Annotated in this window: 57 protein-coding genes and 1 tRNA gene (1 of these 58 cut by a window edge); 35 read left to right on the forward strand and 23 right to left on the reverse strand. The window is 68.8% G+C overall.

The genetic code is table 11. The annotated features are described in order from the left end of the window. Positions 1-1,115: DEAD/DEAH box helicase (locus CGU35_RS00660; protein ID WP_100809751.1), on the reverse strand; the 1,115-nt coding region annotated here is incomplete at its 3' end. A gap of 341 nt (positions 1,116-1,456) precedes the next feature. Between CGU35_RS00660 and CGU35_RS00665 the strand changes: the two genes are divergently transcribed. The 3 genes from CGU35_RS00665 to CGU35_RS00675 all read left to right on the forward strand — a co-directional run bounded on the left by CGU35_RS00665 (position 1,457) and on the right by CGU35_RS00675 (position 3,520). Continuing rightward, the gene (locus CGU35_RS00665; protein ID WP_100809752.1) at positions 1,457-2,566 is read left to right on the forward strand and encodes a fatty acid desaturase family protein; all 1,110 of its coding nucleotides are present in this window, start codon (positions 1,457-1,459) and stop codon (positions 2,564-2,566) included. A 133-nt stretch (positions 2,567-2,699) separates the two neighbouring features. After that, positions 2,700-3,350, forward strand: coding sequence for an asparagine synthase (locus CGU35_RS00670; protein WP_232711087.1), 651 nt, complete (start codon positions 2,700-2,702; stop codon positions 3,348-3,350). A gap of 97 nt (positions 3,351-3,447) precedes the next feature. Beyond that, positions 3,448-3,520, forward strand: a tRNA-Arg gene (locus CGU35_RS00675). A 116-nt stretch (positions 3,521-3,636) separates the two neighbouring features. Here the strand turns inward: CGU35_RS00675 and CGU35_RS00680 are convergent. Then, positions 3,637-5,379 (reverse strand): DEAD/DEAH box helicase, encoded by a 1,743-nt coding sequence (locus CGU35_RS00680; RefSeq protein WP_100809753.1) that lies wholly within the window; start codon positions 5,377-5,379, stop codon positions 3,637-3,639. Positions 5,380-5,429: 50 nt separating this feature from the next. Then, entirely contained in the window at positions 5,430-6,131 is a 702-nt protein-coding gene (locus CGU35_RS00685; RefSeq protein WP_100809754.1) for a hypothetical protein, read from the reverse strand. Positions 6,132-6,254: 123 nt separating this feature from the next. Here CGU35_RS00685 and CGU35_RS00690 point away from each other — a divergent pair, with 123 nt between their 5' ends. Further along, on the forward strand, positions 6,255-7,466 hold the full coding sequence (locus tag CGU35_RS00690) for a carbamoyl-phosphate synthase large subunit (RefSeq protein ID WP_100809755.1): 1,212 nt from the start codon (positions 6,255-6,257) through the stop codon (positions 7,464-7,466). 40 nt (positions 7,467-7,506) lie between these two features. Here CGU35_RS00690 and CGU35_RS00695 read toward each other — a convergent pair whose 3' ends face one another. Continuing rightward, positions 7,507-8,649, reverse strand: a complete 1,143-nt coding sequence (locus CGU35_RS00695) for an alpha/beta fold hydrolase (RefSeq protein ID WP_232711088.1) — start codon at positions 8,647-8,649, stop codon at positions 7,507-7,509. A 107-nt stretch (positions 8,650-8,756) separates the two neighbouring features. Here CGU35_RS00695 and glsA point away from each other — a divergent pair, with 107 nt between their 5' ends. Then, positions 8,757-9,695, forward strand: coding sequence for a glutaminase A (gene glsA / locus CGU35_RS00700; RefSeq protein WP_100809757.1), 939 nt, complete (start codon positions 8,757-8,759; stop codon positions 9,693-9,695). On the opposite strand, the gene CGU35_RS00705 is transcribed toward glsA, so the two are convergent. Both CGU35_RS00705 and CGU35_RS00710 read right to left on the reverse strand, forming a co-directional pair. After that, positions 9,696-11,189 (reverse strand): CoA-acylating methylmalonate-semialdehyde dehydrogenase, encoded by a 1,494-nt coding sequence (locus tag CGU35_RS00705; protein ID WP_100809758.1) that lies wholly within the window; start codon positions 11,187-11,189, stop codon positions 9,696-9,698. 25 nt (positions 11,190-11,214) lie between these two features. Further along, entirely contained in the window at positions 11,215-12,360 is a 1,146-nt protein-coding gene (locus tag CGU35_RS00710; protein WP_198519486.1) for a zinc-binding dehydrogenase, read from the reverse strand. Positions 12,361-12,638: 278 nt separating this feature from the next. On the opposite strand from CGU35_RS00710, the gene CGU35_RS00715 reads away from it, so the two are divergent. Then, positions 12,639-13,103: an Hsp20/alpha crystallin family protein gene (locus CGU35_RS00715; RefSeq protein ID WP_100809759.1), complete on the forward strand. Its 465-nt coding sequence runs from the start codon at positions 12,639-12,641 to the stop codon at positions 13,101-13,103. Positions 13,104-13,181: 78 nt separating this feature from the next. On the opposite strand, the gene CGU35_RS00720 is transcribed toward CGU35_RS00715, so the two are convergent. After that, on the reverse strand, positions 13,182-13,616 hold the full coding sequence (locus CGU35_RS00720) for a MarR family winged helix-turn-helix transcriptional regulator (protein ID WP_100809760.1): 435 nt from the start codon (positions 13,614-13,616) through the stop codon (positions 13,182-13,184). A 69-nt stretch (positions 13,617-13,685) separates the two neighbouring features. On the opposite strand from CGU35_RS00720, the gene CGU35_RS00725 reads away from it, so the two are divergent. Further along, positions 13,686-15,521, forward strand: a complete 1,836-nt coding sequence (locus CGU35_RS00725) for a DUF2207 domain-containing protein (RefSeq protein WP_232711089.1) — start codon at positions 13,686-13,688, stop codon at positions 15,519-15,521. A gap of 106 nt (positions 15,522-15,627) precedes the next feature. Here CGU35_RS00725 and CGU35_RS00730 read toward each other — a convergent pair whose 3' ends face one another. From CGU35_RS00730 to CGU35_RS00740, 3 genes are all read right to left on the reverse strand, one after another. After that, entirely contained in the window at positions 15,628-17,154 is a 1,527-nt protein-coding gene (locus CGU35_RS00730) for an HNH endonuclease signature motif containing protein (protein ID WP_100809762.1), read from the reverse strand. A 287-nt stretch (positions 17,155-17,441) separates the two neighbouring features. Continuing rightward, positions 17,442-17,825 carry a hypothetical protein gene (locus CGU35_RS00735; protein WP_146048090.1) on the reverse strand — a complete coding sequence of 128 codons (384 nt, stop codon included), beginning with the start codon at positions 17,823-17,825 and terminating at the stop codon, positions 17,442-17,444. A 341-nt stretch (positions 17,826-18,166) separates the two neighbouring features. Next, on the reverse strand, positions 18,167-20,269 hold the full coding sequence (locus tag CGU35_RS00740) for an MMPL family transporter (RefSeq protein WP_100809764.1): 2,103 nt from the start codon (positions 20,267-20,269) through the stop codon (positions 18,167-18,169). Positions 20,270-20,350: 81 nt separating this feature from the next. On the opposite strand from CGU35_RS00740, the gene CGU35_RS00745 reads away from it, so the two are divergent. Next, positions 20,351-20,851 carry a MarR family winged helix-turn-helix transcriptional regulator gene (locus CGU35_RS00745; RefSeq protein ID WP_146048091.1) on the forward strand — a complete coding sequence of 167 codons (501 nt, stop codon included), beginning with the start codon at positions 20,351-20,353 and terminating at the stop codon, positions 20,849-20,851. Between the two features lie 15 nt (positions 20,852-20,866). Here the strand turns inward: CGU35_RS00745 and CGU35_RS00750 are convergent, their stop codons facing one another. Then, the gene (locus CGU35_RS00750; RefSeq protein WP_100809766.1) at positions 20,867-22,192 is read right to left on the reverse strand and encodes a flavin monoamine oxidase family protein; all 1,326 of its coding nucleotides are present in this window, start codon (positions 22,190-22,192) and stop codon (positions 20,867-20,869) included. Positions 22,193-22,355: 163 nt separating this feature from the next. Here CGU35_RS00750 and CGU35_RS18695 point away from each other — a divergent pair, with 163 nt between their 5' ends. Genes CGU35_RS18695 through CGU35_RS00760 form a run of 3 tightly spaced genes read left to right on the forward strand, consistent with a single transcriptional unit; the run spans position 22,356 to position 24,542 of the window. Beyond that, positions 22,356-22,484 (forward strand): hypothetical protein, encoded by a 129-nt coding sequence (locus CGU35_RS18695; RefSeq protein ID WP_258034463.1) that lies wholly within the window; start codon positions 22,356-22,358, stop codon positions 22,482-22,484. Beyond that, the gene (locus CGU35_RS00755; RefSeq protein WP_198519487.1) at positions 22,471-22,860 is read left to right on the forward strand and encodes a rhodanese-like domain-containing protein; all 390 of its coding nucleotides are present in this window, start codon (positions 22,471-22,473) and stop codon (positions 22,858-22,860) included. Before CGU35_RS18695 ends, CGU35_RS00755 begins: the two co-directional genes overlap by 14 nt. Beyond that, complete coding sequence (locus CGU35_RS00760; protein ID WP_100809768.1) at positions 22,857-24,542, forward strand: FAD-dependent oxidoreductase; 1,686 nt, start codon at positions 22,857-22,859, stop codon at positions 24,540-24,542. Before CGU35_RS00755 ends, CGU35_RS00760 begins: the two co-directional genes overlap by 4 nt. Positions 24,543-24,749: 207 nt before the next feature. On the opposite strand, the gene CGU35_RS00770 is transcribed toward CGU35_RS00760, so the two are convergent. After that, positions 24,750-25,049, reverse strand: a complete 300-nt coding sequence (locus tag CGU35_RS00770) for a metal-sensitive transcriptional regulator (protein ID WP_232711090.1) — start codon at positions 25,047-25,049, stop codon at positions 24,750-24,752. A 119-nt stretch (positions 25,050-25,168) separates the two neighbouring features. Here CGU35_RS00770 and lgt point away from each other — a divergent pair, with 119 nt between their 5' ends. The 5 genes from lgt (at position 25,169) to CGU35_RS00795 (ending at position 28,459) form a co-directional block, all read left to right on the forward strand. After that, a complete protein-coding gene (gene lgt / locus CGU35_RS00775; RefSeq protein WP_232711091.1) occupies positions 25,169-26,077 on the forward strand; it encodes a prolipoprotein diacylglyceryl transferase in 909 nt (302 codons plus the stop codon). Between the two features lie 97 nt (positions 26,078-26,174). Then, positions 26,175-26,516: a PadR family transcriptional regulator gene (locus tag CGU35_RS00780; protein ID WP_100809771.1), complete on the forward strand. Its 342-nt coding sequence runs from the start codon at positions 26,175-26,177 to the stop codon at positions 26,514-26,516. A gap of 1 nt (position 26,517) precedes the next feature. After that, positions 26,518-26,886, forward strand: coding sequence for a DUF1048 domain-containing protein (locus tag CGU35_RS00785; protein WP_100809772.1), 369 nt, complete (start codon positions 26,518-26,520; stop codon positions 26,884-26,886). Continuing rightward, positions 26,883-27,683, forward strand: a complete 801-nt coding sequence (locus CGU35_RS00790; protein ID WP_100809773.1) for an ABC transporter ATP-binding protein — start codon at positions 26,883-26,885, stop codon at positions 27,681-27,683. The genes CGU35_RS00785 and CGU35_RS00790 overlap by 4 nt, the downstream gene beginning before the upstream one ends. Then, positions 27,680-28,459, forward strand: coding sequence for an ABC transporter permease (locus tag CGU35_RS00795; RefSeq protein ID WP_100809774.1), 780 nt, complete (start codon positions 27,680-27,682; stop codon positions 28,457-28,459). The genes CGU35_RS00790 and CGU35_RS00795 overlap by 4 nt, the downstream gene beginning before the upstream one ends. Before the next feature lie 334 nt (positions 28,460-28,793). Here the strand turns inward: CGU35_RS00795 and CGU35_RS00805 are convergent, their stop codons facing one another. Beyond that, complete coding sequence (locus CGU35_RS00805; RefSeq protein WP_100809776.1) at positions 28,794-28,982, reverse strand: hypothetical protein; 189 nt, start codon at positions 28,980-28,982, stop codon at positions 28,794-28,796. Positions 28,983-29,012: 30 nt separating this feature from the next. Here CGU35_RS00805 and CGU35_RS00810 point away from each other — a divergent pair, with 30 nt between their 5' ends. Then, positions 29,013-29,333 carry a hypothetical protein gene (locus CGU35_RS00810; protein WP_100809777.1) on the forward strand — a complete coding sequence of 107 codons (321 nt, stop codon included), beginning with the start codon at positions 29,013-29,015 and terminating at the stop codon, positions 29,331-29,333. Positions 29,334-29,345: 12 nt separating this feature from the next. Here the strand turns inward: CGU35_RS00810 and CGU35_RS00815 are convergent, their stop codons facing one another. Continuing rightward, complete coding sequence (locus tag CGU35_RS00815) at positions 29,346-29,900, reverse strand: pyridoxamine 5'-phosphate oxidase family protein (protein WP_100809778.1); 555 nt, start codon at positions 29,898-29,900, stop codon at positions 29,346-29,348. 108 nt (positions 29,901-30,008) lie between these two features. On the opposite strand from CGU35_RS00815, the gene CGU35_RS00820 reads away from it, so the two are divergent. Beyond that, the gene (locus tag CGU35_RS00820; RefSeq protein WP_100809779.1) at positions 30,009-30,626 is read left to right on the forward strand and encodes a cyclodeaminase/cyclohydrolase family protein; all 618 of its coding nucleotides are present in this window, start codon (positions 30,009-30,011) and stop codon (positions 30,624-30,626) included. Between the two features lie 15 nt (positions 30,627-30,641). On the opposite strand, the gene CGU35_RS00825 is transcribed toward CGU35_RS00820, so the two are convergent. The 3 genes from CGU35_RS00825 to CGU35_RS00835 form a co-directional block, all read right to left on the reverse strand. Then, positions 30,642-31,277, reverse strand: coding sequence for an NADPH-dependent F420 reductase (locus CGU35_RS00825; protein ID WP_100809780.1), 636 nt, complete (start codon positions 31,275-31,277; stop codon positions 30,642-30,644). Between the two features lie 67 nt (positions 31,278-31,344). Beyond that, a complete protein-coding gene (locus CGU35_RS00830) occupies positions 31,345-32,616 on the reverse strand; it encodes an RNA polymerase sigma factor (RefSeq protein WP_181003483.1) in 1,272 nt (423 codons plus the stop codon). Beyond that, complete coding sequence (locus tag CGU35_RS00835) at positions 32,589-33,014, reverse strand: YciI family protein (protein WP_100809782.1); 426 nt, start codon at positions 33,012-33,014, stop codon at positions 32,589-32,591. Before CGU35_RS00835 ends, CGU35_RS00830 begins: the two co-directional genes overlap by 28 nt. Positions 33,015-33,172: 158 nt before the next feature. Between CGU35_RS00835 and CGU35_RS00840 the strand changes: the two genes are divergently transcribed. Then, positions 33,173-33,376: a hypothetical protein gene (locus CGU35_RS00840; protein ID WP_100809783.1), complete on the forward strand. Its 204-nt coding sequence runs from the start codon at positions 33,173-33,175 to the stop codon at positions 33,374-33,376. A gap of 47 nt (positions 33,377-33,423) precedes the next feature. Continuing rightward, entirely contained in the window at positions 33,424-34,257 is an 834-nt protein-coding gene (locus tag CGU35_RS00845) for an aldo/keto reductase (protein ID WP_100809784.1), read from the forward strand. On the opposite strand, the gene CGU35_RS00850 is transcribed toward CGU35_RS00845, so the two are convergent. Next, complete coding sequence (locus CGU35_RS00850; RefSeq protein WP_308455403.1) at positions 34,254-35,015, reverse strand: SDR family oxidoreductase; 762 nt, start codon at positions 35,013-35,015, stop codon at positions 34,254-34,256. The two genes, CGU35_RS00845 and CGU35_RS00850, sit on opposite strands and share 4 nt — an antisense overlap. A gap of 80 nt (positions 35,016-35,095) precedes the next feature. Between CGU35_RS00850 and sigJ the strand changes: the two genes are divergently transcribed. Next, a complete protein-coding gene (sigJ, locus tag CGU35_RS00855) occupies positions 35,096-35,998 on the forward strand; it encodes an RNA polymerase sigma factor SigJ (RefSeq protein WP_232711092.1) in 903 nt (300 codons plus the stop codon). On the opposite strand, the gene CGU35_RS00860 is transcribed toward sigJ, so the two are convergent. Next, positions 35,970-36,392: a VOC family protein gene (locus CGU35_RS00860; RefSeq protein WP_100809785.1), complete on the reverse strand. Its 423-nt coding sequence runs from the start codon at positions 36,390-36,392 to the stop codon at positions 35,970-35,972. The two genes, sigJ and CGU35_RS00860, sit on opposite strands and share 29 nt — an antisense overlap. A 118-nt stretch (positions 36,393-36,510) precedes the next feature. Continuing rightward, the gene (locus tag CGU35_RS00865; RefSeq protein WP_181003484.1) at positions 36,511-37,701 is read right to left on the reverse strand and encodes a M24 family metallopeptidase; all 1,191 of its coding nucleotides are present in this window, start codon (positions 37,699-37,701) and stop codon (positions 36,511-36,513) included. A 136-nt stretch (positions 37,702-37,837) separates the two neighbouring features. On the opposite strand from CGU35_RS00865, the gene CGU35_RS00870 reads away from it, so the two are divergent. Then, complete coding sequence (locus tag CGU35_RS00870; protein WP_100809787.1) at positions 37,838-38,884, forward strand: extracellular solute-binding protein; 1,047 nt, start codon at positions 37,838-37,840, stop codon at positions 38,882-38,884. 32 nt (positions 38,885-38,916) lie between these two features. Then, the gene (locus tag CGU35_RS00875; RefSeq protein ID WP_100809788.1) at positions 38,917-40,173 is read left to right on the forward strand and encodes an FAD-binding protein; all 1,257 of its coding nucleotides are present in this window, start codon (positions 38,917-38,919) and stop codon (positions 40,171-40,173) included. A gap of 36 nt (positions 40,174-40,209) precedes the next feature. On the opposite strand, the gene CGU35_RS00880 is transcribed toward CGU35_RS00875, so the two are convergent. From CGU35_RS00880 to CGU35_RS00890, 3 genes are all read right to left on the reverse strand, one after another. Then, complete coding sequence (locus CGU35_RS00880) at positions 40,210-40,428, reverse strand: hypothetical protein (RefSeq protein WP_100809789.1); 219 nt, start codon at positions 40,426-40,428, stop codon at positions 40,210-40,212. 26 nt (positions 40,429-40,454) lie between these two features. Next, positions 40,455-41,423 (reverse strand): DNA-3-methyladenine glycosylase family protein, encoded by a 969-nt coding sequence (locus CGU35_RS00885; RefSeq protein ID WP_100810054.1) that lies wholly within the window; start codon positions 41,421-41,423, stop codon positions 40,455-40,457. Between the two features lie 64 nt (positions 41,424-41,487). Beyond that, positions 41,488-42,204: a winged helix-turn-helix domain-containing protein gene (locus tag CGU35_RS00890; protein WP_100809790.1), complete on the reverse strand. Its 717-nt coding sequence runs from the start codon at positions 42,202-42,204 to the stop codon at positions 41,488-41,490. A gap of 537 nt (positions 42,205-42,741) precedes the next feature. On the opposite strand from CGU35_RS00890, the gene CGU35_RS00895 reads away from it, so the two are divergent. The 12 genes from CGU35_RS00895 to CGU35_RS00950 form a co-directional block, all read left to right on the forward strand. Beyond that, positions 42,742-43,770 (forward strand): LacI family DNA-binding transcriptional regulator, encoded by a 1,029-nt coding sequence (locus tag CGU35_RS00895; RefSeq protein WP_100809791.1) that lies wholly within the window; start codon positions 42,742-42,744, stop codon positions 43,768-43,770. A gap of 121 nt (positions 43,771-43,891) precedes the next feature. Beyond that, positions 43,892-45,205: an ABC transporter substrate-binding protein gene (locus CGU35_RS00900; protein WP_100810055.1), complete on the forward strand. Its 1,314-nt coding sequence runs from the start codon at positions 43,892-43,894 to the stop codon at positions 45,203-45,205. A 72-nt stretch (positions 45,206-45,277) separates the two neighbouring features. Continuing rightward, on the forward strand, positions 45,278-46,249 hold the full coding sequence (locus tag CGU35_RS00905) for a carbohydrate ABC transporter permease (protein ID WP_100809792.1): 972 nt from the start codon (positions 45,278-45,280) through the stop codon (positions 46,247-46,249). Continuing rightward, positions 46,249-47,148, forward strand: coding sequence for a carbohydrate ABC transporter permease (locus tag CGU35_RS00910; protein WP_100809793.1), 900 nt, complete (start codon positions 46,249-46,251; stop codon positions 47,146-47,148). The genes CGU35_RS00905 and CGU35_RS00910 overlap by 1 nt, the downstream gene beginning before the upstream one ends. Further along, on the forward strand, positions 47,148-49,385 hold the full coding sequence (yicI, locus tag CGU35_RS00915; RefSeq protein WP_100809794.1) for an alpha-xylosidase: 2,238 nt from the start codon (positions 47,148-47,150) through the stop codon (positions 49,383-49,385). The genes CGU35_RS00910 and yicI overlap by 1 nt, the downstream gene beginning before the upstream one ends. A 2-nt stretch (positions 49,386-49,387) precedes the next feature. Then, a complete protein-coding gene (locus tag CGU35_RS00920; protein ID WP_100809795.1) occupies positions 49,388-50,821 on the forward strand; it encodes a GH1 family beta-glucosidase in 1,434 nt (477 codons plus the stop codon). A 63-nt stretch (positions 50,822-50,884) separates the two neighbouring features. Further along, the gene (locus CGU35_RS00925; RefSeq protein WP_100810056.1) at positions 50,885-51,184 is read left to right on the forward strand and encodes a GNAT family N-acetyltransferase; all 300 of its coding nucleotides are present in this window, start codon (positions 50,885-50,887) and stop codon (positions 51,182-51,184) included. Positions 51,185-51,220: 36 nt separating this feature from the next. Then, positions 51,221-51,640, forward strand: coding sequence for a DUF1622 domain-containing protein (locus CGU35_RS00930; RefSeq protein ID WP_100809796.1), 420 nt, complete (start codon positions 51,221-51,223; stop codon positions 51,638-51,640). Positions 51,641-51,732: 92 nt separating this feature from the next. Further along, entirely contained in the window at positions 51,733-51,930 is a 198-nt protein-coding gene (locus CGU35_RS00935; protein WP_100809797.1) for a hypothetical protein, read from the forward strand. Next, positions 51,927-52,205 (forward strand): hypothetical protein, encoded by a 279-nt coding sequence (locus CGU35_RS00940; protein ID WP_232711093.1) that lies wholly within the window; start codon positions 51,927-51,929, stop codon positions 52,203-52,205. Before CGU35_RS00935 ends, CGU35_RS00940 begins: the two co-directional genes overlap by 4 nt. A 62-nt stretch (positions 52,206-52,267) precedes the next feature. Further along, a complete protein-coding gene (locus CGU35_RS00945; RefSeq protein WP_100809798.1) occupies positions 52,268-53,455 on the forward strand; it encodes an exonuclease SbcCD subunit D in 1,188 nt (395 codons plus the stop codon). Between the two features lie 2 nt (positions 53,456-53,457). Then, a protein-coding gene (locus CGU35_RS00950; RefSeq protein ID WP_232711115.1) for an AAA family ATPase crosses the window boundary here: on the forward strand, positions 53,458-56,167 show its 5' portion. Its footprint extends 344 nt past the window's final position; 2,710 of the gene's 3,054 nt are visible here — the first part of the coding sequence; its start codon is at positions 53,458-53,460; the stop codon falls past the right edge of the window.

Here is a 56,167-nt window from a genome sequence, read left to right on the forward strand (position 1 = left end):
TATCCCCTGTGTGCCTTGCGCAGCAGGTCGGTGACATCGCGACGCTGGGCCTCGAGGGTCACCGTGACGACGGTGCCCTCGGCGCCCGCGCGGGCGGTGCGGCCCGAACGGTGCAGGTACGCCTTGTGCTCGACGGGCGGGTCGACGTGCACGACGAGCTCGACGTCATCCACGTGTACGCCGCGCGCGGCGACGTCGGTGGCGACGAGCACGCGCACGCCGCCCTTCGCGACGTCGGCGCCGAAGGCGGCGAGGTTGCGTTCGCGCGCGCCCTGCGCCAGGTTGCCGTGCAGGTCGACGGCGGGGATGCCCGCCGCGGTCAGCTGCTTCGCGAGCTTCTTGGCCTGGTGCTTCGTGCGGGTGAAGAGGATGCGTCGGCCGGTGCCCGACGCGAGGCGCTGCACGAGTGCGGTCTTCTCGTCGGTGCCGTCGATGACGAAGACGCGGTGGATCATCTCGCCCTGGGGGACGCTCTCGTCGTCGACCTCGTGACGGACCTCGTCGCGCAGGAAGCGACGCACGAGGCTGTCGACGCCGCGGTCGAGCGTGGCGCTGAACAGCATCCGCTGCCCGCCCTGGGGCGTTGCGGCGAGGATTCGGGTGACGCCGGGCAGGAACCCGAGGTCGGCCATGTGGTCGGCCTCGTCGAGAACGGTGATCTCGATGCGGTCCAGGCGCACGACGCCCTGCTTCATGAGGTCTTCGAGGCGGCCCGGGCAGGCGACGACGATGTCGACACCGTTGCGGAACGCCTGCTCCTGCGGGCGCTGGCTGACGCCACCGAAGACGGTGGTTACGCGCAGGCCGACGGCCTCCGCGAGGGGGATGAGGGTCGCGGCGATCTGCGTCGCGAGCTCACGCGTCGGAGCCAGCACGAGCCCGCGCGGCTGGCCCGGGGTGCGGCGTGCGGCGGATGCGCCGCTCAGGCGCGCGACGAGCGGAAGGGCGAACGCAATGGTCTTGCCGCTGCCGGTGCGGCCGCGGCCGAGTACGTCGCGACCCGCGAGCGAGTCGGGCAGGGTGTCGCGCTGGATGGCGAATGCCTCGGTCTTGCCGGAGGCTTCGAGAACGGAGGCGAGCGGCGCGGGCACGCCGAGCTCAAGGAAAGTAGACATGGTTGTGCTTTCGGGTGAAGTGCGCACCGAAACATGAGGCCGGAAAGGCCTGAGAGAGGCGCGAAGTGGGCGACGGCGCGGGATCGCGCATCGGTTCGCCGTTCGTGTAGAGCCACGGCCGAGAAGGCCGGGAAGCGTCACGACGACGCAGGCGGAACAAACCGCCATGGCAACACTAACACGCGCGGAGAACGAACGTGACGTGTCAGTCTCCTGGGCATCACCCCAGCATTCTCGGAACGGAATGCGGGTATGCGTAGTGTGAACAACAGCGATCGGCACTTGCCGTTGGCGTAGGCCCGGCCCAACACGTGAGTGGGCGCCGATCGAGTAGGTGAAGCATCTCTACTATTGCTCCCCCCGCAGCCCAGCTGGGGCCCGTGCGTCAGACGTACGCGAAAACGGACACGTATCCGAACCTCACGCGTGCGTACACCGAGGTTTCGCAGGTTGTTCGCGAGACCGGGTTGCTGGCTCGTGCCCCCAAGTTCTACTTGCTCGTCGGCTCGGCGTTGTTCGTCGCTTTCGCGGCGTGCGCGGCCGCCTTCGTTCTGCTGGGCGACAGCTGGTTCCAGCTCATCGTCGCCGGCGTCCTCGGCATCCTCCTCACGCAGGTCGCGTTCCTGTCGCACGAGGCCGCGCACAAGGCGATCTTCACCTCGGGCAAGGCGAACGACCGTCTCGCCAAGATCCTCGGCAACGGCATCGTCGGCATGAGCTACTCCTGGTGGGGCTCCAAGCACACGCGCCACCACGCCAACCCGAACCGCATCAGCCGCGACCCCGACATCGAGATCGACACGATCTCGTTCGTCGAAGAGGACGCGGCCAAGGCATCCGGTCTGCTCGGCTTCATCACGCGCCGCCAGGGCTACTTCTTCTTCCCGCTCCTCACGCTCGAGGGCATCAACCTCCACTTCCTGAGCATCAAGCACCTGGTCACGACACCGGGCGTCAAGGGTCGTTGGTACGAGCTCGCGCTGATCGCCCTGCGTTTCGCCGTCCTGTTCACGATCGTGTTCTGGATGCTCCCGCTCGGCATGGCCTTCGCGTTCCTCGGTGTTCAGCTCGCCGTCTTCGGCGTCTACATGGGGGCGGCGTTCGCGCCGAACCACAAGGGCATGCCGATCATCGACAAGGACGCGAAGCTCGACTTCTTCACCAAGCAGGTTCGCACGTCGCGCAACGTGTCCGGTGGTTGGTGGGCGACCTGGCTCATGGGTGGCCTCAACTACCAGGTCGAGCACCATCTCTTCCCGAGCATGGCTCGCACCCATCTCGCGAAGACGCGTGAGATCGTGCGCGACCACTGCGAGACGCTCGACGTGCCGTACACCGAGACGACGCTCTGGCGCTCGTACGGCATCGTCGTCGCGTACCTCAACCGTGTCGGGCTGGCGGCTCGCGATCCATTCGACTGCTACATCGTCGAGCGATTCCGTAAGGTCTGATCCCGCTTCACCGATGGCGCCGGGGACTTCCCTCGGCGCCATCGTCGTGTCCGGGTAGCGGTCGCGCTCCCAGCCGCCGGCACCCGATGCGCATCCTCGGGCGCCGAGGGCTAACCTCGAAGTGGGAGGGGACGTGGGCCCGAAAGCCTCACCGGCTGACACACCCGACGACTCGGTGGTCGTCGCGGCCCCGCCCGCGCGCCCGAAACTCTCCGAGATCGTCTCGGAGGGTCTGTACATCGCCTCTGCCGCGATCCGGTTGTCGCTGAAGAACCGCATCTTGATGGACACGATCGGCGGCGGCGCGGGGTACGACGTCGACAAGTTCATGCCCGACGCGCGCGCGGCGCTGTTGGCGCTCGCCGACGAGGCCGATGCTGCGGCCGAGCGCATCAAGAAGGAACGCAAGGACGCCTGGCACCGGTTCAGCGATCCGGATGGCACGCACGACTACGGCAGCCGCGATGTCGGCAACCTGCGCCGCAGACGCCGTCAGTCGCAGCGCGTCGCGAAGGAGCTGCGGGCGCGCGCCGAGGACGACCAGGAACTGCGCCGACTGGTCGAGGCCGCGCGCGACGCGGCGTGGAGCGAGTTGGCCGAGAACATCGACCGGAGCCTGCGGGTCGAGGCCGCACGGCCCGATCTCGAGCCCGGTTACGAGAAGATGCGCGAGGCGCGGATGCAGGCGCTCCGCCTCGTCGATCTCAGCAAGCTCTCTGCTGTGCAACGGCAGCGCCGCGCGACCGAGGCCGAGCGCGCCGAGAGCGTCGGAGTGGAAGACTGAGGCGGACGCGGATGGAGCACGATTCGCGGGCGCCCCGCGCGTGGGGTATCCTGGACGCTGGTCTGCGCGGGTCTTCGGATGCCGCGGGATCAGGATCGCGCTCGTAGCTCAATGGATAGAGCATCTGACTACGGATCAGAAGGTTGGGGGTTCGAGTCCCTTCGAGCGCACACTGTGTTGAGACAGTGAAATACCGAAAGCCCGCGGATTATCGCGGGCTTTCGTGTTTGTCCCCGCTGGGCGCGCTCCCCGCGGCGCCTCTGACTCCCTGAGCCCGAAAAGCCCGTCAGCGCCGCGGCGGTCGATCCTCGCGCTTGGCCGAACCCCCGAAGCGGTCGGGCTTCAGCTCGATCAGCTTGCCGCTGATGCGCGTGTTCTCGAGCCGCTTGAGGGTGTCGCGGGACAGGTCGGCGGGCAGCTCCACGAGCGAGAAGTCGGGCCGGATCTGGATGGCTCCGAAGTCCTCGCGCCGCAGTCCGCCTTCGTTCGCGAGCGCCCCGACGATCTGGCGCGGCTCGACCTTGTGCCGGCGCCCGACCGCGATCCGGTAGGTGACTCGTGCCCCGCCGCCGCTGCGCGGGCCCCGCTCGGAGCGTGCGCCGCGCTCGCGTCCGCCCCGGTCGGGACGATCCTGCTCGTCGCGCGAGAAGCGGGGCTCGGGTGCGGCATCCGGGTCGAGAAGCAACGGGGTGTCGCCCTGCGCCACGACGGCAAGCGCCGCGGCGACGTCCGCCTCGGGAACGTCGTGGTGCTCGACGTAGTGCGCGACGATGTCGCGGAAGAGCCCGATCTGTGCCGGGTCGGCGAGGGCTGCGGTGATCGCGTCGTCGAACCGCGTCAGTCGGGTCGCGTTGACGTCGTCGACGCTCGGCAGCTTCATCCCGGTCAGCGGCTGGCGCGTGGCCCGCTCGATCGAGGTCAGCATGCGGCGCTCGCGCGGGGTGACGAAGCTGATCGCGGCGCCCGTCCGGCCGGCGCGACCCGTGCGTCCGACACGGTGGACGTACGACTCGGTGTCGATCGGCAGGTCGTAGTTGACCACGTGGCTGATGCGGTCGACGTCGAGGCCTCGCGCCGCGACATCCGTGGCGACCAGGATGTCGAGCTTGCCGCTCTTGAGCTGGTTGACCGTGCGTTCGCGCTGCGCCTGGGCGACGTCGCCGCTGATCGCCGCTGCCGTGTAACCGCGGGCGCGCAGCTTCTCGGCGAGCGTCTCGGTCTCGTTCTTCGTGCGCGTGAACACGATCATGCCCTCGAAGTTCTCGACCTCGAGGATGCGGGTGAGCGCATCGACCTTCTGCGGGTACGACACGATCAGGTACCGCTGCGTGATGTTCGCGGACGTCGTGGTCTTGGTCTTGACCGTGATCTCTTCGGGGTCGTTCAGATACTGCGCCGAGATGCGGCGGATCTGCGCCGGCATCGTGGCGGAGAACAGGGCGACCTGCTTGGTCTTGGGGGTGTCGGCAAGGATCGTCTCGACATCCTCGGCGAAGCCCATCTTGAGCATCTCGTCGGCCTCGTCGAGCACGAGGTACTTGAGCTCGGAGAGGTCGAGCGTGCGCTTCTCGAGGTGGTCCATGATGCGGCCCGGCGTGCCGACGACGATATGGACGCCTCGGCGGAGCGCCGAGAGCTGCTGGCCGTAGCCCTGGCCGCCGTAGACGGGGAGGACGTGGACGCCGCGCAGGTGCGACGCGTACTTCTCGAACGCCTCGCAGACCTGCAGGGCCAGTTCACGGGTGGGGGCGAGCACGAGCGCCTGCGGAGTCTTCTGCGACAGATCCAGCCGGGAGAGGATCGGCAGGGCGAACGCGGCCGTCTTCCCCGTGCCCGTCTGCGCGAGACCGACGACGTCTCGACCCGCCAGAAGCGGGGGAATGGTCGCGGCCTGGATGGCGGAGGGCGTCTCGTATCCGACGTCCTTCAACGCCTTCATGACCGCGTCATCGAGACCGAGATCGGCAAAGCTGGATTCCGGGCGGGCAGGCTCTGCCTCGACGGTGTCGTTCTCGCTGGGGTAGGCCATGGATTCGACGGTAGTCCCCCAACCGTGCCCACGCGACTCGGCGACCGAAGCTAGCGCTCGGCGAACAGGCCGAGACCGATGAAGACCAGCCCGGCGACCCCGAGCAGAGCGGCCGATGCCCAGCGATAGTCCCCGTGGGTGATGCGCGCGTAGAACTCCGTGACGTGGCGCGAGATGGTCGGAAACCGGGACCAGATCCAGGCGAGGACGAGGAAGGGACCGACCAGCGCGACGAGGAACACGGCGTACGCGGCGAGCCGGAGTCCGAGGTGCGCGGTCAGACCCGCGGTCACGCGTCCGGTCATGTACATGATCGGCAACGTCGTGAACCCGATCACCGCGCAGCTCAGCCCGAGCGGAAAGTAGGTGATCGCGGGTGCGTTCTGGGCACGCGCCCGTGCCGGGCGAATGGGACGCGTCGGGACGCGGAACACCCACCACGCGATCAGGGCAGCGATGGCGAGGAAGATCGCCCCGACGACGAAGTCGACCACGCGACTCAGCAACGCGGCATCCACATCGCCGCGGATGGCGATGACGAGGTTCGTCGGATCGAAGGTCTGCAGCAGGGCGAACAGCGCCGTCGCGCCGGTTGCGAGACCCGCGACCATCCAGCTCATCCGGGCGGCGACGTGCATGTTGCGTGCGAGCATGTCGGCGGTGGCGCCGTACAGCGCGGGGTTCAATCCCATCGTCAACCCGAAGCCCACGAGAGTCGACAGCGCGACGACCCACCTGGCAAGATCCTGCACGTCCCGATCTCCTGCCCGCTCACCGACTGCTCACGGTCTGTACCGCGGGGGCGCCGAACGCTCGTCCCAGCAGCGTAGCCGTAGGGTGGGCTCACCCACTCTTCCCCATCGAAAGGGCGATTGATGCGCGTACTGGTCACGAGCTCGAGGAACACCTTCGCGCTGGATGCGATCCGGAAGCTCGGGGCCACGGGCCACGCGGTCGTCGCGAGCGACACCTACGCGGGCGCGGTCGGAAGCCACTCGAAGTATCTGACGGCACACGAGGTCACCGCATCACCGCGGTTCGAGACGGATGCCTTCATCGACGACATCAACGACATCGTCGCGCGGCACGGGATCGATCTGATCGTTCCCACCTTCGAAGAGGTCTTCTACCTCGCCGCGCGCGCGGCCGACCTGGCTGACGGTGTTAGCCTCTACGCGGGGCAGTTCGACAGTCTCGCGCGGCTGCACGACAAGGCCAGCTTCCAGCGGCTCGTGGAGCAGGCCGGTGTGCCGATTCCGGAGACCGTCGTCGCGACGGACGATGCATCCCTCGCCGAGGCCATCGCGCGCTTCCCCCGCTTCTTCGCCCGTGCGGCGTTCTCTCGTGGCGGGGTCGGCCTGCTCACCAACACGGGTCCGCTCGCCGGAAAGGTCGAGGTGAGCGATTGCCATCCCACGCCCGATCAGCCCTGGCTCGTCCAGCCCTTCGTCGACGGGCCCATGGTGTGCACCTACAGCACGATCGTCGACGGCCGTGTCACCTCGCACTGCACGTACCGGGCGCCGGAGCAGTGGGCCCACAGCACCGGCATCACCTTCCTCGCCGTCGACAGCTCCGTCACGCTCGACTACACGCAGCGGATCGTGGATGCGCTCGACACCGGCTTCACCGGGCAGCTGTCGTTCGACTTCGTCGACAACGATGGTGAGCTCTTCGCCATCGAGTGCAACCCGCGCCCGACGAACGGGATCATCCTGCTCGGCGCCGAGGAGTTCTCGGCCGCGCTCGTCGGCGAGGGGGACGGCGTCGCGGTCGTCGAGCCGGGCGTCGAGCGGGAAGTGAAGCTCGCGGTGCTCGCGGACTGCTTCGCCGAACCCCTCAGCCACCTGCCGACGTCGCTCCACGATCTGATCCACGTGCGCGACGTGGGGGCACAGTGGCACGATTCCCTGGCGATGATGTGGAGCCCCGCGACGCTCATCCACGGGGCGAAGCTCAGCCACGGCGACCGCAAGGAGCTCCTCGCGGCGCTCGGCGACGACATCGTCTGGAACGGCGAACCGATCGCGGGGATGACGGCGGCGGACGCCGAGGCGCTCGAGGCCGTTCACGAGCAGCGCATCTAGCGCCCGCCGTCGGGGCGCGGAGCGATCTCGCCGCGGCGGATCAGCGGCGGATCATCGCGCGGAGCGCTCGGGGAATGATCCCCGCCAGTCCGGGTCGCGGCAGGCGGTTCAGTCGTCCGGCGAGTGCGGGGAGTCGGTGCGGTGTGCCGTTGGCGAGCTGACGCATCGCGTTGAGCAGGGCCGCAGGATGCGTGTCGAGTGCGCTGTGCCCGTTCTCGATGTCCACGATCGTCGCATCCGGCATCATCGACGCAACGCGGCGCGCGGCGGTGGGTGGCGTCCTGAGGTCTCGTGAGCCGACGAGAACGACCACGGGCCAGGTGAACGACCGGTTCTCGAGGAGCAGGTCGAACGGCTCGCCGACGAACGCGGGGAATCGGTCCGCGAGGGGCGCGTAGGTCAGCGCCGGGTCGAGCGGACGCCCATCGGGTGCGGCCCCGTAGTTGAGTTCGCGGAACCCGATCGCACCCGCGATATCGAACTCGAAGAAGGAGGGGATCCGCACGATCGAGTCACCGCGACCCGCGTAGATTTCGAGCGCCTTCCACGCAGGGTTCCGCGCGCCCGCGAGCCGAGCCGCGAGGAGCGGGCGGAGGAGGTCCGGCCCCGCGAGCTCGTAGGCCGCGCGGATCACATCGAAGGTCTGGGAGTCGAGCCGACCCGACTCGGCAAGGTGGTGCACGGAGTGGGCGACGTCGTCATCGGCGTCCCAGAAGAGTCCGCGGATCCGTTCGCGCTCGAGGGCGAGGTCGCTCGTGGACTGGAGAGCGGAATCGAGGATCATGCCCGCGACCCGACTCGGATGCCTCGCGGCGAACGATGATGCCAGGTAGCTGCCGTACGACGAGCCGACGATGAGCGCAGACCCCACGCCCTCCTGCTCCAGAACGGCCGCGATGTCGTCGACGACGTCGGTGACCCACATGGCCGAATGGGGGAGTGGGCGGCCCATCGTGTCGCTCCGCGAGTGACCGATGCCGCGGTGCTCGACCATGATGACGTCCAGACCGCCGTGTGCCGCCTGTCGACGCAGCGCTCGGTACGGCAGGACGGATGCGAGTCCGGGACCGCCGGGGATGACGACGAGCGGAGTAGCGGAAGGCGGACCCGATCGCGTGTACGCCAGCGAGAAGGCGGGTGCACGCTCCGTCGCCGGTCGAAGGACGCGGTGGATGCCTGTCACTCCCCGAGCGTATTCGGTCGGCCACGGCCGCGTCGATGCCGCGTCGATGCCGCGATGGTGCCGGACGCTCACGGCATGGTTCCGGGCGCACATGACAGGGTGGGGGTATGCCGAGAACACCCGACCCGCAGACGTATGACCTCGACGGCCTGCGTGATCGGGTCATGCGCCAGAGCGGGGGTGCGGTCGATGACAGCATCCCGCAGCTCGCCGACGCCGACCCCGAGCTGCTGGGCATCGCGCTCGCGCTTCGCGACGGGTCCATCTGGGTGACTGCCCAGGCCGACGTCGCGTTCAGCGTTCAGTCCGCCGTCAAGCCGTTCCTGTTCGCCCTCGCGCTGCTCGACACGGACGGCGACGTGCTCGATCGGATCGGGATCGAGCCGACGGGCGAAGCATTCGATGCGATCAAGCTCGAGAGCGGCACGGGCCGCCCACCGAACCCCATGGTGAACGCGGGGGCGCTGTTGACGGCCGCGGTCGTGGACGGCGGCGACGTCGCGGGCCGGAACGAGCGCATCCTGCGGGGCCTCTCGGCCTTCGCCGGGCGCGCGCTCGAGGTGGATGAGGACGTCGCGCGCAACGAGCATCTGCTGGGCGATCGCAACCACGCCCTCGCCCACCTCATGCGCTCCGAAGGCACACTGCGCGTCGGCGCCGACGACGCCGTCGCCGTCTACGCGCGGGCATGCGCCGTGCTGGTCGACGCAGAAGCGCTCGCCGTGATGGGTGCGACGCTCGCTTTCCGCGGAGTCAACCCGGTCACGGGGGAGCGGGTCGTGCCCGCGCAGATCGCGCGCGATGTCGTATCGGTCATGGCCACGTGCGGTGTGTACGACGGATCGGGACGCTGGATGCGCCGAGTGGGCATCCCCGCGAAGTCGAGCGTCTCGGGCGCCATCGTCCTCTCCGTGCCCGAGACCCTCGGCGCCGCGGTCATCAGCCCGCCCCTGGACGAACAGGGGACGAGCGTCCGCGGCAGCAGGGCCTCCGACCTGCTGAGCGCCGAACTCGACCTACACGTGTTCGGGTCGCTGGACGACTGATCAGGTGTTCTGCGGGAACCCCAGGTTGATTCCGCCGTGGCTGGGGTCCAGCCAGCGGGCCGTGACTGCCTTCTCGCGTGTGAAGAAGTGGAAACCCTGGCGACCGTAGGCCTTCGAGTCTCCGAACGCGGACGCCTTCCACCCGCCGAACGAGTGGTACGCGACCGGCACCGGGATCGGCACGTTGACCCCGATCATCCCGACCTGGATCTCGTACTGGAAACGACGCGCGGCGCCGCCGTCGTTCGTGAAGATCGCCGTGCCGTTGCCGAACGCGCCCGAGTTGATCAGCTCGACGCCCTCCTCGTAGGTCGCGACCCGCACGATCGACAGCACGGGCCCGAAGATCTCCTCGATGTAGGCGGCCGAGGTGGTGGGCACACGGTCGAGCAGGGTCGGGCCGAGCCAGAAGCCGCCGGGCGCTCCGTCGGGCACGACGCCCCGCCCGTCCACGACGATCTCGGCGCCGTCGTTCGCCGCCACATCGATGTACCCGGCGACCTTGTCGCGGTGCTCGCGTGTGACCAGCGGGCCCATGTCGCAGCCGCGGCGCCCGTCGCCGATGCGCAGACCCGCCATCCGCTCCGAGATCTTCTCGATCAGGGCATCGGCCACGGGTTCCACCGCGACGACGACCGAGATCGCCATGCAGCGCTCGCCGGCAGAGCCGAACCCGGCGTTGACCGCGGCGTCGGCGACGAGGTCGAGGTCGGCGTCGGGCAGCACCAGCATGTGGTTCTTCGCGCCGCCGAGTGACTGCACGCGCTTGCCGTGACGCGCGGCCGTCTCGTAGATGTAGCGCGCGATCGGGGTGGACCCGACGAACGAGACGGACGCGACATCCGGATGCTCCAGGAGGGCGTCGACCGCGACCTTGTCGCCGTGCACCACGTTGAAGACGCCCGTGGGAAGCCCCGCTTCGGCCAGCAGCTCGGCCATCCACATCGACGCCGAGGGGTCCTTCTCGCTCGGCTTGAGCACGACGGTGTTGCCGGACGCGAGGGCGATCGGGAAGAACCACATCGGCACCATGGCGGGGAAGTTGACGGGGCTGATGATCGCGGCGACACCGATGGGCTGGCGGAACGAGTAGACGTCCACGCCGGTCGAGGCGTTGACCGAGTAGTCGCCCTTCAGGATGTCGGCGAAGCCGAGGGCGAACTCGAGCACCTCCTGGCCGCGCGCGATCTCTCCGAGAGCGTCCGAGACGACCTTGCCGTGCTCGGCCGTGATGAGCTCGGCGAGCTCGGGCTTGCGCTGTTCGAGCAGTTCGCGGAATCGGAAGAGGATGGCCTGACGGCGCGCGATCGACGTGTCCCGCCACGCCGGGAAGGCGACGGTCGCGGCACGCACGGCGGCGTCGACGTCGGCGGGCTCGGCCAGCACGACGGCGCCGCTCTGTTCTCCCGTCGCGGGGTCGTAGACCGTGCCGAGACGCCGGTCGCCAGTGTCGTGGCGCTCGCCGTCGATCCAGTGCGGGATGCGCGTGGTCATCTCTCTCGTTTCGTTCGGAGTTCGGTCAGTCCATGACGACGACGGCGCGTCCGGTGATCTCGCCACGGGCGAGCGCGTGATACGCGGCATCTGCATTGTCGAGCGTGTAGCGCCGGGTGACAAGACGCGCGGTGTCGAATCCGCCGGATGCGGCGATGTCGACGACGGCCGGAAGGTCCGCGCGGGTGCGGGCGCCGAAGGATCCGGTGATCGTGTAACCGCGGCGGACGAGCGGCGTGATCTCGACCTCGGCCGCAGCGTTGCCCACCGCGATGCCGATCGCCACCATGCGCCCTCCGTCGGCGAGGAGTCCGATCGCCTGCCGGAAGGTCGCGGGATGTCCGAGGGCTTCGAACGCCACGTCGACACCCAGACCACGACCCAGGCCGCCGGTGATTTCGCGGACCGCAGCGGCGGCATCCGTCTCGCGCGAGTTGATCGTGTGCGTCGCCCCCAGGGCGGTGGCGGCCTCGAGCTTGTCGTCGGCGACGTCGATCGCGATGATCGGGTCGGCACCCGCGGCACGCGCCATCTGCACCACTCCACTGCCCACGCCGCCGACGGCGACGACCGCGACGGCCTCGCCCGGCCGGACGTTGCCGGCCCGGTGAACGGCACCGTAGGCGGTGAATGCCGCGCACCCGAGGACGGCCGACGTGACGGGGTCGAGTCCGTCCGGCAGCCGCGTCAGCGCGGTTATCGGCACGACCGCGTATTCGGCGAGCCCGCCCATCGAGTACATGGCCAGGAACGACCCATCCGGCATCGAGAGGCGGCTCTCGCCGTCGTACAGAGTTCCGTTCAGGCGGTTCTGCCCGAAGAACTCGGCGCACAGATCGTCGCGCCCGCGTGCGCAGGCGGGGCAGGTCCCGCACGGCATGATGAAGGCGCCGATGACCGTGTCGCCGATCGCGAGCGAGGGCGGCGGTGGCGTGCCGTCGCCGAACGCCACGAGGGTGCCGCTGATCTCGTGCCCCATCACCGCCGGCCGCGGAAAGCGCACCTCGCCCTTCATGACGTGCAGGTCGGTGTGGCAGACGCCGCACGCGATGACCTTGACGAGGGCCTCGCCGGCCCGGGGCGTCGGGCGGGGAACGTCGAGGATCTCGAGTTCGGGGCCATCCGCGCGCAGGACGGCGGCTTTCATCGTCGCGGGTGTGGTGGCGGTCATGGGGTGATCCTCGACGTCATCGTTCCGGGGCTCGTGTTCGCAAGCACGGCAAGTGCACCACGGTCCCACAGGGCAGCGCCGCTCCGCTTGTCGGTGGGTGAAAACGTGCGGCCCGGAGACGCCGGAAGTCATTGGCACTCTCGGGGGTAGAGTGCTAATCTGTGATTGTTGAGTCGAGTCGACTCAACTCCTCACAACTCCATACGAATCCTCACAACTCCACACGAACCCGTTCATCGCCGGAAGCGAATCCGGCAACACCAGGAAGGACAACCACCATGGCGACATACGACCCGTTCCGCGACCTCGACCGCCTCGCGACGAGCCTTCTGGACGCGCGGCGAGGACCGCGGCGCATGCCGATGGATCTGTACCGCGACGGCGACCACTACGTGCTGACCGCCGATCTGCCCGGAATCGACCCCGGATCGGTCGACATCGACGTCGACGGCCAGCTGCTGACGATCCGCGCCGAGCGCACCCTGACGGCCGGCGACGGCGTCAAGTGGATCACCCGGGAGCGCGAGGCCGCGAGCTTCCTGCGCCAGCTCAACCTGGGTCAGGGCGTCGACACCGACCGCATCTCCGCGAGCTACAACAACGGCGTGCTGTCTGTGACGATCCCGGTCAGTGAGCGCGCGAAGCCCCGCAAGATCGAGGTCGCGACCGATGCGGATGGCCCCGTCATCGCCGCGCGCGAGTCGGAAGCCGACGCCGCGGGCCCCCAGCTCATCGAGCAGTAGGACCGATACCGCACAGAACGGATGCCGCGCCCCTCGGGGTGCGGCATCCATCGTTCGGGCAGGCGTCTCGGCGTACCGTCACTTCGCCGTCCCGCGCAGCTTCGCGGTGAGATCGCGGAGCTGTTCGAGTTCGTCGTCGTCGAGCCGAGACATCCGCTCGGCGATCGTGCGCGCGTGATGCGTCGCGACCACGCGAAAGGCGGAAGCGCCCGCCTCGGTCGCGCGGACGAGTGCGCCGCGGCCGTCGTCGGGGTCGGCGCATTTCGTGATCAGGCCGCGCGAGACCATCCGGTCGACGAGGCGCGATACCGACGGTTGGCTCACGAGCATGCGCGCCGTGACATCGCGCAGTCGCGCGGTCATGTCGGGCCCGCGAGTCACGGTCAGGAGCACGTCGTACTCCCCCTGCTCCAGGCCTGAGCCGCGGAAGTCGTCGCTGATCTCGGTGAACACCTCGTGCTGCGCGCGGAACAGACTCTCCCACGCTTCCACGGCGAGGCGGCGGTTCGTCATGCCGTCCAGGCTACTTGCACGGCGCCGCTGGCGGGTGGGCAGGTCAAGGCTCGTGTCTAGGCTGGGCCTATGCGAGGGATTATCCGGACAGGCCTGGCCGCTGCGATGTCTGTCGCGGCGGTGTCTGTGGCGGCGGTGATCGTTGCGGGGCTCGGGGTGGCCGTCGTGCCGGCGGCGGCAGCCGAACCTGGTGGGAGTGTCGAGGACATCGCCGCCGTTTCGAGCGACGTGGACGACTTCTCGTTCGCGAGTCTCGACGTCGAGTACACGCTGACGCGCGCCGAGGACGGCACGAGTCGGATGCGGGTCGTCGAGACCTTCGTTGCCGTGTTCCCCGAGACCGACCAGAACCGGGGGATGCGGCGGCTGATTCCGAACAGCTACCTCGGCGCGCCGCTGTTCCCCTCGCTCGTGTCGGTCACGGATGGCGTCGGCGGTGAGAGACCGGTCGAGACCGAGGACGAGGACGACTTCCTGGTCGTGACGTCACGCGCGGACGACTACGTGCACGGTCCGCAGACGTACGTCTTCACGTACGACCTGCAGAACGTCACCCGGGGCTTCAGCGACACCGGCGTTGACGAACTGTACTGGGACGTGAACGGAGAGGAGTGGCGGCAGCCTTTCGGTCGCGTCGGGGCGCGTCTGATCCTCGACGCCGATCTTGCCGCGTCGTTGACCGGTGACGCCGCGTGTTACCAGGGGTCGACCGGATCGACGGACCGCTGTGAGATCGAGGTGACGCCCGACGCGGCGGGCGCCGTGGTCACGGCTCGAGCCGACGCGCTTTCGCCGCGACAGACCATGACGATCGCGGTCGCCTTCGCGCCCGGCACGTTCGCGGAGTTCGATTCGTCCCCCTTCGCCTCGCCGATCGGGTGGTTGCAGGGAGGGGCGGCGCTGGTGAGCGTGCTGGCCGTGATCTGGGCCGTGGTCGTCCGTCGCCGCTGGTTGCGCGACGAGCCGGGCCGCCCGACCGTTATCGCCGAGTATGATCCTCCGCCGGGTCTCGACGCGCTCGAATCCGCTGTGCTGTGGGGTGCGCAGACGAAGGGGATACCCGCGGAGGTGCTCGAGCAGGCCATCGCCGGGTCGATCCGGATCGTCGAGGGCGCGCGCAGGTGGGGGAGTCAGACGTTCGAGCTCGAGCTGATCGATCGGTCGTTGGCCGACGAGAACGGCCGTGAACTGCTGGACGGGATGTTCCCCGACGGAAAGACCGCGTTCACGCTCGGCAAGAGCGACGCGCGCGTCTCGCGCACGGCGCAGAAGATCCTGAAGGAAGCGGATGCGACGCTGACGGCGATGGGTGTTCGGCGCGTGGTGCCGGGTATCGTGCGTGCACGGCCGATCCTGGTGGGGATTCTGGCCGCGGTTGCGGCTGTCATTCTCGGCGTCATCGGTCTGAGTGGTGGTATCACCCCGGCATGGAGTCTGACTCTGATGTTCGTCGCGCCGGTTCTTGCGGTGGTCGCGGGTGTGCTGGTCTCGCGGAGACCGCTGACATCGCGCGGAGCCGAGCTGCGGGATCACCTTGCCGGTGTGAAGGTGTTCATCGGGTGGGCGGAGGCGGACCGGATCCGGATGCTGCAGTCGCCGCGGGGTGCGGAGCGCGCGCCGATCTCGGTCGACGATCCTCGACAGATGGTCCGGTTGTACGAGCGGCTGCTGCCCTATGCGGTGGTGTTCGGGCAGGAGAAAGAGTGGGCCGAGCGCATCGTCGTGTACTACGGCGATTCGCAGCCCAGCTGGTACTACGGCACCAGCGCGTTCAGTGCTGCAGCGTTCTCGTCCAGCATCTCTTCCCTGTCGGCGAGCACGTCGACCGCGTCCTCTTCCGGTGGATCATCCGGCGGTGGATCTGCGGGTGGCGGCGGCGGCGGAGGTGGCGGCGGTGGCGTGTAGATGCGCCACCACGTGCGCGGACGGCTAGCCCGGCGTTCCCGCGTTCTACCGGGGGTTCCCGCGTTCTACCGGGTCTTTCCCGCGTTCTACCGGGCGTTCCCGCGTTCTATCCGGGCCTTTCCCGCGTTCCCCGTCTGTATCTTCGCGGTCGCACGGGGCGCCAGGGTCGTCGCGCTTCGATCCAGTTCGGCGCGCGCGTTTCGGGAGTTCCGTCACGCATGCGAACCTCCCACCCGCTCGTCTCGAGGGTGCGGTGGTGAAACCAGCACAGCAGGACGCCGTTGTCGGTGTGCGTCGGCCCGCCGCGGGCGTGGCCGATCGCGTGGTGGATCTCGCACCAGGCGGCGGGAACGTGACATCCGGGGATGACGCATCCGCCGTCCCGCGCGATGATGGCGCGTCGCTGGTGCGCGGTAAAGACGCGTTGAGGCCCGCCCAGTTCGATGATGCGGCCGCGATCGTCGTGGACCAGGCGCTGGATACCGCCGGAACACGCAATCTGGCGGGCGAAGGCCGCAGGGACCGGCTGGGCGACGGCGTCCGCGCCGGTGTCGTCGCTCAGGTGAGCGGCGTCGAGCAGGCCGTAGCCGTCGGCGCGATCGAGTTCGGACGCGCTGATCGTGACGAGCAGGGTGGGCGCCGCGCCGCCGATCGAGGGTGAGTCGGCCGAGCGGGCCGCGACGCCGAGGACCGCCGCGAGTGCGTCGTGCTGGCGCTGCGCTCGTGTGCGGTTGTCGCCGGGCGCGTGCTCGCGCAGTCCGCCCGTCCAGTCGCGGTCGGGATCGTCGAGTGCGCTCGTCTCACCGACGGCACTCTCTGCAAACGACGGCCCGGCACCGCTGTCCGCGACGCGCGGACTGTTCTGAGCGTCCATCAATCGCTGCAGTTGTGCCGCAACATCGGTCAGGAGTGCGCCCGAGATCGGCATGACGCCGTCGCGCTCTCGCCCCAGCGTCAACCCGCGGCGGCGCATGGCACGATCCGGGTCGGGAAGCACCCCGTCGGGATCGAGATAGAGCGCCCAGAGCTTCGCCTGCATCCGGATCTCGTCGGCCCCGGCGGGCGGGGCACCGTCGGGTGCCGTCCCCGTCGCGGCCGCGACCAACTCACCCTCGGCGGCCGCGATCGCCGCGATCCCGCATCTGTCTGTGAGGGGAGCGAGCGCGCCCGTTATGGCGACGAGCGCATCGATGCCCAGCTCACCGGCGCCGAACGCCGCCCGGGCAGCCGGAAAGTCAGACGGAAGAGGATCGCCCGAGAGGCTGAATCTGGGCGCAACGTGTTGGCCGAGTCGCAGGCGGGTGCGTGCCGTCGCGCCGGAAACCGAACACAGGCGCTCGACGAGCTCGGCGGGGTTGCGGCATCCGAGGCGCGTGCTCAGACCGTTCGCGCCCTGCTCGGCACTCGAGCGGCGCCCGAGCTCGGAAGCGATCAGCGTGCGCAGCGCATCGACCTGCCGGCCGAGCTGCTCTGCCGCCCGGGTCAGCTCGAGCACGTCGCTGTCGGATGAGAGTGAGAGCCCATCCAGCTCGCGTAGAACGAGCGTTTCCAGAAGAGCGGATGCCTCGGCCACGGCCGCCCGCACAGCCGCGCCCGAGGGGGCTGCGGTGGGGGCGGTCGCCGTCGTGAACATGCCTCCAGAATCCCATCGGCCACCGACATCGAAACGGACAGAAGGCCAGGTCGAGATCGTATTCTGTGGATAACTCCCGAGCGGGAGTCCTGTGGAGGAACGACCGCAACGCGGTTCGCTCCTGACCCGAAGCGGGCAAGAGTAAGGGCCGGTCAGAGAGGCTTCTGACCGGCCCTTGTCCCTTGCACCAAGAGTGTCCTGCAATCACATGACGGTCGCTGCCACAGCAAACAACTTCCGCTGCGTGAACTCTATAACGGCCAGGTAACGGCGGGCAAGGATTGTCGTTATGTTTTTGTGATGTTTTTGCTGTTCGGCCAGTCCGATGGGGCCGCGCGCCGTGCACGGGTTGTGCGTGCGCCCGTGCTGACGCCGCACGAAAAGGTTCGATCGGTCAGCTTCGCAAGGACGAAGTCGGGGTCGCGGTCGGTGCTCACGGGCGCGGCCGAGTAGTCGAAGGCGATGCCATGCCAGACCCGAAGCGATTCGCCGTCGTCCACCACGGCATAGGCGCCGTCCGCGAACGGGTGGTAGCCGTCGTCGCCGAGGGTCTTCTCGACGGCGGTGACGAAGATGCCGTCGGTCCGATACACGGTGCCCCAGCCGGCGAGCATGAAGGACTCTTCGACAACCACGTAGCCCGTTTCGCACCCGGCGTTGACCAGCGGCACGACCGTCGCGGACGAGGTGACGCACCAAACGAAACCCGCGAAACAGGCGACCGCGATCGTGAGGACGCGCGCCGGAACGAGCCAGAGTCCGCGCACGGGGATGAGGCACAGTCCGGCCGCAAGGGCCGGCGCACAAGTAAGGGCCGGTCAGAGAGGCTTCTGACCGGCCCTAGTCCCTTGCACCAAGAGTGTCCTGCAATCACATGTCGGTAGCTGCCACAGCAAAACAACTACCGTGCATGCACTCTATAACGACCAGGTAACGGCGGGCAAGGACTTCCGTTATCTTTTTGTGATTCTCTGTGATGGGACACCGTCGAGCGCAGAGCCAGGTGGCTCCCTCAGCCGCCGCTCGGCGTCCGAGCCAGCGCATCCGCTCCGCGCGCCGCCGCGTCAGCGTCACGCAGCTTCGGCTTGCGCGGCCACCAGAAGGCGTCCTTCGTGATGAAGGCCAGCGCGGGAACGACGACCGTCCGCACGAGCAGCGTGTCGATGAGCACGCCGATGCAGACGATGATGCCGATCTGCGTCAGCGTGATGAGCGGCAGCACCCCGAGCACCGCGAATACCGCGGCCAGCAGGATTCCGGCGCTCGTGATCACTGCACCGGTCGCGGCGAGAGCGCGGATCATGCCCTGCGTGATGCCGAGCTGCTCGGACTCCTCCTTCGCCCTCGTGACGAGGAAGATGCTGTAATCCACGCCGAGGGCCACCAGGAACAGGAAGCTGAACAGCAGCACGTTGGTGTCGATGGCGGGGAAGCCGAAGAGCGGCGTCTGGAACAGCCACCAACTCAGACCGATCGCGGAGAAGAAGCTCGCCACGACCGCGAGAAGCAGCAGCAGTGGCGCGACGATCGCTCGCAGCAGTACGACGAGAACGATCAAGACGAGCACCAGGATGAGCGGGATGATGAGCGCCTGATCGCGAGCCTGCGCGTTCGTGACGTCGAGTGCCTGCGCATCGAGCCCGCCGACGAGCCCCTCTCCGGTGCCGACGCCGTCGAGGGCCACGCGCATCCGCTCGATCGTCGCGAACGCCTCTTCGGTCTCGGCGCTGGCGTTGAGCGTGACGTTGATCTGGGCGAGCTCGTCCGTCGTCTCGCCGATCGTCGCGGTGTCGACCCCGTCGAGATCCGATAGCGTGCTCGCGGCCTCGTCGGCCTCGTCGAGGGGCACGATCACGACGGCGGGTGAGGTCGTACCGGCCGAGAACGCCTCGGCGAGAACTTCCTGACCCTGCACCGCCTCCGGCTTCTGCAGGAAGCGATCGTTCTGCGAGAGCCCGGTCTGGACGAAGAAGAGCCCACTCGCCATAACTCCCAGCACGATGAATCCGCTCGTCGCCACGACGATCGGGCGCTTCGAAACGCCGCGGCCGAGCTTGCCCCAGACGCTCCGTGCGATCGCGTCGGGCGACCCGAATCGCGGGATGTACGGCCAGAAGAGTCCGCGCCCGAACAGGACCAGCGCCGCGGGCAGCACGAACAGCGCGAAGATCATCGCCACGACGATGCCGACGGCGCACGCGAGTCCGAGCGCACGGTTGCCCGCGAGTTCGGCGAGCAGCAGGGTCAGCAGTGCCAGGGCCACTGTCGAGCCGCTCGCGATGATCGCGGGGCCGGCGCCGCGCAGCGCCCGCTGCATCGCGACGCGCCGACTCTCGTGCAGGCGCAGCTCGTCCCGGTATCTCGCGATGAGCAGGAGTGCGTAGTTCGTCCCCGCGCCGAAGACGAGTACAGACAGGATTCCGGTGACGGATGCGTCGAGTTGCACGCCGACCGCACTCGCCACCTGGCGTGCGACGATGCCGGCCAGCGCGTCCGCCAGCCCGATCACGACGAGGGGCACGAGCCACAGCCACGGGCTGCGGTAGGTGATGAGCAGCAGCACGGCCACGACGATCACGGTGGTCAGCAGCAGCGTGAAGTCCGCCCCCGCGAAGACCGCGGCGATGTCGACTTCGAACCCTTCGGCTCCGGTCAGGTAGACCCGCACACCGTCGAGACCGGCCGACGCGGCGTCGCGCAGCTCTTCCGCGCGCTCCCTCTGTGCGGCGACGTCGGACTCGGGCTCGAGCGGGACCACCACGAGGGCGACCGTTCCGTCCTCCGAGACTTGCGCGGGAGGGACGAATCCATCGCTGGAGATGTCCGCCAGCTCGCCGGTGGCATTCTCATTGATGCGGGCGAGGGTGTCGGCGTCCAGCTTCCCGTCTTCGGCCGCGAACACGAGCAGGGCCGAGGTGCCGTCGGCGCTCGGGAACTCGTCGCGCAGCTGATCGACCTGTACGGACTCGGCGCTGTCGGGCAGGCCTACCGACGGTGCCGTTTCGGACTCCTCGCCGCCGGCGATGGTGAAGAGCGCGGCGGCCGCGAGCGCGGCCAGCACGAGCATGATCCACGACGTCTTGGCAGATGTCAGGAAGCGCAGCAGGCCGCTCATGGTGTGTCTCCACGTCTGTAAAACTCATTTGAAGTTCAAACTATATGACTATCGAATGAATGTAGCGATATCGTGGACGTCATGCAACCGACGGCCAGGGACGAATCCGCCGCGGGTGCGGCCGGCTTCTCGCCGACCCGTCCGGCGACGGCGTTGCTGCGCGAGTTCATCGAGCTCAGCGAGGAGTTCGAGCGCTCGATCGCCACCGAGCTCGAGGTGAACCCCACCGATCTGCAGGCGATGGAGCATCTGTTGATGGGTGGCCCGCTCGGCCCGACCGAGCTCGCCCGGAGGGTGGGCATCTCGGCGGGGGCGGCGACCACGTCGATCGACCGGCTGGTGGCGCTCGGTCACGTCACGCGCGAACCGCACCCCACCGATCGGCGCGGCACCCTGGTCGTGCCCCAGCCCGCGTCACGCGACCGGGCCATGGGACGGCTCCTGCCGATGATCATGGGGATCGATGCCGAACTCGATTCGTTCACCGAGGCCGAGCAAGAGTCGATCACGCGGTATCTGGCTCAGGTGGTCGAACGCCTCCGGATGCACGCCTACCCGCGGGTCTCCGAGCCCGAGGGCTGAGGGGCGTCGGTCGGGTCAGGCTTCCCACAGTCGCTCGATGGGGACATCCCGGCCGAGGATCCGTGTCGCCGCGCGGTGGCCCGAGCACATCGCCGCGGTCACGGTGGCCGGGTCATCCGTCCACGTCGCTTCGCCGGCCAGGTGGAGCACCCCGCCGATGGGGGTCGCGAGATCGTCGTGATCTTCGGTCCTCGAGCCGAGCGTCATGTACGCGTACGAGCCGCGCGTGAACGGGTCGTCCTGCCAGTGGGTGATGTGCGCGTGCGTCGGCTGTTCGACACGGTCGCCGAAGAGCCGACGCAGCTGGGCGAGAACGGACTCGACGACGCGCCCCTCGTCCCACTCGCGGGTCTCGACACCCGCCGGCCCCGCCGCGAAGGTCAGCAGCGTGGGCTCGCCGTGCAGGGCGGTCAGGTCGTACCAGGAGTGCCACCAGCGGCCCTCCGGACCCTGCTGACGGATCGCGTACACGTCGTCGTCCCAGAACTTCGTCGGGAAACGCAGGAAGACCTTTTCGAAGGCGTTCATCGTCAGGCGGCCGAGGGCCCCGGCCACCGGTTGCGGGAGTGCCGGCTCGATTGCGAAGTCATCGGACTGCAGCACGCCCACTGGAACCGTCACCACCGCGTCGCGCGCGGCGAATGTCCCTCGGTCGGTCGTCACGACGACCCCGTCCGTGCCCCACTCGACGCGCGAGACGACGTGTTCGAGGCGCACATCGAGACCACGCGCCAACCCCGACGCGAGGACGTCGTACCCGTCGGGAAACACCACCTCGTCGCCGTCGATCGAGTCGTCGTCCAGTCCGTGCGCCGCGAGATCCCCGATCCACGCGCCGTACTGCTCTTCGGCGCGGTGCTCGAGGTATTCGCGCACGCGCTGGGTGCGCTCTTCGCCCCAGTTCTGCTGCTGGAGGGCAGCTTCGGTCACGTCGCGGTACGAGGCATCCGGGTCGGACGCGGCGATCACGTCGACGAGAGTCGCATCGACGGCATGGATGTCTGCGGCGTAACTCTGCGCGTCGGCATCCGAGAGCCGCTGCCCGTCCGGACCGTAGTAGGCGATCGGGCGGCTGTCGGGCTGATACCCGCCTACCGTGAACTCGACCATTCGCATGCCGAGGGATCCTGCGGTCGCCGCAACGGGGGAGTCGGTGATGCCGTGGATCCAGGACGCGCCGAGATCGGTCACCCGGCCGTGGCCGCGATCCGTGTGCAGGCGCCCCCCGACGCGGTCGCGAGCTTCGAGGATCGCGACGCGGCGGCCCGCGTCCCCGAGCAGACGCGCTGCGGTCAGCCCGGCGACCCCGGCGCCGACGACGATCGTGTCGAAACGGTCCATTCGCGATCACCCTTCGTCCTGCACCTCATCGTTCTGAAACGCACGGTGCGATCCCGACGCTAGCGCTCGGTGTCATCGAGCGCGAGAGCTCTGCGGGCAACGCATTGCAGAGATACCCCAGGGGGTATGCTATTGTGAGGTGGAACGACGAGAGGGGTCAGTCATGTGCAGTCCCGTGCGGTGCGATGTGTGCGGCAAGACGACGTGGGCCGGGTGCGGTCAGCATGTCGAAGAGGCGCTCCGCGGTGTGCCCGAGAACCAGCTGTGCCAGGGGCACGATGTCGTCGCGTAGTCGCTCGCGCTCTCTGCGCCTCGGCCTCGGCCTCGCGGCTGTCGCCGTCGCCGGGCTGCTCGCAGGGTGTGCCGCGACGCCCAGCACCGCCTCGACGATCGAACGGGGTACAGACACCGTCGTCATCGACGTGCGCACCGCGAGCGAGTACGCGTCGGGGCACCTCGAGGGTGCCGTCAACATCGATTTCCAGTCGCCCGAGTTCGCTTCCCGGATCTCGGACTTGGACGAAGAACTCGACTACATCGTCTATTGCCAGTCGGGTAACCGGTCGGCGCAGGCAGTGGCAGAGATGACGGACGAGGGTCTGTCTGTCCGGGATGCCGGCGGCGTCGACCAAGCGGCGCAGGCCACCGACCTGGAGATCGTCCGATGAGAATCGTCATCGTCGGCGGGGTCGCGGGGGGAATGAGCGCGGCCGCCCGTGCGCGGCGCCTCGACGAATCCGCCGAGATCATCGTGCTGGAGCGCGGCCCGCACGTGTCGTTCGCCAACTGCGGTCTGCCCTACTTCGTGGGCGGCGAGATCGAAGACCCCCAGAAGCTGCTCGTACAGACCCCCGAGTCGCTCCGCGCGGCCCTGGCCCTGGACGTGCGTCCCGAGCACGATGTCATCGCCGTTGACTCATCCGCGAAGAACGTGACCGTGCAGACGGCCAACGGCGTCGAGGTCATCGACTACGACGCGCTCGTACTCTCTCCCGGTGCGACCGCGGTCGTCCCCGCGATCGCCGGGATCGCATCGCCCCGCGTGCGGACACTCCGCACCATCGACGACGCCCTCGCCCTGCGCGACAGGGTCACGTCCGGCGCGCGCCGCGCGGTGGTCCTCGGCGCCGGGTTCATCGGTGTCGAGGCCGCAGAGGCGCTGGCCGCGGACGGTCTCGAGGTGTCGATCGTCCAGACCGCGCCGCACCCGCTGAGTCCGTTCGAGCCCGAGCTGGCCTGGCTCGTGACGCAGGAGCTCCGGGCGCTCGGCATCGATGTGCACGTCGGCATGGCCGCGACCGCGATCGAGCGGGACGCAGACCACGACACGGTCGTGCTGACGGATGGTTCGCGCCTGCGCGCCGACATGATCGTGCTGTCGGTCGGGGTGCGCCCCGACACGGCTCTCTTCGAGCGCGCGGGCATCGCCTGCGAGGGTGGCGCGATCCGTGTCGACGATCATGGACGCACGAGCGTGCCCGGAATCTGGGCCGTCGGTGACGCCACTCTGAACGTCGATCCGATCACCGGCGCGCGCCACCCGGTCGCCCTGGCCGGGCCGGCCAATCGCGCCGGGCGGCTCGTGGCCGACGACATCCTGCGCCCGGCGACGGCTCGAGCGATCCCGCCCGCGCTCGGCACGGCGATCGTCCGAGTGGGGTCGCTGACCGCCGCCCTGACGGGCGCGAATCGCGCGGCCCTGCGGGCGAGCGGCACGACCCACCGCACGATTCATCTGCACGCGAACCAGCACGCCGGGTACTTCCCGGGCGCGAGTCAGATCCACCTGGTCGTGCACATCGACCCCGAGACGGGGCGGCTGCTCGGCGCGCAGGCGGTCGGCGCCGAGGGGGTCGACAAGCGGATCGACGTGCTTGCGACCGCGATCCGTGCGGGCATGTCCGTCGACGAACTCATCGACCTCGATCTGGCCTATTCCCCGCCGTATGGTCAGGCGAAGGATGCCGTCAACCTCACCGGGATGGTGGGCGAGAACGTTCTGAACGGAACCCTGTCGCTCTGGTACGCCGAGGACCTCGACGATGTGATGGCGACGTCTCTGGTGCTCGACGTGCGCCGTGACGACGAGTGGGCGACGGGCCATGTGCCCGGCGCGCTGCACATTCCCCACACCGAGTTGCGGGAGCGCATCGGCGAGGTGCGCGAGCGAGCGAATGGGCGTCCGGTACGCGTCATGTGCGCATCGGGCGTGCGTTCGGCGATCGCCCACCGCGTCGTGAGCCAGGCGGGCATGGATTCCGCGTCGCTCTCGGGAGGCATCCTGACGCTGCGGGCGTCGCTCGGCGCACGCGCGCAAGACGCCCTCGTGGTCGATGAGATCGTCCGCTGACCCTGATCTTTCGTCGATCCTGAATTCGGAGACAAGCCATGTGCTACGCAGTGACCTGTAAGAAGTGCGGCAAGGCGACCTGGGCGGGCTGCGGTCAGCACGTCGATCAGGTGATGCGCTCGGTCCCGCGGTCGCAGCGGTGCGAGGGTCACGCGAAAGAGCCGTCCACCGGCCTGTTCGCACGACTCTTCGGGCGCTGAGCCCGTCTCAGGCGAGGGTGAGGAAGAGCTTCTCGAGGTCGTCCGGCGTCATCGACTCGTCCTGCGGGTCGGCGATGCACGTGCGCATGGCCGACGCGACGATCGCGTAACCCGCACGGTCGAGGGCCTTCGACACCGCGGCGAGCTGGATGACGATGTCTCGGCAGTCGGTGCCGGATTCGACCGCGTTCACGACGGCGTTGAGCTGGCCCTGCGCTCGGCGCAGGCGGTTGACGATCTTGCGTTGCTGCGCGATCAGCTCTGCTTCGCGGTCGTCCGTCGGATCGGATGTCGCGGGTACGTTCACGATGGGCCTCCTGCCGGGGCACGCCGACTGAGTGGAGTGCCTCACGCCATTCTCTCACGAAAAAAAGTGGATACCCCGCTGGGTATTTCTCACAGGGATCGCGACTACAGTTGCCCCTTGTGAATCCGAGCAGCCTCCCGAGTCCCGACCCGGTCTTCGCCCAGTTCGCCCTCGGGCCGCTGACGATCCATACGTACGCGCTGTGCATCATCGCGGGCATCATCGCCGCGGTGCTCATCACGCAGCGACGGCTCGGCAATCGCGGGGCAGGGCCGGGAACGGTTCTCGACGTCATCATCTGGGCCGTGCCACTCGGTATCGTCGGCGCCCGTTTCTATCACGTGTTCACCCACGTCGGGGACTACTTCTACCCGGGTGCGAACGTGTGGGCGATCTTCGCGATCTGGGACGGCGGCAACGCGCTCTACGGGTCGCTGCTGGGCGGAGCGGTGGGGGCGTGGATCGGATGCCGCATCGCGGGCATCCGCCTGTGGTCGTTCGCCGACGCCCTCGCCCCGGCGATGCTGGTCGCCCAGGCGATCGGTCGACTCGGCAACTACTTCAACCACGAACTCTTCGGGCTGCCGACGACCCTGCCGTGGGGTCTCGAGATCGAGTCGACGAACCCGAAGTTCCCCGAGGGGCTCGCCGAGGGAACGCTGTTCCACCCGCTGTTCCTCTACGAGATGATCTGGAACCTCGTCGGCGTTGCCATCATTCTGCTCCTCGAGCGTCGCATCGCGTTGCGCTGGGGCAAGGCGTTCGCCGTGTACCTCATCTGGTATGGCCTGGGCCGCAGCTGGCTGGAGGCGATCCGCATCGACCCGACGAGCGACGGCCTGTTCGGCATCCCCGCCAACGTGTGGGCGTCGTTCGTGGCGATCGCGCTCGGTATCGCGCTGTTCGTGATCCAGACGATCCGTCATCCCGAGCCCGAGACGAGCATCTTCCGCGATGGCGTCGGCCCCGTCAAGGGTGGGGCCGCAGTCGAAGAACCCGCCGCGGAGACGAGCTCCGACAAGGTCTGAGCCGGGTCTTCGCGAGAGCGGATGCTTGACGCACCCGCAGTACTCAGTGATACTATCTACCAGTACCTAGTGACACTGAGTAATGAGGCGATTCCGGATGGGCAAACAAGCGACCGAGATGCTCAAGGGCGTGCTCGAGGGAATCGTCCTTGCGATCCTCGCCACGCAGGCCGCGTACGGCTACGAGATCACGGCACGGCTGCGTGACGAAGGATTCACCGACATCGCCGAGGGCACCGTCTACGCCCTGCTGATCCGCATCGAGCAGCGTGGTCTCGTCGACGTCGAGAAGGTGCCGTCAGAGAAGGGCCCGCCGCGCAAGGTCTATCGACTCAACGCTCAGGGCCGCGAACAGCTCGCAGAGTTCTGGGGGACGTGGAGCTTCCTCGTGGACCGAATCGCACAGCTCCAGAGCGAACAGACGAAGGGAAACGACTGAGATGGCCGCCAAGTGGATCGAGACCCTGACCGGGTCGCTCGAGCAGAAGAAGCAGTACCGTCGCGACAAGGCGCGCATCGATGGGCTGCCCGAGCCCTACGGGGACGTGGCGAAAGCCATGCACCGCTATTTCATGTACTACGGGGGCATCACCGACGGCGACACCCTTGTCACGATGATCGGCGACCTGGCCGATCTGTGGGAGCGTGCCGCCGCAGACGGGACGCCGATCCGCGACATCGTCGGCGACGACCCCGTCGACTTCGCCGAGACCTTCGCCCTGGCCTACACCGGCACCCGATGGGTGGACAAGGAGCGTGCACGTCTCGCGAAGGCCGTCGAAGACGCCGAGCGGCGGCAGCGGTCATGACCGCCGCGATCCAGGCTCGCGGGATCGAGAAGTCCTTCGCGGATGTCTCGGTGCTGCGCGGCGTCGACCTCGACGTCGAGGCGGGCAGCATATTCGCGCTGCTCGGATCGAACGGGGCAGGCAAGACGACGCTCGTGCGGATCCTGTCGACACTGCTGAGGGCGGATGCCGGCACGGCCCGCGTCGCCGGGTTCGACGTGGCGACCGCGCCGGCCGACGTGCGCGAATCGATCAGCCTGACCGGGCAGTTCGCCGCGGTCGATGAGGTGCTGACGGGCCGCGAGAACCTCGTGCTCGTCGCCAGGCTTCGGCACCTGCCCGACCCCGGGGCGATCGCCGACCGGCTGCTCGCTCAGTTCTCGCTCACCGATGCGGGCGGGCGTCGCGCGGGCACCTATTCGGGCGGCATGCGCCGCAGGCTCGATATCGCAATGAGCCTGATCGGCGACCCGCCGGTCATCTTCCTCGACGAGCCGACGACGGGCCTCGACCCGCAGGCTCGTATCGAGGTGTGGCGAGCCATCACCGACCTCGCGCGCGGTGGCACGACCGTGCTGCTGACCACCCAGTACCTCGACGAGGCCGAGCATCTCGCCGACCGCATCGCGATCCTGCACCGCGGCACGATCATCCAGAGCGGGACGCTGGCCGAGCTCAAGCAACTCCTGCCACCCGCGCAGGTCGAATACATCGAGAAGCAGCCGTCGCTCGAGGACGTCTTCCTCGCCCTCGTCGGGGCGCCCGAAGAATCCGAACGATCCGACGCATCCGAAGCATCCGAAGGAGATCCGTCATGACCACCCACGTCGTCACCGCTCGCGTCATCACGGACACGAGCATCCTGACGGGACGGTCGCTGCGTCACATTCTGCGCAGCCCCGACACCATCATCACGACGGCGGTGACCCCCATCGCCCTCATGCTGCTGTTCGTGTTCGTGCTCGGCGGGGCGATCGACACCGGATCCGGCGAGTCCTATGTCAACTACATGCTGCCCGGCATCCTGCTCATCACGATCGCGTCCGGGGTCGCCTACACCGCCTACCGGCTGTTCCTCGACATGCAGGGCGGTATCTTCGAACGCTTCCAATCGATGCCGATCGCGCGATCGAGCGTGCTGTGGGCGCACGTCCTGACATCCCTCGTCGCGAATCTCGTGTCGCTCGCGCTCGTCGTCGGCGTCGCGCTGCTCCTCGGATTCCGGACGGGGGCATCGATCGGAGCGTGGCTGGCGGTGGCGGGCATCCTGATCCTGTTCACCCTGGCGCTGACGTGGATCGCCGTGATCGCGGGGCTCTCGGCCAAGACCGTCGACGGGGCGAGTGCCTTCAGCTATCCCCTGATCTTCCTGCCCTTCATCAGTTCGGCGTTCGTGCCCACCGGCTCGATGCCGGGTCCGGTCGCCTGGTTCGCCGAGAACCAACCGGTCACGTCGATCGTCGACACCATCCGTGCCCTGTTCGCCGGCCAGCCCGTCGGCGGCGATATCTGGATCGCGCTGGCCTGGCTCGCGGGCATCCTCGTCGTCGCGTACGGCTTCGCGATCGTGATCTACCGGCGCAAGCTCCGCTGAACACGGATGGCTCGCCCGGGCACATGCTCGGTGCAGAATGGGTTGGGATGGACGACCAGCTGCTGCACGAGCTCAAGACGCTCCGCGCGCGGGCCTATGGCCCCGATCCGGACATCCACGACGATCCGTCGGCGCTGACGCGGCTGCAGGACCTCGAGCAGCTCGCACGGGGGTCGGCGCCCGGGCAGCTCCCGCCGAGGCCGCCGAAGCCGCCGAAACCACCGGTGCCGCCGCTGCCCGCGATGTCGGCTCGGGTGCTCGAACCCGCGGTCGATGCCGAATCGGTAGCTCCGATCGGATCCGGGCCCGAGGGCGACCGAGAGCTCCCGCACGATCATCCTGTACGGCGCAGGGCGTGGACGAAGAAGCGCGTCGTGATCGCCTGGGGCGCCTCGCTCGCGATCGCCGTCCTGGTCACCGCGACCGTCACGGGGCTCGTGTCGCGGCGCATCCAGGCGGACCCGCGCGAGATCGCGGTGCTCGGCGTCGATACCTTCGCCGAGTGGCCGGGGATCTTCGCCAACTACACCGAGAACGGCACGCGTGAACCGGCGTGCCCGAGGGAGGAGCGGCGTTTCAGACGTTTCACGGCCTGTCGTTCTTCAAGATGCGGAACGGAATGTTCGCCTACGCGCCCGACCAGGCCTGCCTCATGGTCGTCGATTCGAGCAAGATCGACAGCGAGTCCAACTCGTTCGAAGGGGCGATCTTCTCCGGGTGCGCTGCGGGAATGTTCCCCGCGACCGTCGAGATCATCGTGACCTCCGGTCCACAACAACTGCCCGACGAACTGCTCGAGGCCTTTCCCGAGGGAACGGCGCTGCAGTTCGTGCTGGACGGTGACGAGGTCGTGGTGCTCAGCGACCAGGACTGACGATCGAGCGGCTCACGCCTTCGGCGGCGGGTGATGCGGGATCGGCCGCGGAGGCTGCGCCCGCTTCGAGTTGACGATGGGTCCGGTCACGGGTGTCGACCCCGAGGACGTGTCAGCCGCATCGAGTCGGATCCTTCGCCCGCTGACCGTCACCGGGCGAAGGCGGATCACGTAGGGCTTGCCGCCCCGATTCGTCGAGGCGAGTCGCAGGACACCGGATGCCTCGATCTCGGCGTCCGTGGCAGCATCCACATCGGTCTCCAGGCGCGCAGCGGGGCCGCGGGCGACGACGCTCCAGCGATAGCCGTCCTTCTCCCCATCGAACTCGATGGCCGCCTCGGGGTGATCGGCGATGATGCTCAGCTTCGATCCTGCCGCCGAACGGGCGTAGAGCGCGCCATCGTGTGCCAGGACGTTGAGGGGAAACACATCGGGCGTACCGTCGGCACCCGTGACAGCCAGGCGGCCGACCTCGGCCCCATCGACCAACTGCCAGCACTCCTCGACGCTCAGATGTTCAAAGGCGTGGGCTCCCGACACTCCGGGTCGTCCGTTGGATCGCGTCATGACACACGTCCCTCCTTCGGCTCTCCTTCGATTCAACTCCGTTAGAGCCCGCGTCGCTAGGGGTCAAGACCCCGGACGGGTCGGACGTACGTGACTAGGGTGTCGGGCATGGCCGAGGATTCGCGTGTTCCCGTCTCTCTATCGCTCGACGCGTGGCTCGATCGTCTGTCGCAACGGGGCGGCGAGCCCGGCGGGGGTGCGGCCTCGGGCGTGATGCTCGCGATCGGGGCGGCGCTGCTGCACATGGTTGCGGCGTATACCCCGGACGATGAGCGCGCACAGCGGTGCGGGCGGCGTGCGGTCGAGCTTCGCGGCGACGCGCTGCGGGCGGCGGAGGACGACGGTGTGCGTTCGGCGGCTCTCGGCGCGGCGCTCGCCGCCGACTCCTCGCCCGAGCGGGACGGACGGATCGTCGACGCCGGCACCGCGGGCGGCGAATCATCCGCGACGCTCGTGGCGATCGGTGAGGCCCTCGCCGCCGAGCTGCGCGTCCTCGCCGATCGCGGCAATCCGAACCTCATCGCGGACGTCGCGGTCGCTGCCGAGGCGATCGGTGCGGGCCTCGGCGGCGCGCTCACGAACCTGCGCGCTTGCCTCGCCCTGACCCGGCGGCATCTGCCCACGGGTCAGGCGGAGCTGCCGAGTCGCTTCGACGAGGTGGTGCGGAAGGCTGCCGCCGCGCGGGAAGACGTCGCGCTCCTCGCGCGGGCCGTCGAAGAGCGCTAGGTCAGCGCCGTCTGATCAGCGCTGCGCCGCGGCGAGGTTGGCACGAAGCTCGTCGGCGTCCTGGCGCACGCCATACGCCGGGGTGTCGCGCTCGACGCGCCAACTCTCCGCGAGCGAACCGATGTCGACGGTGTCGTAGCCGAAGGCGTCGTACAGGTCGGTCACGAACCGTGCCGCCTCGGGCGAGTCGCTCGCCGTCGCGAGAGCGCGACGCCGTGACGTTCCGGCCGGCTCGCCGTCGGTGAGGATCTGCGCCGCCACGATGTGGTTGAACGCCTTGGCGACCTTCGCGTCGGGAAGGTGGCGCTGCAGCAGCTGCGACGTCGTGACCCGCTTCTCGTCGAGCTCGACGATGTGTCCGTCGCGCTCCCAGTAGTAGTTGTTCGTGTCGAGCACGAACTTTCCCGCGAGGGGGCCCACGGGAACCGTGTCGATCGCCCGGAGCGGGACCGTCACGATGACCCATTCACCGGATTCCGCCGCCTGTTCCGGTGTTCCCGCGGTCGCGCGCGGCCCGAGCGTGTCGACGAGCTCGGTGAGTGTCTCCGGCCCTCGGGAGTTGCTGATGACGATTTCGTATCCGCGGTCGACCAGCCCCTGTGCGAGCGCTGATCCGATGCGGCCTGCCCCGATGATTCCTACGCGTGTCATGTCGAGGTCAACACCGCGCCTCCGTCCGCGCATTCCCGGGAGCGGAGAACCTGCGGGGACGCTCCCCTCAGAGGGCGTCGGCCTTCGCCTCGAGCACGGCTCGCTCGCGCTCATTGGCGGCCAAGCCTGCGGCAACCAGCAGCTCCGAGCGTGCCTCGCGGGTGCGCCCCAGCCGGGCGAGCAGTTCGCCCCGAACGCTCGGCAGCAGATGAGATCCCCTCAGGACGCCCTCCGAGGCCAGACCGTCGACGATGCGGAGCGCGCTCGCCGGGCCCGTGGCCATCGACACGGCGACCGCGCGGTTGAGTTCGACGACGGCGCTCGGCGCGATCCGGCCGAGCGCCTCATAGAGGATGACGATGCGCTCCCAATCTGTCTCGGCCACGCTCGGCGCGACGGCATGGCATTCGGCGATGGCCGCCTGCAGGGCATACGCGCCTCGTCCCCGAGCGCGGTCGCGGCCCCAGGCATCCGCTCGCGACAAAGCCGCGCGCCCACGGGCGATCTGTGCATGGTCCCATTTCGCGCGGTCCTGATCGGCGAGAAGCACCGGTGATCCATCGGCCGCCGTGCGCGCGCCGAAACGGGATGCCTGCAGCTCCATCAGGGCGAGCAGCGCCTGCACGTCGGGCTCGCGCGGCATGAGTGTCGCGAGCACCCGCCCGAGCCGGATCGCCTCATTGGCGAGCTCGACGCGGACCCACCGATCGCCCGAGGTCGCCGCATACCCCTCCGTGAAGACGAGATACACCACGCTCAGCACGCCGGTGAGGCGCTCCGGCCAGGCCGACGGATCCGGTACCTCGAACGGCACGGCCGCCGCGGCAAGGGTCTTCTTGGCGCGGGTGATGCGTGCCTGCACGGTCGCGACGGGCACCAGCAGCATCCGTGCGATCTCTTCGGTCGTCAGCCCACCGACGACGCGGAGCGTCAGTGCGACCTGCGACTCCCGCGAGAGCACCGGGTGGCACGCGATGAAGACCAGGCGCAGGACGTCGTCCTCGATCGGCTCCCACGTCTCGCCATGATCCGATCTCTCGGTTTCAACGGACAGGTCATGGGCGATCGCGGCATACCGCTCGTCGAGCCGCTCGCGTCGCCGCCACCCGTCGATCGCGCGGCGCTTCGCGACGGATGTCAACCACGCTCCCGGGTTGCGGGGCACCCCGTTCTCCGGCCAATCCTCGAGCGCCTCGACGACCGCCTGCTGCGCGACATCCTCGGCGAGCCCCACGTCTCCGGTCACCCTGACGAGGGTCGCGACGATGCGGGCTCCCTCGATGCGCCAGACGGCGTCGACGCGCCGTCGGATCAATTCGTGCCGAGTTCCTGACGCCACTGTTCTTCCTTCTGCACGTACTCGTTGTCGGCGTAGTCCGCGAAGTCCGTCTCGTCGGTCACCCGCCGCACTTCGAGCTTGCTGCCAGGACCGAGGGGGCAGCGCTTCGCCCACTCGGCGGCTTCTTCTTTCGAGGATGCCTCGATGATCCAGAATCCGTTGAACAGCTCGTGCGTCTCGCCGTAGGGGCCATCCGTCACGATCGGGACCTCGCTCGCGAAGTCGACGACGAAGCCCTCCTTCGCGTCCGCGAGGCCCTCGCCCGCGAGCAGGACGCCCGCCTTCATCATCGACTCGTTGTACGCGCCCATCGCGTTGATCACGGCTTCGAAATCCATGGTCGCGTAGTCCTCGACCGCGGCCTCGTTCGATCGCATGATCAGCATGTACTTCGTCATCTTTTGCTCCTCGTCGTTGCTCGGCCGATCCGCGGCCGCCGGTGGGGGCTCCTGCGTCCTCCTACTATCGCGTCGAACCGCGACGAGCGAAATCGACATCGTGAGCGAAGTTCCCGGTACGGCCCGCTCGCGGTCGCGCGGTGCCTACCCTGGGCGGTATGGAATACCTCATCGTGCTGGCGGTCACGGTCCTGCTCCTCGCGATCTTCCTCGTTTGGGCGTGGGTGCACTGGCGACGCACGCGCGCGATGCGTCGTGATGACCTGCGGCGGGTCGGTGATGAGACAGAGGTGACCCCGGCCGAGGCGTCGCGGCGGGCCGAGGGCGAGGCGGCCTGGACGCGCATCAGCGGCGGACTCTGACTGTCAAGGGGTCGCTCGCCGATCCCCACCTGCGTCAGGATGTCCGCATGCTCACGATTCCCGAAGTCACTCTCAACGACGGTCACCGCTTCGCAGAGCTCGGTCTCGGCACCTATGGTCTGCGCGCCGAAGAAGGGGTCGTCGCGGTCGCCTCGGCCATAGATTCGGGCTATCGGCTTCTCGACACGGCGCTGAACTACGAAAACGAGGCCGAGGTGGGCGAGGGGATTCGCCGCAGCAGCGTCGACCGCGACGAGCTCATCGTCACGACGAAGCTGCCGGGGCGCCACCACGGGTACCGCGAGACGATCGCGAGCGCGCGGGCCTCCCTCACGGAGCTCGGGCTCGACCGGATCGATCTCTATCTGATCCACTGGCCGAACCCGCGCGTCGACAAGTACGTCGACACGTGGAAGGCGATGATCCACCTCCGTGACGAGGGTCTGCTCGGCTCGATCGGCGTCTCGAACTTCACGATCGGGATGCTGGATCGCCTCGTCGACGAGACGGGCGTTGTGCCGGCTGTCAACCAGGTCGAATTGCACCCCTACTTTCCGCAGGAGCAACTGCGCGCCTATCACGCGGCCCACGGCATCCGTACCGAGAGCTGGAGCCCGCTGGCCAGGCGCAGCGAGCTCCTGGACGAACCCATCGTCCAGGAACTCGCCGAGGTGCACCGCGTCACGCCCTCGCAGCTCGTGTTGCGCTGGCACGTCGAGTTGGCCAGCACACCGATCCCGAAGTCCGCCGATCCCGAGCGCCAGCGCGAGAACGCCGACGTCTTCGGGTTCTCGCTCGGCGCCGAGGAGGTCGCCGCCATCTCGGCCCTCGAGCGCGGTCGGCTGTGGGACGGCGACCCCGAATCGCACGAAGAGTTCTAGCGGCGGACGGGTCCGAGCGCGGACAGCCACTCCGCGAAAGTCTGGCGTCCGAGCACGGCGTCGGGCGTGGCGAGCAGCGAGCCGTCGCGTTGCGCGCGACCCAGTGCCCCCGGCAACGAGATAGCGGGGATCCATCCGCGATGCCCCGTCGCGACCGCATAGGCGCGGATCATCTCGACCAGAGACTCTTCACGGGGCCCGGCGAGGTCGGGCACGCGACCCGCGGGGCCGGCCTCAACGCTGTCGATCAGCCTCTCGGCGACCTCGCGTGCAGCGACCGGCTGCGTGCGCATGCGCGGTGCCAGATGCACGGGTCCCAGCTTCGCCCGGACGTACAGTTGCGCCGCGAAGTCATGGAATTGCGTCGCGCGCTGGATGGTCCATGGCACGGCGCCGGTTTCGACGAGCGCCTCTTGCGCCACCTTGCCCGCGTAGTACCCATCGGGGGCCCGATCGACTCCCACGATCGAGAGCACCAGGTGGTGACCAACACCGGCGCGCTGCTCTGCGTCGAGAAGCATCCGTGTCGCCCGTTCGAAGAAGGCCACGGATGCATCGCGCGACGTCGTGGACAGGTTGGTGGTATCCACCACGGATTGCACGTCGGCCAGGGCGCGATCCAGGCCCCCGCCCGTCAGCACGTCGACCCCCTTCGCACGGGACAGTATCCGCACATCGTGTCCGCGCTCGCGCGCCACGTCCACGACGTGCCGCCCGACCGCCCCCGTACCGCCAGCCACCGCAATATTCATGTTCATACTGAGATGACGATTTCACTTGCCAGAATGTGAGGCGGTGGGTCGGTCAGGCCGCCGCGGTACGAGCGTGGGAGGTGCGGTTGAGCGAGACGCACGTGCCGGTGGCGGGCTCGGAGATCGCCGGTGAGCGCCACCATCTGATGAAGATCGCGTATCGCCTGCTGGGCACGGTGGCCGATGCCGAGGACGCGGTGCAAGAAGCGTTCGCGCGCTGGTACCGGCTCGCGGAAGCCGATCGCGTTGCGATCGATGTGCCGCGAGCGTGGCTGACACGGGTCACGAGCCGGATCTGCCTCGATCACCTGGGTTCGGCGCGGGCGCGTCGGGACACGTATGTGGGGGAGTGGCTGCCCGAACCTGTGCCCGCCGAATCGTATCTCGCGGCGAGTGATCCGCTGGCGCGGGCGGCGCTCGCCGAGGACGTCGGACTTGCCCTGCTGGTCGTACTCGAGACCCTCACACCGGCCGAACGGGTCGCCTTCGTGCTCCACGATGTCTTCGCGCTGCCATTCGGCGAGATCGCGGAGATCGTCGGGCGCACCCCGGCCGCGTGCAGGCAGCTTGCGACCGCCGCACGGCGCCGACTTCGCGCGGACCGAGCCTCGCGCGCTCCTCGTACGCGGCACGACGAACTCGCTCGCGTGTTCGCCGAGGCGTGCTCGGGTGGAGACCTCCACGCACTGATCGCCGTGCTCGACCCTGCGGTGGTGCTGCGATCGGACGGCGGGGGGCGCGTCTCCGCGGCGCGGCGCCCCGTTTTCGGTGCGGATGCCGTCGCGAGATTCGTACTCGGGGTGCTCCGCAAGAACCCCGAGGTCCAGGTCGAGCCGCGCCTCATGTCGGATGGCGTGGTGTTCGTCTGGCAGCGCGCGGGCCGCGCGGCCGGGGTGCTCGCGCTCCGCGCTTCGAGTGAGTGCATCACGGATGTCTGGATCGTGATGAACCCCGACAAGCTCAGGGCGTGGGACTCTGCGACGCGTTGAGCGCGATCATCCAGTCGATGCCGAACCTGTCGGTGACCATTCCGAACCGGCCGCCCCACGGCGGCGTCTCGAACGGCATTCCGATCGTGCCGCCATCGGCCAGCGCATCCCAGTATCCCTGGAGCTCGTCTTCGTCGTCACCGCTGACCGAGATCGAGAACCCCGCCGCCGGGACGTACGGCATCGAGCTCGGAGTGTCAGCGGCCATCAGCACGAAGCCCGCGGGCGACTCCAGCTGTCCATGCATGATCAGATCGTTCTCGCTCGGGTCCTGTCCCATGTCGAACGAGGCGAACGTGTCGAGTTCCAACTCGCCGCCGAACACGGATCGATAGAACTCCAGCGCGGGCCGCGCCTGATCTCGGAACGCGAGGTAAGGGTTGAGACGGGACATATCGGCTCCTCTCCGGATGCGAACGCCGCGCCGCGCGGCACGCCCAGTGTGATCCGGGCTTCCGACATCCGCAAGGGCACCGTCCGCAAGGCGTCATCCGTCAGACCGTCCCGGGCGTTCAGCCGACCATCAGCAGCTCCCGGGGGATACCGGACAGGCTCCGCAGGCCATCCGCCGTCATCGCAACGGTGTCGATCGCCGCGGCTTCGTCGTGCGCGAGCGTATCGCGCAGGATCGACTCGAAGTTCGAGACGTACCCCTCGCGCAACGTGATCCGCTGGGGACCGTCGTTGGCGAGGTAGGTGTGACCCACCCAGCTCGGCGGGAACGAGATCCCGAGCGCGTAGCCGCCCGTCCACCAGATGTCCTCGTCGGCGACGCGCTCGCGCAGCGTCCGCTCGGCCGCGGCCATGGCGATCGCGGGATCCGCGTCGAGTTCGGCGGTCGCGCAGAGCGTTTCGAGACTGGCGGCCGCGCCGGCGAGGAGGTCCGAGACACGCTGGTTGGGGCGCCCCAGGGAGAAGACGCGGCTGAGGTTGACGTGGTACCTGTCGACCACGGCGCTCGCGTCGATCGACACGATGTCGCCCGGCTCGAGTCGGCGTGTCGAGGGGAACCCATGCACATCGCGCCACGCGGTCGGGCCGGACGAGACGAGCGGATGCTGCGCCGGAACCTCCCCGCCCTGTTCCGACATCAGGTTCGTGACGAGCGCGGCCACCTCGAGCTCCGACATCCCCGGGCGCAGCCGCTCGTGCAGCGCACGAAACGTCGTGTCTGCGATGCGTGCCGCGGCGTGGACGCGTTCGAGCTCGGCCGGGGACTTGTAGACACGCAGACCGTCGACGATCCAGTCGCCCGCAACGACGGAGCAGCCGCGCGCGGTGAGCTCGGCGGCCACCCCGTTCATCACACCCGCTACGGGCGTGGGCGACGACCACTCGAGCGCAACGCGGACTCCCGGGGTGCGGCGCGCGATCTGTTCAGCGACAGTGACGTGGCCCGTGCCGTATTCGACGAACTCTGCCTCGTCGTAGAGCGCGTCGTAGAGGAGGAACTCGGCGTGGCGTGACCAGTCGAAGAAGACCGTGTCGCCGAATACCGTGTCGCCACCTGCCCACACGGCGAGTCCGACGGGAAGGCGCGGCGGGTACCAGGACGCCTCGTAGTCCGAGAGCCAGTAGAGGTTCGCCGGGGAAGTGACGAGCAGCACGTCGATGTCGGCCGCGCGCAGCGCGGTGCGGAGATCCGCGAGGCGCCGAGCGTATTCGTCCAGCGGGAAGGTGGGGTTCTCGGGGACGTTGCGCACGGACATTCCTCCTGAAAGATTGGATCCCAATGGCTTAACTGTGGATACTATCCTCACGAGGTTCGTCATCGTTCGCCTCATGCTCCTTTCGCACCACAGCACGACCTGCCCCCTGCTGCTCCCGGAAAGGCTTCACATGCGCGTTATCCGTTCTCTCACCGCCGGTTCGGCGGTTCTCGTTCTCGCCGCCCTCGTCACGTCATGCGCATCCACCGCATCCGACGGTTCCCCCGCCGAAGCGGGCGGATCGCTCGTCTGGGCCGACTACGGCGGCTCCACGAATGCGGCGTTCACCGACGTCTTCTTCGACGACTTCACCGCCGAGACCGGGATCGAGGTCATCTCGACCACGATCGCCGGGGCCGTCCAGTACGAGATGTTCGACGGGGGCGAAGGCGACTACGACCTGCAGATGACCGGGCTCGCCGAGATCGAGCTCTACCAGGACAACCTGCTCGAGTTGCCGGGCAGCGTGCCGCGCGGTGACCTCCTCCCGGACGGGGTGGAGGACTACGCCGTCGGCACGATGCAGATCGGCTACGCGCAGGGCTACCTCGACGAGACGTTCCCCGATGGCGGCCCCCAGAACTGGGCGGACTTCTGGGACGTGGAGGCTTTCCCGGGGATGCGCGCCGTTCCCGGGGAATACCACGATTTCATGTTCGAGGCCGCCCTGATCGCCGACGGGGTCGCCCCCGAAGACCTGTACCCCCTGGACTTCGATCGCGCGATCGCCAAGCTCGACGAGATCAAGCCCTACCTGACGTACTACACCGAGTACCCGCAGGTGCAGCAGCTGCTCTCGTCGGGCAGCGCCGCGATAGCCTTCGGCCCGAACGGGCTCTTCGCCGGCCTCTCGAACGAGGGACTCGATGTCACGGTCGTCTGGGACGGAGCCTTCGTCGAGGCCAACATGTTCGTGATCGCCTCGGCCGCCCCCAACTCCGAGAACGCGTTCGCGCTCGCCGAGTTCCTGGCAGACCCGGAACGTCAGGCGGCGTTCTCGGAGCGGACGAACTACGGACCCAGCATGTCCGAAGCGTTCGACTACATGGACGACGAGCTCATCGAACGCCTGCCGAATGCGCCGAGCCACACCGCGATCATCCCGGCGAACCCGAGCGGCCGCGCCGATGCCTACGAAGAGTCGGTAGACCGCTACACCGCCTGGCTCGCCGGGTAGGCGTCACGCTCCCGGGGCGACAGGATGGAGGGATGACGACCCTCAACTGGTCCGGGAACGTTCGCTTCGGCGCGAGGTCGGTGGAAAGCCCCGCCGACCTCGCGCAGTTGCGCCGTCTGGTCACCGGCAACGAGAGGGTGCGCGCGCTCGGCTCACGCCACTCGTTCAACGCGATCGCCGACACCGACGGCGTGCTGATCGACCTGTCGCGGCTCGACGTGCCCTACGAGATCGACGAGGACGCAGGCTCCGCGTGGGTTCCGGCGGCCGCTCGGTATGCCGAGATCGCGGCCACGGTCGATCGTCGTGGCCTGGCGCTGCGCAACATGGGCTCGTTGCCGCACATCTCCGTCGGCGGAGCGATCGCGACGGGGACGCACGGCTCGGGTGATGGCAACCGCATTCTCGGGGCATCCGTCACGGGTCTCGAGATCGTCCGTGCCGACGGGCGCCTCGACACGATCGAGCGTGACGATCCGCGCCTCGCGGGGTCGATCGTCGGGCTCGGCGCGCTCGGCATCACCACGCGCGTGCGCCTCGAACTCGTGCCCTCGTTCGACGTTCGGCAGGACATCTTCCTCGGCGCCCCCTGGGGTGAGGTGCTCGATGGCTTCGACGCCGTGATGGGTGCCGGCTACAGCGTCAGCCTGTTCATCGCGGAGTGGGGAACGGATGTCGTCGACCAGGTCTGGGTGAAGACGGTGACGGATGCGACGAATGCCGAACCCGCTCTGCCACCGGGCGTGACGGCCGAGCGCGCCACGCGGCAGATCGGGCCCATCGCATCCGGTCCCGCCGATTCGGTCACCCCGCAGCTCGGGGTACCGGGGCGCTGGCTCGACCGGCTGCCGCACTTCCGTCGGGACGCGCCGCCCAGCAACGCGGGCGACGAATTGCAGTCCGAGTACTTCGTGGCGCGGCAGGACGCCCCGGCGGCCCTGCTCGCGCTCCGCGCCCTCGCCGCGAGCATCGCGCCGGTGCTGCTCGTCTCGGAGGTACGCAGCATCGCGGCGGACGAGCTGTGGTTGAGCGGCGCGTACGGCCGCGAGACGATCGCCCTGCACTTCACCTGGAGGAACGATCCGGACGGCGTCGCCGCTTTGCTGCCGACGATCGAGGCGGCGCTCGCGCCCTTCGACGCCCGCCCCCACTGGGGCAAGCTCTCGGCCGCGGGTGGAGGGACGACGGTCGACCGCTACCCGAAGGGCGGGGATTTCCGTGCACTCGTCGCGGCGGAAGACCCCGACGGACGATTCACGAACCCGTACCTCGAGCGCGTTCTCGCCTGAGCGGACCGGCGCTTCAGAGGAACGGCACTTCAGAGGTCAGAGCTGGATGCCGTGGTTCTCGTCGTTCACGCCGGCGTTGCGGCCGCGCCACGATTCGTAGGCGATGAGCCAGCCGAGCGACACGGCGACGCCGATCACGATGCCGAGCCAGACATTCGACAGGCCCAAGCCCACGAGCGCTCCCGCGATGATCAGACCGATGGTCCCGAGCAGCCACTGCACCCGGCCGCGCGGCCAACGCTTCTGTCCTGACATGACCCCAGCCTAGGGGGCCGTGTCCGTCAGCGCGTCCGGTGATCTTCGGGGTGCAAGCGCGGTCCTCGCCGCGGCTCGCGCGCACCGCTCAGCCGGATCAGGCGGATGACGCGCTGGCGCTGCCCGGCCCACGGCGCGAGCAGTTCGAGCATGCCGTCGTCGTCGACGCGATGCCCGGTCAATGCGTAGCCGACCTCATGGGCCAGGTGGTAGTCGCCGACGCTGACGGCATCCGGATCGCCGAAGGCTCGGATGCGTGTCTCTGCCGCCGTCCAGGGGCCCACGCCGCGCACGCTCGTCAGCACGCGGTCACGATCGCCGCCGCCCGCCCCGCGTTCGGCCGCGGCCACCAGCGAACGGCCGATCCGCGCTGCCTCGACGATGGCACGCGACTGCGGTGGTTCGACCCCCGCACGATGCCAGGACCATGACGGGATGCTCCGCCACCCGTCGATCGTGGGTGGGGCGAACAGGGCCACCGGTGTCGGGCCCGGGGCTCGTTCGCCATGCCGGCGCACGAGGCTGCGCCAGGCCGCGAATGCCTGCATGCCCGTGACCTTCTGCTCGATGATCGCGCCGGCGAGCGCGTCGAAGACGAGGTCGGTGCGACCGAGCCGCAGCCCGATGCTGCGGCGATGGGCTTCCCCGAGAAGGGGGTGATCGCCGGGTCGGAAGGCCGCGGGGTCGTCGGACGCGCCGCAGAGGTCCGGGACCTGTGCGAGGGCCCACTCGGCGCCGGCACCCCATGCCGCGACGCGGACGGCACCCGAGGCATCCTGTCGCAGGGCGACCGTCGCCGTGCCCATCGGGGTGCGGCTCGCACGCCAGATGACGGGGCCATCGCGAACGATGGTCGGATCGGCGGCCCCGCGTCGCTGGAACATGACGACCTGCGCCAGGTTCAGAACGTGCGCGGGGCGGTAGACGGACTCGCGGGGAGGGGTGCGCCGGGCGACGGGCACCGCGATTGCGGTGGCGCCCACCGACGTGCCCATCGTCATGCGCCCACCATACGGCGGGGGTCCGACGCGGACACCATTCCGGATGCCGCGAAGGCGCTCAGAACCGGTCGGGGGAGGGCGTTCCGTGCCCGTAGCGGATCGAGACATCCGCGTGCCGGTCGAACCGGTAGCCGACGCCGCGCACCGTGCGCACGATGTCTTCGTACCGGCCGAGCTTGGCGCGCAGGCGTCGCACGTGCACGTCGATCGTGCGCTCGCCGGGGGCGTCGTCGTCGGTCGCTGACCAGAGCGACGACACCAGCTCCGTTCGTTCGATCGTGCGGCCTTCACGCAGGACCAGGTACTGCAGCAGCTCGAACTCCTTGTACGTGAACGCCGCGGATTCGCCGTCCAGAAGCACCTTCTTGCGCGAGATGTCGACGATCACGCCGACGGCCGAGTCCCCGGTGTCGTCCGCGTCACGCCGACTGCGGGCGACGGCGGAGGGCTCGTGCAGGGCGAGGCGAACGAGGTCGACATCGCGTCCGCCCGCGTCCGTCGGCGCGAGTGCGACGGTGGCGTACGTCTCGGCATCCGGTGCGAGGTCGGCGAGGGTCCGCCGGAGCGCTTCGACGAGGGTGCCGAGGCTGACGCCCGCGGCGGCGGCCTTCTGTTCGTCGAGGCCGACGTACAGGGCGAAGCCGCGGGGTGCCGTGCGGGCCGCAGCCGCACGCGCGGGTGGGACGGCAGGGGCTGCGGGGGAGGGAAGCGACGCCACCGGACGCAGGTGCGCGGGGCGAGCGGCGGGGGCTTCGAGAAGGGCGGTGTTCGACATGATGAGGTCTTCTTCCGGAAAGGAACCCTGCGGGTTCTCCGAGGTACTGCGAGGTGTCGGCGTGTGGCCGGGAAAGGGGTGTCCGTCGGCCCCGCCAGAGGCGGGAGCGGCACCCGGGGCCATCGCGGCCACGTCGGCGGCGGCGGGTAGGCCCGGCTGGGTCACGTGATCAGCGACACATTCGACAACAGATGGCAACGCGACACATGACGGCGCGACCGGCGCTCATCATGCCGGCACTCCGGTTCGCCTCCCAGGCGGACACAGGGCGTGCGTTGTCACTCATGCCGCCGATTATCTCCGAGATCGTCAGGATGTGTCAAACCGCCCAGGTGACGCCCCCCTCGCATCCCCCGACGGTGCACATTGTTCAGTCCGGGACACGGGCACCCGGTGGAATATGTTGCCAATTTCGACATAAGTGTTGCATTGGTGGGGTAGACCTGGCTATGGTCTGTGTCGAAGCGCTTCGACGAAGCGTTTCGATCCGCTCGAATCCTTGAAGAGCGCGGGTCGTGCAACGACGATGGAGTCCCGATGGCGAAGATTCACGAGGTGGCCGAGGCCGCCGGTGTATCGATCAGCACGGTGTCGTACGCCCTCAGCGGCAAGCGGCCGGTGTCGCCGGACACGCGTCGACGGATCGAGGACGTGGCTCGTGCTCTCGGGTACGAACCGAATGCGGGGGCCCGGATGCTCGCGGGGAGCCGCACCCACATCTTCGCGCTCACCGAGCCGTTGCGTGCTGATACCCACGCACCGACCCACATGGCGTTCGTGCTCGCTACCGCGGTCGCCGCGCGCAGGCAGGGCTACGACATCCTGCTGCTGACCGATGAACAGGCCTCGGCGGGTATGCGCCGGGTGGCGGCAAGCGATCTCGCGGACGCCGTGCTCGTGCTCGACGTCGCCCCCGAGGACGAGCGCGTCGCGATCGCGCGCTCGATCGCCATCCCGACGATCTTCATCGGGATCCCGAACGATAGCGAGGGTCTGGTCTGTGTCGACCTCGACTTCGAGGCGGCCACCCGGATGGCGGTGGATCGCGTCGCGGACGCCGGTCACCGGCGAATCGCGATGATCGGACAGCCCGCGGTCGCGTACCGACGCTCGAACTTCCCCCCGCGCGTCCGCTCCTCATACGAGGCGCACGCGCGGGCGCGCGGCCTGGCGCACTCGTTCGCGGTGAGCGGCGAGACGCAGATGGATGCGGTCACGGTTCGTGCCGGACTCGCCGCGTCGATCGATGCGGGCGCGACTGCGCTGCTGCTGCACGGGGCGGACGACATGCACGTCGTCGTCCTGGCCGAGCTCGCGGCACGCGGCCTGGAGGTGGGTCGTGACATCTCGGTCCTCTCGGTCGCCGCGTCGTTCGACAGCGCGCTGCTTCCGACCCCGCTCGACACGATCCCCCTCATTCCGCAGGCTTCGTGCGAACGTGCCGTCGAACTGGCGGTGCAGGCTCTCGGTCCGAATCGGCTGCGTCCGGCGGTTCACCTCATCGACCCGGTCTATATCGCCGCGGGCAGCGTCTCCGCGCCCGTGGCGATCGCCGAAACCGCGTGAGCGGAACAACATGCGGCAGACCATGACCTCGATCGAAGCGCTTCGACAAGACTCCGCGCCCTGCCCGCGCGCGGCCAACCGATCCCGACCAATGCGGGTCACCAAGAAAGGAGTGCCGACGATGGCACAGCAACACAACAGGAAGAAGCACACGCGACTCGTCGCCGCCGTCGGCGCGCTCGCCGTCGGCGCGCTCGCCCTCAGCTCCTGCTCCGGAGGCTCGGGCGGAGGCGAGGACGACAACACCCTGACGCTCTGGCACTACGAGGGCGCCGACAGCGCCATGGGCATCGCGTGGGCCGAGGCGATCAAGGTGTTCGAAGAAGAGACCGGTGCGACGGTGGAGTTCGAGGAGAAGAGCTTCGAGCAGATCCGCTCGACGGCGAGCCAGGTCCTCAACTCCGATGAGGCCCCGGATCTGATGGAGTTCAACAAGGGCAACGCCACCGCGGGTCTGCTGGCCAGCCAGGGACTTCTCACCGACATCAGCGACGCGGTCGAGCAATACGGGTGGGACGACAAGCTCGCCCCCGCGCTCCAGACGACCGCGAAGTACAACGAGGACGGCGTCATGGGCTCGGGTGCGTGGTACGGCATCCCGAACTACGGCGAATTCGTCACGGTCTACTACAACAAGGATGCCTTCGCGGCGGCGGGCCTCGAGATCCCGACGACGTACGACGAGTTCCTCGCCGTGATGGATGCATTCGTCGCACAGGGCGTCACGCCGCTCGCCGAGGCCGGGCTCGAGTACCCCCTGGGTCAGCTCTGGTACCAGCTCGAGCTGAGCCAGGCCGATCGCCAGTGGGTCAACGACTATCAGCTCTACGAGAACCCGGTCGATTGGCAGGGCGAAGAGGTCACCTACGCCACCGAGACCCTGCTCGACTACGTCGACAAGGGCTACATCTCGCCCGATGTGTCGGGCATCAAGGCCGAGGATGCCGGTGTCTCGTTCATCGGCGGCGACGCGCCGATCTTCGTCTCGGGCAGCTGGTGGTACGGCCGCTTCACCAATGAGATCGACGGCTTCGACTGGGGCATCTTTCCGTTCCCGGACAGCGACCTCAGCCTCGGCTCGTCCGGCAACCTGTGGGTCGTGCCGGAGCAGGCCAAGAACAAGGACCTCGCCTACGAGTTCATCGACATCACGATGCGTCCCGAGATCCAGGCCCTGATCGGCAACAACGGCGGGCTCCCCGTCGCCGCCGACGTCGCCGACATCACCGACGAGAAGAGCCTCGAGCTGATCGAGGCTTTCAACGCGGTGAACGAGGTGGACGGTCTGTCGTTCTACCCGGACTGGCCCACGCCCACGTTCTACGACGTGCTGGTCGCCCAGCTGCAGGAACTCGTGAACGGCACGAAGACCGCCGCCGAGGTTCAGGAAGGTCTCGGCGCGGAGTACGACTCCTACGTCGACGACTTCCGTTGATCCCCGATTGATACCCGGGGGCGGTCCGTCGATGTGCGGACCGCCCCCTCCACCCCCTCCCAGGAGTCGGTCATGACCGCTGTTCCGTTCGTCCGCAGAGAGCGCACGAAGCTCCCGCCCGAAGAGCCGCTGATCCCGCAGCGCGGCCGCGGGTCCGCCGGGTACTGGCTGTACCTGCTGCCCGGCTTCGTCCTGCTCACCGTGATCGTGCTCATCCCGCTCGGGTGGAACGTGTACCTCAGCTTCACCGAGTGGCGGGGCATCAAACCTCCCGAGTTCATCGGTCTCGACAACTGGATCGAGCTGATGGGCGACGCCAAGTTCTGGGCGTCCTTCCGCAACAGCATCTGGATGATCCTGGCCATGGTCGTCGCGCCGACGATCGTGGGCCTCATCCTCGCCGCTCTGCTCTTCGACCTCATCGGACGCAAGTTCGGCGGCCGCCTCGCGAGCTTCCTGCGCGCGACCTACTACCTTCCCCAGATCCTCCCCGCCGCGATCGCGGGCATCGTGATCGGCTGGATCCTGCGCCCGCAAGACGGTGCCCTCAACACGATCCTCGAGAACATCGGGCTCGGATTCCTCGCGCAGAACTGGCTGGGAAGCCCCGACACCGCTCTCGGCAGCATCATGGTCGTCCTGGTCTGGATCCAGATCGGATACCCCGTGGTCGTCTTCATGGCGGCACTGCAGCGCGTCGACCCGGAGCTCTACGAGGCCGCCGAACTGGATGGCGCGAACTGGTTCCAGCGATTCCGCGCGATCACGGTGAGCATCATCCGTCCCGAGATCTACGTCGTCACGCTCACCTGCACGATCGCCGCGCTCAAGGTCTTCGGCCCGGTCTACGTCCTGACCCGCGGCGGACCGGGCGACGCCACGATCGTGCCCGCGTACTACGCGTACAGCGAGTTCTTCCAGGCGCAGCAGGTCGGCTACGGCGCGACGATCGCCACCGCCCTCACGATCGTGATCGCGATCGTCTCCATCGTCTTCATCCGCGCGCAGAACGCCGCGGAACGCAAGGAAAGGGCGGGTCTGTGATGGTCGCCACGATCGCCGTCGCCCCGACGGACAAGAAGAAGCCCCGTGCCACCGGGCGCGCGCGTGGATCGATGACGCGCCCCCGCGGCGTCGACTGGCTCATGCTCGCCTTCGCGGTGGTCACCGCGATCCTGATCATCGCGCCGTTCTACCTGATCCTCGTGAACTCGTTCAAGTCGCCGGCGGACTACTCCAACGGGGGACCGCTCGCGCTGCCCTCGAGCCTGTACTTCGACGGCATCGTCACCTTCTGGGAGCGCGTCAACTTCCCCGAGAAGGTCTGGAACTCGGTCTTCATCTCGGGGATGGTGGCGCTGCTCGCCGTGCTTATCTCGGTGCTGAACGCCTTCGCGATCGGCATCGGCCGCGTGCGCGGACGCTCGTGGATCGTGCTGCTGTTCCTGCTCGCGAACCTGCTGCCGCAGGAGGCCCTCCTCTACCCGCTGTACTACATGTTCAAAGAGGTCGGGCTCTACAACAACGTGTGGTCGGTGATCATCATCTTCACCGTCATCCAGGCGGCCTTCGGCACCTATCTGCTCTCGGCGGTGTACGGCACCTTCCCGAAAGAGGTGCTCGAGGCCGCCGCGATAGACGGGGCGAGCCGTTGGCAGATCCTCTGGCGCGTGATCTTCCCGATCAGCCGCCCGACGCTCTCGGTGCTCCTGATCTTCTTCTTCATCTGGACGTGGAACGAGTTCCTCATCCCGCTGACGTTCCTGGTCTCGAACGCCAACCAGACCGTGCCGGTGGCCATCAGCGTCCTGCAGGGCGATCGCCTCATGGATGTCACGACCACCAGTGCCTCGGCGCTGCTCGGCCTCATCCCCACCCTTCTCTTCTTCCTCATCTTCCAGCGCACGCTGACACGCGGTATCACGGCAGGAGCAGTCAAGTAATGAAGTTCACCGATGGGTTCTGGCAACTCCGACCCGGAGTCACGGCCCTGTACGCCCAAGAGGCATACGACATCTGGCAGGTCGCCGACACCGCCGACGGGCCGGGCCTGCGGGTCACGGCGCCGACGGCCGTCATCGCCAAACGCGGCGACGTGCTCAACCGGGCGACGCTGACGGTCACGCTCTCGTCGCCCCTCGAAGGCGTCGTACGCGTTCGGATCGCCCACCACGAGGGCGGCCGGCGCGAGCCCGGTTTCGAGCTTCCCGGTGCGGTGGCGGGCGGCGTCGGCGAAGCATCCGTCACCGAGACCGCCGGCACGCTCGTGACCGGTCCGCTCACCGCGCGGATCGCGCAGGGCGCGCCCTGGGCGCTCTCGTTCGAAGAGGGCGGTCGGCGCCTCACCGGCAGCGGCCACAAGGCCCAGGGATACATGCAGTTGACCTCCGACGCGCAGGTCGACTCCGGCATCGTCGGCAACGCCCGGGCCGCGCAGGCGCGACCCGCGGCGTCCGCGTTCGTGCACGAACAGCTCGACCTCGGCGTCGGCGAGCTCGTCTACGGTCTCGGCGAGCGATTCGGCCCGCTGGTCAAGAACGGCCAGAGCGTCGAGATCTGGAACGCCGACGGCGGAACCTCGAGCGAGCAGGCGTACAAGAACGTGCCGTTGTACCTTTCGAGCCGCGGCTACGGCGTGCTCGTCAACGACACGGGCCACGTGTCGTTCGAGATCGGTTCGGAGGCCGTCGAGCGCACGCAGTTCTCGGTCTCGGGCGAGGCGCTCGAGTACTTCGTGATCGCGGGGCCGACGCCCAAGGACGTGCTCGAGCGCTACACGGCGCTCACGGGCCGCCCGCCGGTCGTGCCGGCGTGGTCGTACGGCCTCTGGCTGTCGACGAGCTTCACGACGGAGTACGACGAGGCGACGGTGACGTCCTTCATCGACGAGATGGCGCGGCGCGAGCTGCCGATCTCGGTCTTCCACTTCGACTGCTTCTGGATGCGCGAGTTCAACTGGTGCGACTTCGAGTGGGATCCCCGGGTGTTCCCGGATCCCGACGGGATGCTCGACCGCTTGCACGAGCGCGACCTGCGTGTGTGCGTCTGGATCAACCCGTACATCGCGCAGCGCTCGCCGCTGTTCGCCGAAGCCGAGGCCGCGGGCTACCTCGTCCGCCGGGCAGACGGCTCGGTCTGGCAGTGGGACCTCTGGCAGGCGGGCATGGGGCTGGTCGACTTCACCAACCCCGACGCGACCGCGTGGTTCCAGGGCAAGCTGCGCGCGCTCGTCGACCAGGGTGTCGACTGCTTCAAGACCGACTTCGGCGAGCGCATCCCGCTCGACGTGGTCTGGCACGACGGCGCAGATCCTTCTCGCATGCACAACCTCTACACGCACCTCTACAACAAGGCCGTGCACGACGTGCTGGTCGACGCGCGCGGCGCCGGCGATGCCGTCCTGTTCGCGCGTTCGGCGACGGCCGGGGGGCAGACGATGCCCGTGCACTGGGGCGGCGACTCCACGTCGACCTTCCCGTCCATGGCCGAGACGCTCCGCGGTGGGCTCTCGCTGGCCCTCAGCGGCTTCGCGCACTGGAGTCACGACATCGGCGGATTCGAGGGAACCCCGGATGCGTCGGTGTTCAAGCGCTGGACGGCCTTCGGCCTGCTCGGCAGCCACAGCCGCTTCCACGGATCGCAGTCGTACCGGGTGCCGTGGATGTTCGACGACGAGGCCGTCGAGGTCACGCGCGTCTTCACGCGGCTGAAGATGCGTCTCATGCCGTATCTGTTCCAGGTCGGCATCGACGCGACGCGCACCGGCGCGCCGATCATGCGTCCGATGGTTCTGGAGTTCCCGGATGACCCGGGCGCCGCGTACCTCGACCGTCAGTACATGCTGGGCAGCGACATCCTGGTCGCGCCGGTGTTCACCGAGTCGGGTGAGGTCGAGTTCTACCTGCCCGCGGGAACCTGGACGCACCTGCTGACGGGCGAGAAGGTCGAGGGCGGGGGCTGGCGCCGCGAGCGGCACGACTTCCTGAGCCTGCCGATCTACGTCCGGCCGGGCGCTGTGCTGCCGTGGGGTGCGCGCGAGGACCGACCCGACTACGACTATCTCGACGGTCTGACGCTGCGCGTCTTCCCGGGTGGGAGCGGTACCATCGAGGTTTCGGTGACAACCCCGGATGGCCGTTCAGCGTCGTTCCCGGTCGATCGTGCTGAGGTGACGGAGTGAACATGGGGCAGCAGGGCAACGCCGACTTCCGGGATGCGGGGCTCGTCTTCCCCGACGGCTTCACGTTCGGGTCGGCGACCGCGTCGTACCAGGTCGAGGGTGCTTTCGACGAAGACGGACGCGGGCCGTCGATCTGGGACACCTTCAGCAAGACGCCGGGCAAGGTCTGGAACGGCGACACGGGTGATGTCGCGTGCGACCACTACCACCGCTTCGCGTCCGACCTCGATCTGATGAAGGACCTCGGCCTCGGGGCCTATCGGTTCTCGATCGCCTGGCCGCGCATCCAGCCCACCGGCACGGGCGCGCCCAACCAGGCGGGGATCGACTTCTACTCGCGCCTGGTCGACGGACTGCTCGAGCGGGGCATCCGTCCCGTCGCGACGCTCTACCACTGGGACCTCCCGCAGCCGCTCGAGGACGCGGGCGGCTGGGCCGTGCGTGAGACGACGGATGCCTTCGAGAAGTACGCCGAGATCATGGGCGCGGCGCTCGGCGACCGGGTGCAGACGTGGACGACGCTCAACGAGCCGTGGTGCTCGGCCTACCTCGGCTACGGCCAGGGCGGCCATGCCCCCGGACGCCACGAGCCCGACGCGGCCCTCGCGGCCGTGCACCACCTCAACCTCGCGCACGGCCGGGCGATCCAGGCCCTCCGGGCGACCTCGACGGGTGATCCCGAGTACTCGGTGACGCTCAACTTCCACGTCCTGCGCGGACAGGGAGACGGTGCCGCGCACGCGATGCGCCGCATCGACGCGCTCGCGAACCGCGCCTTCACCGGACCCATGCTGCGCGGGGAATATCCTGCCGATCTGCTGGAGGACACGGCATCCGTCACCGACTGGTCGTTCGTGCGGGACGGCGATCTCGCGGCGATCCATCAGCCGATCGACGTGCTGGGGGTCAACTACTACTCCACCGCCACGGTCCGGCTGTGGGATGGCGTCTCGCCCAAGCAGCAGAACGACGGGCACAAGGGCGCCGAGGGCGGCACGGCGTGGCCGGGCAGCAGCGAGATCGTCGAGTTCGTCGAGCAGCCCGGGCCGTACACCGCCATGGGCTGGAACATCGCGCCCGAGGGGCTCGAAGAACTCCTGCTGTCGTTGCGCGAGCAGTTCCCCGATCAGCCGCTCATGGTCACCGAGAACGGGGCCGCCTTCGAGGATGTCGTCGCCGAGGACGGTTCGGTGCCCGATCCGGAGCGCCTGGACTACCTGCGGCGCCACTTCACGGCGGCGCATCGTGCCATGGAGGCAGGCGTCGACCTGCGCGGGTACTTCGTGTGGTCGCTGCTCGACAACTTCGAGTGGGGGTACGGCTACGCCAAGCGCTTCGGGATCGTCCGCGTCGGCTTCGACTCGCTCGAGCGCACGGTCAAGGACAGCGGGCTCTGGTACCGGGAGCTCGCCCGCACGGGTGTGCTTCCCGCCTGAACGGATGACGACACTCAGCGTGCGCCCAGCCTCGCCCGGTCGAGGCGGGCGTACGCTGTGCCGGTGACTTCGTTGACCTTCACCCACGAACCGGATGCCTCGCGGTACACCCTGCACGCCGGTTCCGACCTCGTGAGCGCCCTCGACTATCGCGACGACGGCCGTACCGTCGCGCTGACCCGGGCGTACACGGTGCCCTCGTTCCGCGGACACGGATACGCCGGCGAGATCGTCGACCGTGCCGTCGCAGCGCTCGAGCAAGCCGGCGACCGAAAAGTGCTGCCGGTGTGCTGGTACGTCGCCGAGTGGTTCGAGGCTCACCCCGAGCGCGCGGGCATCCTCGCCGAGCGCAGCCGCGCGTAGCAGGCAGCGGGACCTCGCCGCCCCTATGCTGGCCGGGTGGATACGGAGCAGGTCTTCATCGGTGTCGCGGTCGTCTTCGAGGCGGTCGGCGCGCTCGCGATGATCATCGGCGCGGTCATCGCGATCGTGCTCGGAATTCGCGCCCTCAGCCGCGGTGCCGGGGGGAGCGCGGCCTTCACGACTTTGCGCACGACCTTCGGCGGCGCCATCCTCCTCGGCCTCGAGGTGCTCGTCGCCGCGGATCTGCTTCGCACGATCACGTCGAAGCCGTCGCTCGAGGATGCCGTGATCCTGGGGATCATCGTGCTGATCCGGACCATCCTGTCGATCTCGATCCAGATCGAGATCGAGGGTGTGCTGCCGTGGCGTCGTGCGCTGCTGACCAGCGGCGCGAACGTCGTGGCGGGCGAAGTCGCCCGGGACCGCCGCGCCGCCGCGGGCCGCACGAGGACCTAGTCGCGCGGCCCGGGCCCGTCAAGCCCCTTGGTCTCGCTCCGCTCTCGGGTGATGGTTGTCTCAGACATCCGAATCCAGCATGAGGAGACCCGATGACTTCGTCACGCGACGACCTTCCCGAAGGCGTCATCAACGCCGATCCGACGGGCGGCTGGCAGAGCGGCGAGACCGAGGAGCGCGTCTCGGACGAACTCGTCGCGCCCGACGCCCCGATCGAGGGTGCTGAGGCCGGGCAAGCCGCCGACCCCGATCTGAGCGACGACGCCGACAGCGATGGGAGCGACGCATGACCCCGGGTGACCCGGCGCCGGACAAGGCCATGCCGGACCGGGACGCGGCGCACGATTCGCCGATCGTCCGCACGGGGGATATCGTCCAGAACGCGCCCGCCATGGACATGAACGACACGACGACGTCCGAGAGGGTGGACGGCATCGTCGCCCAGACCCGCGCCGATCACGCGGCCGATGGACAGGAACGCATCATCGAGGTCCTGAAGCAGCGCCTCGATCAGGCGGGCATCGAGCTCACGGACGACGAGGTGGCGGAGCTCGCACGGGGCTGACTCTCGGCGAACCGCGGCCCGGGCTCCGGGCCGATGTCGGTGGACCCGCATAGCGTGTGAGCATGCGCATCCTGCACACCTCCGACTGGCACATCGGGCGCTCGTTCCACGGGCACTCGACCGTCGCCGCGCTCGCGGTCGTGCTGGACGAAATGGTGGCGCAGGTCGCCGAGCACGACGTCGATCTGGTGGTCCTGGCCGGCGATGTCTTCGACTCGGCAACGCCCGCCGCCGGATGCTATCCGCTGCTGACCGACACGCTCGCCGCGATGCGTGCGGCGGGGGCCGAGGTCGTCGTCACGAGCGGCAATCACGACAGCGCAGCGCGACTCGGTTTTCAGGCGCCCTTCGCCGCGGCAGCGGGCATCCACATCCTCACCCGTCCCGAGCGAGTGGGTGTCCCGGTCACCCTTCACGATGAGCACGGTCCCGTTCACGTCTACGGCATCCCTTTCCTCGAGCCCTCCCTCGTGCGGCACGTATGGCCGGAGGTGACTCTTCGCACGCAAGAGCAGACGCTGGCCCACGCCATGACACTCGTCAACGACGATCGGGCCGAGCGCGGCGGACGCTCGATCGCGATCGCCCACTGCTTCGCGGCGAACGTCGAGGCGACGCCGGGCGTCGAGCGCGAGATTCGCCAGGGAACCCTCGATGTCGTACCGCTGTCGACCTTCGACGGCCCCGACTACGTCGCCCTCGGGCACATCCATGGGCGTAACGAGCTCTCGCCCCGCGTCCGGTATGCGGGGGCCCCGTTGCACTATTCGTTCGGTGAGCAGCACAAGCCTCGCGGTTCGTGGCTGATCGACCTGGATGCCTCGGGCCTCGCCTCGACCGAATGGTTGCCGCTCGCGGTGCCGCGGCGCCTCGTCACGATCTCGGCAACGCTCGAGGAGCTCCTGACCGATGTCCGCTTCGACGGCGAGACCGAGGCGTGGGTGTGCGCGCAGTACACGGATTCGACCCCGCAGCGGGATCCGATGCGGCGCCTGCTCGCCCGCTTCCCGCACTGCGCGACCGTGCAGCACGTGCCGACCCTCGTGCAGCAGATGGCCGAGAAGTCGTATGCGGCTCGGGTTCGCGAGGCGCGTGATGACCACGAGCTGATCTCGACGTTCCTCGCCCACGTGCGACAGGGGCAGGCCGCCGATGAGGCCGAGGCCGAAATCCTCGCCGACGTCATCGTCGAATGCGCCGACACCGACAGCACAGCAACGCGGCGCACGACGGACGGCGTGCTCGCGTGAGGATGCATCGCCTCGAGGTCGAGGGCTTCGGGCCGTTCCTGCGTCCCCAGGTCGTCGACTTCGACGCGTTCGCCGAGGATGGCATCTTCGTCATCTCGGGCCGGACGGGCGCGGGCAAGTCCAGCATCCTCGACGCGATCTGCTTCGCGCTGTACGGGTCGGTTCCCCGCTATGACGCGGGCGAGAAGCGCCTGCGCAGCGATCACAGCGGACCGGACGACCCGACGCTCGTCGCGCTGGAGTTCAGCGCGGGCGGCGAGCGGTGGCGTGTCGAGCGCTCACCCGAATACGAGCGCGCCAAGCGCAACGGCGCCGGGACGACCACGGCGCCGCCCCAGGCGCGGCTCTTCGTCTGGGCGGGCGAAGGCTGGGAGGGCCGCGCGGCGCGACCACGCGACGTCGGCGAGGCGCTGCACGAGATCCTTCCGCTCACGCAGGAGCAGTTCCTGCAGGTCATCCTGCTCGCGCAGAACCGGTTCGCGCGCTTCCTGCTCGCGAGTCACAGCGAGCGCCAGGCGCTCCTGCGGACACTCTTCGGAACACGCCGATTCGAGGAGTACGAGCAGGCTCTCGAGAGACGGCGCAAGGATTCCGAGGCGCGCGTCGCCCGCGATGGCGACACACTGGCGCATCACCTCGACGAGGCCGAGCGCTTGATCGCGGATCGGGCGCTCACGGGCGACGACGCGGATATGGAGGGCCCGGCCGATGCCGCGTCGCGGATCGAACGGGTTCGGCAGGCGTCACAGCGCGCGGCGTACCGGGCCGAGACGGCCGCGCTCGCGCAGGAGGCGGCCCGCGTGGCGAGGGACGCCGCCGAAGTCGCACTCGCCGACGTGCTCGCCCGCCGCGATCAGCAGGAGAGGCGTGATCGCGCGCGTCGGACCGTCGCGAACCTCGAGTCGGATGCCTCCCGCATCGTCGCCGTCCGTGCGGAACGTGACGCCGCGAACCGCGCAGAGCGGGCACGCGAGGGCATCCGCGGGCTGGACACGGCGCGCGCCGATACAGAACGCGCGGAGTCGGATCGACGCAGGGCCCTCACATCTTGGATCGCGCTCAGAGATCGCGCCGCCGCCGAAGACGCGGCCGCAGCCGGCGCCGCGAGCGAGCGCATGCCGACCACGTCTCAGCTCGCCGATCGCATCGACGAGCTGAAGCACGCGGTCGGCGGATGGACGCTCCTGCTCGCACGCGAAGAGAGCATCGCCGAGCGTCGCGCGGAGTATGCGCGGAGTCGGGCCGACCTCGCGGAGCTGACCGCTGCCGTCGAGACGAGCCGTGCGGAGCGCGGGGTCGCGATCACGCGTCGCGACGAGCTCGATGCGCGATTGATGGAACTCGCTCCGACCCTCGGCGGACGCGCTGCGGCCGAAGCTCTCCTCACGGACCTGGACGACCGCATCGCCGCGGCCGCGGAGGCCGAGCGCCTGGTGGAGGAAGCCGCCGCGGCCGAGCTGGCGGCGTTGCACGCCGACCGGGCCCTGGCCGAGGCATCCGCCGCCCTGGTGGACATGCGCGAACGGCGACTCCGTGGTCACGCGGGTGAACTCGCCGCTCAACTCGTTCCCGGTGAACCGTGCGCGGTGTGCGGGGGGACCGAGCACCCGGCGCCCGCACCGCGGGGCGAAGACCCGGTGAGCGCCGACGACATCGATGCGGCCGAAGCCCGGGTCGCGCTCGCCGTGGTGCAACAGCGCGACGCATCCGAGGCGCTGGCGCGTGTCCGCCAGGACGCGGCGGGCGCGCGTGGGCGTGCGGGCGAGCGATCGGGTGCTCAGCTCGCCGAGGACCGCACCGCGGCTGCGCGGGCTCTGGCGGTCATCGCGGATGCCGAACGCGAATCGACGATGCTGCGCGCGGAACGAGAGGACTGTGCGTCGACCCTCGCGGCGCTCGAGTCCGCGCTCGATGCCGCTGCGCCCCGCATCGAGACTCTCGACCGGTCTCTCATCGTCCTCGACGCGGGCATCGCGGCGGATGATGAGGCTCTGACGGAGGCGCGGGGCGAGTTCCCCACCGTTGCCGAGAGAATCGCCGATGCCGAGCGGATCGCCGACGCGGCAGAGCGGCTGCGGGATGCGATCGCGGTGGCGGAGCGCTGCGTACGGGCAGAAGAGACCGCGCGGGCGCGGGCCGAGGCGGACCTCGCGGAGGCCGGCTTCGAGACGGCGGATGCCGCGGTCGAGGCGCTCCGGGATGCCGCCGCACGAGCCGCGCTCGACGAGACGATCCGCGAGCACGAGACCGCGCTGGGGGCGGCGAAGGCCGTGCTCCTGGATCTCGAGCTGTTGGTGCTGCCCGACGAGCCGATCGATACGCGATCGGCCGAAACGGTGCGCCAGGATGTCCGCGACGCCTGGACCGCCGCCGTCCAGCAGACCCTCGCTGCCGATCAGACGCGCGAACGGCTCGAGGCGCTCGCACAGCAGGCGGAGCTGGCGCAATCAGGAATCGCCGCGGCCTTCGCCGAACACGAGATCATCGAACGTCTCGCCGCCACGGTCGCGGGCAAGGCCCCCAATACTCATCGGATGAAGCTCGAGACCTTCGTCCTCGCCGCCGAGCTCGAAGAGATCGTGCAGGCCGCCAACCTGCGCCTGGACGAGATGTCCGACGGCCGGTACCGTCTGCTGCACACCGACTCCCTGGCCGCCCGAGGTGCCGCCTCGGGCCTCGGGCTCGAGGTGCTGGATGCCTACACGGGACGAC

The organism is Microbacterium sp. BR1, assembly GCF_002812725.1.
Classification (GTDB): Bacteria; Actinomycetota; Actinomycetes; order Actinomycetales; family Microbacteriaceae; genus Microbacterium.

Coding starts and splice junctions, on each gene's coding strand:
- CGU35_RS00680 (WP_100809753.1), bottom strand. CDS start 5,379: ATGGCCTACCCCAGCGAGAACGACACCGTCGAGGCAGAGCCTGCCCGC.
- CGU35_RS00690 (WP_100809755.1), top strand. CDS start 6,255: ATGCGCGTACTGGTCACGAGCTCGAGGAACACCTTCGCGCTGGATGCG.
- glsA (WP_100809757.1), top strand. CDS start 8,757: ATGCCGAGAACACCCGACCCGCAGACGTATGACCTCGACGGCCTGCGT.
- CGU35_RS00705 (WP_100809758.1), bottom strand. CDS start 11,189: ATGACCACGCGCATCCCGCACTGGATCGACGGCGAGCGCCACGACACT.
- CGU35_RS00710 (WP_198519486.1), bottom strand. CDS start 12,360: ATGACCGCCACCACACCCGCGACGATGAAAGCCGCCGTCCTGCGCGCG.
- CGU35_RS00715 (WP_100809759.1), top strand. CDS start 12,639: ATGGCGACATACGACCCGTTCCGCGACCTCGACCGCCTCGCGACGAGC.
- CGU35_RS00720 (WP_100809760.1), bottom strand. CDS start 13,616: ATGACGAACCGCCGCCTCGCCGTGGAAGCGTGGGAGAGTCTGTTCCGC.
- CGU35_RS00725 (WP_232711089.1), top strand. CDS start 13,686: ATGCGAGGGATTATCCGGACAGGCCTGGCCGCTGCGATGTCTGTCGCG.
- CGU35_RS00730 (WP_100809762.1), bottom strand. CDS start 17,154: ATGTTCACGACGGCGACCGCCCCCACCGCAGCCCCCTCGGGCGCGGCT.
- CGU35_RS00740 (WP_100809764.1), bottom strand. CDS start 20,269: ATGAGCGGCCTGCTGCGCTTCCTGACATCTGCCAAGACGTCGTGGATC.
- CGU35_RS00745 (WP_146048091.1), top strand. CDS start 20,351: ATGCAACCGACGGCCAGGGACGAATCCGCCGCGGGTGCGGCCGGCTTC.
- CGU35_RS00750 (WP_100809766.1), bottom strand. CDS start 22,192: ATGGACCGTTTCGACACGATCGTCGTCGGCGCCGGGGTCGCCGGGCTG.
- CGU35_RS18695 (WP_258034463.1), top strand. CDS start 22,356: ATGTGCAGTCCCGTGCGGTGCGATGTGTGCGGCAAGACGACGTGGGCC.
- CGU35_RS00755 (WP_198519487.1), top strand. CDS start 22,471: ATGTCGTCGCGTAGTCGCTCGCGCTCTCTGCGCCTCGGCCTCGGCCTC.
- CGU35_RS00760 (WP_100809768.1), top strand. CDS start 22,857: ATGAGAATCGTCATCGTCGGCGGGGTCGCGGGGGGAATGAGCGCGGCC.
- CGU35_RS00780 (WP_100809771.1), top strand. CDS start 26,175: ATGGGCAAACAAGCGACCGAGATGCTCAAGGGCGTGCTCGAGGGAATC.
- CGU35_RS00785 (WP_100809772.1), top strand. CDS start 26,518: ATGGCCGCCAAGTGGATCGAGACCCTGACCGGGTCGCTCGAGCAGAAG.
- CGU35_RS00790 (WP_100809773.1), top strand. CDS start 26,883: ATGACCGCCGCGATCCAGGCTCGCGGGATCGAGAAGTCCTTCGCGGAT.
- CGU35_RS00795 (WP_100809774.1), top strand. CDS start 27,680: ATGACCACCCACGTCGTCACCGCTCGCGTCATCACGGACACGAGCATC.
- CGU35_RS00815 (WP_100809778.1), bottom strand. CDS start 29,900: ATGACGCGATCCAACGGACGACCCGGAGTGTCGGGAGCCCACGCCTTT.
- CGU35_RS00820 (WP_100809779.1), top strand. CDS start 30,009: ATGGCCGAGGATTCGCGTGTTCCCGTCTCTCTATCGCTCGACGCGTGG.
- CGU35_RS00825 (WP_100809780.1), bottom strand. CDS start 31,277: ATGACACGCGTAGGAATCATCGGGGCAGGCCGCATCGGATCAGCGCTC.
- CGU35_RS00835 (WP_100809782.1), bottom strand. CDS start 33,014: ATGACGAAGTACATGCTGATCATGCGATCGAACGAGGCCGCGGTCGAG.
- CGU35_RS00840 (WP_100809783.1), top strand. CDS start 33,173: ATGGAATACCTCATCGTGCTGGCGGTCACGGTCCTGCTCCTCGCGATC.
- CGU35_RS00845 (WP_100809784.1), top strand. CDS start 33,424: ATGCTCACGATTCCCGAAGTCACTCTCAACGACGGTCACCGCTTCGCA.
- CGU35_RS00850 (WP_308455403.1), bottom strand. CDS start 35,015: ATGAACATGAATATTGCGGTGGCTGGCGGTACGGGGGCGGTCGGGCGG.
- CGU35_RS00860 (WP_100809785.1), bottom strand. CDS start 36,392: ATGTCCCGTCTCAACCCTTACCTCGCGTTCCGAGATCAGGCGCGGCCC.
- CGU35_RS00870 (WP_100809787.1), top strand. CDS start 37,838: ATGCGCGTTATCCGTTCTCTCACCGCCGGTTCGGCGGTTCTCGTTCTC.
- CGU35_RS00875 (WP_100809788.1), top strand. CDS start 38,917: ATGACGACCCTCAACTGGTCCGGGAACGTTCGCTTCGGCGCGAGGTCG.
- CGU35_RS00880 (WP_100809789.1), bottom strand. CDS start 40,428: ATGTCAGGACAGAAGCGTTGGCCGCGCGGCCGGGTGCAGTGGCTGCTC.
- CGU35_RS00885 (WP_100810054.1), bottom strand. CDS start 41,423: ATGGGCACGTCGGTGGGCGCCACCGCAATCGCGGTGCCCGTCGCCCGG.
- CGU35_RS00890 (WP_100809790.1), bottom strand. CDS start 42,204: ATGTCGAACACCGCCCTTCTCGAAGCCCCCGCCGCTCGCCCCGCGCAC.
- CGU35_RS00895 (WP_100809791.1), top strand. CDS start 42,742: ATGGCGAAGATTCACGAGGTGGCCGAGGCCGCCGGTGTATCGATCAGC.
- CGU35_RS00900 (WP_100810055.1), top strand. CDS start 43,892: ATGGCACAGCAACACAACAGGAAGAAGCACACGCGACTCGTCGCCGCC.
- CGU35_RS00905 (WP_100809792.1), top strand. CDS start 45,278: ATGACCGCTGTTCCGTTCGTCCGCAGAGAGCGCACGAAGCTCCCGCCC.
- CGU35_RS00910 (WP_100809793.1), top strand. CDS start 46,249: ATGGTCGCCACGATCGCCGTCGCCCCGACGGACAAGAAGAAGCCCCGT.
- yicI (WP_100809794.1), top strand. CDS start 47,148: ATGAAGTTCACCGATGGGTTCTGGCAACTCCGACCCGGAGTCACGGCC.
- CGU35_RS00920 (WP_100809795.1), top strand. CDS start 49,388: ATGGGGCAGCAGGGCAACGCCGACTTCCGGGATGCGGGGCTCGTCTTC.
- CGU35_RS00935 (WP_100809797.1), top strand. CDS start 51,733: ATGACTTCGTCACGCGACGACCTTCCCGAAGGCGTCATCAACGCCGAT.
- CGU35_RS00940 (WP_232711093.1), top strand. CDS start 51,927: ATGACCCCGGGTGACCCGGCGCCGGACAAGGCCATGCCGGACCGGGAC.
- CGU35_RS00945 (WP_100809798.1), top strand. CDS start 52,268: ATGCGCATCCTGCACACCTCCGACTGGCACATCGGGCGCTCGTTCCAC.